The sequence below is a fragment of the Vibrio sp. H11 genome (assembly GCF_004804295.1).
Lineage (GTDB): Bacteria > Pseudomonadota > Gammaproteobacteria > Enterobacterales > Vibrionaceae > Vibrio > Vibrio ostreae.
In genome coordinates, this window is record NZ_SSHN01000001.1 from 457,396 (window position 1) to 515,066 (window position 57,671).

The window sequence follows — 57,671 nt, forward strand, 5'->3', positions numbered from 1 at the left end:
GTCGCGGTGTGCCCGGACAGGGTAACGAGGCTCGGTTCAGCCAAGGTGTAGGCGAAACCATTGGCATTCAGTGCGCTGATGGTCCCTAAAATCCCTTTTGATACATCGCCAATGACCACATTAAACGCATCACTCAGAGATAAAAAGTTGCTGCTGGAGGAGAGTTCCCCGCCAAATGAAGCGCCATTTAAAGCAGAGCTGCTGCCAATGCCAAATGTTGTATTGCCAGTTTGCCGGCCAAGGAAAAAACCTGCCTGTTTCAACGCGCTTTTACTGATTTCTACCACTTTAATGTCGGTTTGAACCTGAACATTATTGTAACTAACGGCAGTTGGCTGAACCTTGAGCATGTATTCTAACGGTGTGTCCTGAGTTGTGGTCCAGACGTTCAATGTCGTTGAACCGATCTGTTGACCGGTGAGTAATAGCGTTTTGTCGTTGAGTACAGTGAGTGAGACAATATCCGGTGTGGCGATAGCGGCTCGTTTCAGGTCACCTGTTGGGATGTGAATACTTTGCTGAGCATGCTCTTTAAGAATAATGGTTTCTGCCGCTTGAGAGACAAACGGTAACATGAGCAAAAATAATACAACCAGTCTGTGTAGGCTCATAGACAACATTCCTTATTGTTGAGGTACTTTCACGACAGAGCGCTCATTACCCTGAATGACTTCGACGTATCGGGTGCGTGTAGCGACACGTTGACGAGCGGGGTCGGGCTTAGATGTTTTTTTAGTCTCTTTTTTCGGCGGCTCAAACTGTTTGAGTTCTGCCACCAGTGTGTTTGTTGTGGTTGCACTGGGCTGGCGTGTTAATGAAACGGTTTGCAACAGTGACGCTGGATCCAAATCGTTGGATGGTTGCTCAAAAGCCAGTTCTTGGCTGCCTACTGCCGCGAGTCTGAGTTCACCGCTGCTATCGGCTAGCAAAATCGTCGGAGCCAGATCTTCCCGCACCGAAAGAACCACAGACTTGGCATGATTCTCGCGGTTGTCACTGTCTGTGCCTAATTGAAGATCTCCCACTGCCAGCACTTTGAGACTGGAGGCGATTTTTCTCGATGTTGTACTGGTGCCAGATTCTCGATTGGGTTTGAGCAACAGCATCACATCCACATAATCACCTGGCTGAATGTAGCCTCCGACGGTTAAGACTTCACCCGCTTTGATCGCAATCGCTCTATGATGAGGCGGAAGGTCGTCGATGACTGGCCGGTCAGGAGCAAGCAGATCATCGGTTACGTAGTCGCCAACGTCTACGGATTGATTCAGGCGTCGCCCAACAACAAATTGTTTGTTCTGAATGTAGCGTTGGCTGTGTTGCGGAGTATTCACCTGTTTGAGCATCTCTGACGCGATCATCGTCCCTTGATCAAGGGGTTGATCAAATACCCAGGCACTATATAAAGGGGCAGGCGATTGCGACGGCTGCGGCTTGGTTTTGGGTGCGGTCAGCACACCAATAAGCACGACGATCAGCGCGATGGCGAAAAGAACGACAGACGCCAACTTTAGTGCTTTGACTTTGTTGTGGGTTAGATTCATAGCTGGCTCCTAGTTCAACTTAAGCACGGCAGTGCCGACAATCTGGTCGGGAAAAACGGAAGCGTCTCCAGGAAGCAGACCATCAATGATACCGATCGGTAGAAATGGGGTCGTTCGGTAGCCATCTAGGACAATCGATACCTGACAGCAGACCTCAGAACCACCTGCGGGATCGGTTATGGTTGATACGCGTATCAGTTGCTCTGCCGCCGGCAGAGTAATGCCGAACAGCGTGCCCGGGTTGTTTCCTTCTCCGTGGGTAAAGCCCTGGATAACCATCACCGCATTGTTTCGTATGGTGGGGGTCACTTGGTTGAGTACTTCATCGCCGGAGCAACTGTGGTAGCTGAAATAGCACTCCTCACTGACGAACGCCATTGACTGGCGAATGCTCTCTTTCGCCGCATGGTCGAATATGCTGGCGGCAAAGAAAATCATGCAATAGTGGATCACGGCAAACAGCAAAACGATAATAACGGGCAGCAGGCAAACCGTCTCAATGGCCACCGAGCCCGTTTGCCTCTTTAATTTTGTTATCGATTGCGACATATTCATTCCTACACACCCGTGACAAAATTGAATCCAATCGCGGTGATTGCGATGGCCGGAACAAAAGGGGCTTCGTTTTTCCTTCCAAAAAAAACGGTAAAATAAATCGTGAATATCGACAAGCAGACCAATAAAAACATTGCCATTACATCTATCGGTAATATAAATGAAATGCCGAGTAATATTTTTCCGTCCGCGCCACCAAAACCAAACGCAACGTATCCAATAAAAACAATCAGAAACGTAAAAATGATGGAAAGCAGAACTTGGTGATTGAAAGTAAAATTGCCTAATCCATAAAGAATTAAAGCGGGTGCCAGCATTAAAACCGCAATTAACAGTGCGGGCACCCGCTGGGTTTTTATATCGTAGGCACTAGCAATCAACAAGAGTCCGCAATAAGTCGCGAATAAACTCATCGTATCACCAAACTAAGATAATTAATCTTCGGCTAGCCTTAGGTTGTTGGAGAAGTAGTTGTAGTGGCAGGGAGCGCATCTTTGACGGTGTTTAACACGTCTTCAATGCGCGCTGCGATGTTATCATCACCTGTCGAAAACAGTGCGATCGCAATCGCCGCGATGGTGGCAATAATGGCGTATTCGATACCGGATGCGCCTTTATTGCAGTGTAGGAATGAGATGAGTGAGCACCACGCTTTGGTGGTTAAGTCTTTGAATAGAAACATAGTAACCTTCCTCAAACTGACGCTTAGATGATGAAATTCATCCTCGAGCACTTTTAGTTATTCTCAGAAGTTAAACAGTGTTGCACTGTTGCCTTCAACCTAATCGTAGTCAGGTTATATGAGTGATGATGAATATTTTTTGTGATTAAGATCACGAAACTAATAATGAATTTTGTTGCGTAAAACCGTGGGCATATTAACCATGAATACACGGTGGTTATTAATTGATTTTAAGCTATTGATGAAAAAGAAATTAGCTATATAACCACATTATAATTAATGTTTTAATGTTGATTTATCCATGCTGGTGGTGTTTTTTAATTTCTGGATCTTTGCGAAATCTTTATCATGATTATTATTAGTGTCGTATTTAGGCTGTTTGGATAATAGCTTTATTGTCACGGTGGTACAGATATGATTCTAAATAAAATAAAAGAAGTATTAGCAGCATTTTACAACGTCGACAGTGCTGGAAAACATACGGAGGGGATTTCTGAATTAAACTCTGTCTGGTTCAATGCGAGGTTTTTATATTTCTTTAAATATCATGGATTAAAAAAATCTGACGACTCAGAGGAGCACGTATTGTATGAGAAGGATGCTATCAGTCCATACAAATACGTCCTTTTTGTTGTCGATGTTTTAGAGCTTTTTAGTTTACTTAACGCTTCATGGTACCGACTCTCAACAGAGCAAAAACATCAACTGCATGATATTGAACATGCGTTTCGTGGTTTCTCCTCTGCCAAGGAGTCCAAGTATCTTGAAGCACTGAAAATTATCACGGTTGAAATGATGGTTTTCAGCGAGTTCTCGCACAATCAAAAATGTTCGCCGCTGAAACCTATGGTCGAGCAATACCGGCGCATGCTTACCGTGTTTGAACTGATGGGGCGACCGATCCCGCTTAGTTACCCGCAGTTATGTCGATTATTGGCGGTGCTAGAAATTGGACCGGCGGCTAAACAAGGTCATAAGGAACGTATCTGAGTAAAGGAGGATACCATGACTGTTTTAAATAGAAATTCCATTTTTTCACTCCTGTCTTTGTTGGCTATTACGGCATGCAGCGGCAGTGGATCAGGTTCGATGGCGTCAGGCGGTAGCGGCCAGGAAGTGACGGAAGATGACGTTGCAGTAAGTACGCAGTCGAGGAACATTGTGTCGGAAACGGGAAGCAGCGTGTCACAAAGTGAGTTAAGCACCACATTAGATACCTTAACCACCGGGTCCGGAGAGGTTCTGGTGAATCTCGGCGAGGTCGTCACGGCTCTTGGGGATGGCTTGCCACTCGGAACCACATCCCTGGAAGTCGATGACGCTTATGTCACTAATACATTGCAAGGCGCAGCTAATGCAACGGAAAAACTGGGTACAACGGTGGTTTCTGCCGGTGATGCGGTCGCGCAACTCGACGCGTTACCTGTATTTGTTCAGCTTAACGAACGCACTGGATTATTGACTTATACTGGTATGACGGTCTCCGACTTAGGTGGCACAGTCGAGAATGTCGGGGGATGGCTGCAGTACCAAACCTCAGAGGAGGGCAGTTTGTATGGCCTTTCTGAACATCTTGGCGCGATGACAGCCCCGATTTTAGTTCAGGCAGGAGACATGATTGATCTTAAAGGCAACGCGTTGATCCTTTTTAATGATGTCGGTGACATCAAAACGACCTTGCCTAACTTCGTTTACGTTTCCGCGTCGACACTGACGAAAGGGACCGTTGCATTATTGATGGATACGCGAGGCACGGTTGAAGATGTTGGCCGGTTATTTGTCGGAGAAAATGGCCTGACTGCTCTGCTGACCAGTGAGTTGCAGAGAGATGACACCTTGTTGGCGAGCTTGAAAACAGGGCTTGAAGAGCGGTTGAATGCCAACCCGTTGTCTGACTTAGGTGATAATAATTTGCTTGCCGGAACTGGGTTATTTGCCGATGCAGACGGAAATCTCACACTGGTCTCTCAGCAATTGGGTGACATATTGAATCTGGAAACCGGATTAGTCGGATCTTTGGATTTGAGTTCAACGTTACTGAACTTTAATCAGCTTGATGGCTCATCAACGCCTCTGGCCAGTTTATTAGGCTCAACGGCACAAAGCTTACAGGACGTTATAGGCGGCTTAACGGGCTCTTCACTAAGTTCGCTGTCGTTCACCAATGTGACAGATAGCATAACAGGCGACGATCAACAGGCATTGTCCGATGTTAGTGAGAAGAAAGGACTGCTGACCCATATTACAACCAACGTTTTGAAACCTATTTTGGGCCGGTAACCGTTTTCTTTCGCTATAACAAGAGCCAGCAAATGTTGGCTCTTTATTTGATAAGGAAATCTATGTTGAGCAAAAAAAAGTCCTTTGTTGTTATTGCAGGCTTGTTTGTTACCAGCCGCTGTTTGGCCGTGGAACCGCCGTTATTAGTCCAACCTGAACCGATGAGCAGAATGCAAGCCGAGTCTTCTCCAAACGTGAACCTGGATGAGATGCAGGGTGAAGTGGAGGTACAAAGCTCAGATATTATTCAGTCGATCCATTTTGCAGGTGGTACATCGGTGCAGCTTGAGTTACTGGCGCTGGATGTGCAAGCTTTGCTAAATCAGCCCTACTCGGCGGATTTCGTCGGACGGGCGCTTGAAAAACTCACCGCGCGTTTCCATACCGCCGGTTATCCCTTGGCATTTGCAACCGTTAAACAAGACGGTTTTCGTGATGGTCGTTTAACCATCACAATTGTAGAAGGCTATGTGGTGCGAAGTGAACTAGACATAGCCGATGATGCCGTGAAGCAGGAAGTGCGTGCGATATTGCAACCTGTGATGAATGAGAATCCAGCGACCCAGGCATCATTAGAGCGTGCGATTCTGCTGATTAACAGAATCCCGGGCTACCAATTTGATATCGCGCTGCCGAGACCCAAGACTATCTCCGGCGCTACGTCTATCCGTGTTATTGCCCGCGATAATTCCGTATTCGAGCCCTTCGTCGGTTATGCAATGCAGCAGGACTCCGATCGGAACTTTTCTCTAGGAGCCAGGATTAATGTGAATCGGATGTCAATCAATCGTGTGACTTTCATCGGATTAATTCCACGTGATAACAACAGTGATGAACAATATTATTCAGTGCGACTGGAGCACGATATTGGCAATAATGGAATGATCGGGCAACTGAGCGCCAGCTACTATACCGATAGTGAAGAGACGGCGATTGATGTCGAAGACGTAGAAGTTGGGGTTGAAAACAAACTCAAGCGGCGCAGCGTAGATTACTCTGTCTCTTACCCGATAATCTTAAGTCGGGCGACAGACTTGAGCTTGTCGTTGGGGGTGACTTATGAGAGTGAGGAACGCAATTATGATCTCTCCTTCAACGGTATCGCTTTGGGGGAGTTAAACGATAAGCTCGATTATGTCCTGAGCCGACTTTCGATTGATATGATTAAGCGTCTTGATAAGCTTAATTTCTCGCTGGGTTTGGGTATCAATCAAAGTATTGGCAGCGCATTTAAGTATCGGAGTGACTTAGAGTCGGAAGACATCTACAACGACGATTTTACTTTTTACGACCTCCAGTTTTCCTCCTCTTATGAATTTATTGAGGATTACGTGTTGTCGCTCAGAGCTACCGGAATGTATGCAGACCAACGCATCGTCCCGTCACAACGTGTGAATTTCGGTGGGCTCAATTATGGTCGAGGTTATCCGGAAAGCACATTAGAGGGCGACAAAGGTTATGGCACAGAAGTGAAGTTGTTGCAACGCAACCAGCATGGTCAGTACTTTTTCAATCCATACATCACCTATGATCACGCGTACGCTGAGCAAGAAAATGCGGCTATGAGGTCAGATCGAATTTCGTCGGCAGCCGTTGGTGTCGAAGTTGGCTACGGAGCGAATTTGTATGTAGCGGTTGATTACGCCAAGCCATTAAAAGAGAGAGAAAACAGTAACGATTACGTTTACAACCTAAGCGTGAGTTGGCGACTCTAGTGGAATATCGCTCCGGTAAGCCAACAGGCTTGATATAGGCGTTGTCTGAATGGTTTTCACTGCTGTTATGCAATAGGCACTGATGCCAAGCTAAAGCATTCATTATCAAAATCATTCCCGGCTTAAGGTTTCTTTTATATGAATCAGCACCGGTTATATTTGTTGCCTATAGTTAGTAAGAGGTTGTACCTGAATGGAATCAGGGCAACGACAAACATCTCTGAACAGATACAGTGCGAATAGGGATCATGCTATGTGGTTAGGTCATAAACGAGCAGAAAAAAATACGACGTCTGATGTTGATACTAAGGCCCACCTTTTTGATGATATGAGTGCTATCAGTCAGCATTTAGCCATTGTTAACTACGATGCAGAGGGAAACATCATCGAGGCAAACCGACGGTTCTTAGATATGGTCGGGTTAGAGCTGTCTGACATCATGGGGAAAAATCAGCGTCAGTTTTGTGATGATTCTCCGCAAGCTTTGTCCGAGAATCAAGAATTGTGGCAACAGCTGGCGAATGGGAAAAGCCACAGCGGCACTTACAAGCGGAAAATTAAGCAAGATGTGGTATACCTCGACTGTACCTATGTTCCCGTTTTAGATGATTCAAAACAATTAGTGAAAGTCATCAACGTCTGCAAGAACATTACCCATTCACAAGAGGAATTTATTCATTTAAACGCCATTCTACAAGCGCTCAATGTGTCGTTGGCCGTGATTGAGTTTTCACCAGACGGAACGGTTCAGCATGCCAATGAAAACTTTTTGCGCGGTATGGGGTATTCATTAAATGAAGTGGTCGGCAAACATCACAAGATGTTTTGTTTTCCTGAGTTTTACCGTGATAACGCGGACTTTTGGCAACGTTTAGAAAGAGGTCAGCCTTTTAGCGGTAAGTTTCAACGTAAGGACAAGCAGGGCAATAGTCTTTGGCTGGAAGCGACCTATAACCCAATTGTAAATGAGAAAGGAAAAGTCTATCGGGTTATAAAATTCGCCTCGAATATTACCGACCGGGTGAATTTAGCCATGCAGGCGGTCGAGATGGCGGCATCAATTTCTGAGCAAACATCTCATATTACAGATTCAGCGGTTCAGGTCCTCAATGGTGCGGTTGAAACGGCTCATAATGTCGCTAACCGAGTTAAGGGTGCGAGTGCGCTGAGTCAGCAATTGCTGGAACAATCCAAAACCATTAACGGAATGGTGAACACGATTAACGGTATTGCCAGTCAAACCAACTTATTGGCATTAAATGCCGCGATAGAAGCTGCCCGCGCGGGTGACACTGGCAGAGGTTTTGCGGTTGTGGCGGATGAAGTACGTCAATTAGCTTCCCGCACATCTGCTGCAACCGAGGAAATTACGGATGTGGTCGGTGAGAATGCCCGTCTTATTGCTGAAATGGAACATCACCTGATCTCGGTAAACCAAGTGGCATTAGAGGGGGAAGACAGCATGCACTCCGTATCTCATGGCTTGGAGGATGTCAGAGTCGGGGTCAGTCGCTTTGTTGGCATCGTAGAACAGTTGCGCGCTTAGTCACTCCGTCATAATTTTAGTTGACCACTACAATTTAGTTGACCACTACAAATAGACTAGCCAAACCAAACTCCATACGAGTTATCATCCATCATGTGTTCTAACCAAGAGCTGGCTGTTTTGGCTGGCTCTTTTTGTTTGCTAAAACGCGTATCGATTACGTATTCCATCATCACTATCCCTTTTAAACGGCCTTTGATAACAACTGATGAGAGCGGTTGTTTATCTCATTCCTGCGCGTTGCTGTGATCCGGAGTGAATCATTCCATTTAAATCAAAGTATAAATAGGAACTAATCATTTATTTATTATTCACTTAGAGTAACAGTTGTAAACGATTGAAGATTTTCATGTTGTCCTGTGAAAGAAAATCGTTATACCAGCGGTCTGGTTCACAATGCGTGTTTCCATTTTTACAGCAGTGTGCATGACATTCGGAGGAAGATTATGTGGATAAAAAAGAATCATAGCTGGAACTTGCCTGAAAGCGAAGCAACGCCAGAATCGGTGTATAAGGAACGTCGCGATGTATTGAAAAAGCTTGGCATTGCTGTGGCCAGTATGCCTGTCGCAATGAATGCCCAAGCAGGCATTTTTGATCTCTTTTCGGCAACAGAAAAATCAGTGCCTGACCGTCGCATCGCTCTCTCGCCAACCAAACCGCAGCAGTATCAGGCAGATTTGTCGCTCACGCCAGAGAGCAAAGTGTTGTCGTACAATAACTTTTATGAATTTGGTACCAACAAATCCGATCCGGTCAATAACTCATCAGGGTTTGTCACTGACCCATGGACCGTTGAGATCGATGGCTTAGTCAATAACCCGGTAAAACTCGATTACGACGATATCTTGCGTAAATTTACCTTAGAAGAACGCATTTATCGATTACGCTGCGTTGAAGCCTGGTCGATGAACATTCCTTGGATAGGTTTTCCGTTAGCGGACATCATTAAGCTTGCTGACCCCAAAAGCAGCGCCAAGTACGTCGCTTTTGAAACCCTCTATGATCCTAAACAATTTCCGGCTCAGAACTCTTTTAGCAGTATCGATTACCCGTATGTTGAGGGGCTCCGTCTCGATGAAGCGATGAACCCGCTCACACTGATTTCGGTTGGCTTATACGGCAAGACACTTGCTCCACAAAATGGCGCGCCACTACGGCTTGTGGTGCCGTGGAAATACGGTTTCAAAAGCATCAAGTCGATTGTACGCATTCGCCTGACCGCTCAAGAGCCGCCCACAACTTGGAATCGCTTAGCACCCGATGAATATGGCTTTTATGCCAATGTGAATCCGCAAGTCGACCACCCGCGCTGGAGCCAGGCAAGCGAGCGCTTTATCGGTGAAGGCAGTGTATTTAACTCCAGGAGACAGCCAACATTAATGTTCAATGGGTATGAAGAACAAGTCGCGTATCTGTACAAAAATATGGATTTGAGGAAATTCTATTGAGCAAGAGAAGACCGACAGCGATCATTGCCCTGAAAACCCTAATTCATATCGTTTCTTTGGGGTTCTTCGCGTTGCTCGTGATCGCTGTGAATAACAATACATTAGGTGGGGACCCTGTACAGAGTGTCATTCACTTCACGGGCATCAGTTCGCTGAATACCTTGCTTGTCACTCTGCTGGTGTCACCGATTGCGCGCTGGACAAAACAGGGCCAGCTGATGCGTGTCCGGCGTCTGTTGGGGCTGTACAGCTTTTTCTGGGCATTGCTCCACCTCATCGCATTCGCGACGCTCGACTTAGGGCTGGATGTGAGTTTACTGGCCTCTGAAATCGTTAAACGTCCTTACTTAACGGTAGGTGCGGCCGTATGGATTATTCTGTTCCTTCTCGCCGTCACTTCAACGCATTCGATGCAACGTAAAATGGGCGCAAAATGGCAAAAGCTGCATAATTGGGTCTACCTCGCGACAATACTGGCAGTGGTACATTTTTATTGGTCGGTCAAATCAGAAGTGGCTGAGCCGATTATCTATATTGTCATTGCAGGCGGCATACTGTTAACGCGCTGGAAGGGCGTTAAGAAAACAGCGTTCAGGTTTTACAGTAAACGCTTCTAAGCTTGTGCCATGACTACATTTTCCAGCTAGATTTTCTGCTTAGTCGTGGCATCACCGCAGCGACGTGACATCAAATGTCTCGCTGCGCGTAGTGTAACGGTAAGGGGGCAGATTCGACGACTTTACGCATAATAAATGACGAGTTGACGCCGGAGACGCCCTGAATACGGGTGATTTTGCCGAGCAGAATATCGTGGTAGCTGTCCATGTCTGACACGGCAACTTTGAGCTGGTAATCGGCATCGTGACCGGTGATCAGATAGCATTCGATCACTTCAGGGATCTCTGCAATCGCTTGTTCAAACGCGGCGAAACGCTCCGGAATGTGCTTATCCATGCTGATATAGAGCAGCGCCACCAAATTCAATCCGACCTGTCTTTCATTAACACGCGCGACGTAGCGCTCAATCACTCCGTTATCCTGCAACTGGTGTACCCGACGCGAGCAGGGGGCGGGCGTCAGCCCGATGCGGTCGGCCAGCTCCTGGTTCGACAGAGAACCGTCCTTTTGTAACTCGGTCAAAATCTTGATGTCGTAGCGGTCAAGCTTCATTACATTTCTCGTATTCGATGTTGAAAGCAATAAAAATAAAGTTGTATGTATTTTTGCTTTGTGAATATTGCTCATTATTTTGGTTTATCGCTAATTACGCAACCTTATTGTGCTCTGTCTTGAGTAAACTATGCCCTATAACAACACAACATCTCTCCACGCTGTCGTGAGGCGGTCCGTTCACCGCCCGGCAGCAACCCAACTCAAATTAGGATTATGGCTATGTTTAACCATCGCAAGTACAGCCCTTTTACACCGGTTCGTTTAACAGACCGCACCTGGCCTGATCAGGTGATTACTCAGGCGCCGAACTGGTGCAGTGTGGATCTGCGCGACGGTAACCAGGCACTGATCAATCCAATGGGAGTGGAGAAAAAAAAACGTTTATTTAAGCTGCTGGTTAAGCTGGGCTTTAAAGAGATCGAAGTGGGCTTTCCATCGGCGTCGCAGCCGGATTTCGACTTTGTCCGTTCATTGATCGAAGAGGATTTGATTCCGGATGACGTGACGATTCAGGTGCTGACCCAGGCGCGTGAAGAGCTGATTGCCCGCACGTATCAAGCACTTGCTGGCGCGAAAAAGGCGATTGTGCATGTTTACAATTCAACCTCGACTGTGCAGCGTGAGCAGGTATTTGGCAAAGATAAAGACGGCATTAAACAGATTGCGATGCAGGGCGCACGTTGGGTGCGTGACTACGCTGAGCAGTATCCGCAAACCGACTGGGCGTTCCAGTACTCCCCGGAAAGCTTTACCGGCACGGAGCTGGATTACGCGCTGGACGTCTGCAATGCGGTGATTGAGGAATGGCAGCCGCAAACCGGACGCCGGGTGATCATTAATTTGCCGGCGACCGTCGAGATGTCGACCCCGAATATTTTTGCCGACCAGATTGAGTACTTTTGTCGCAACATTCACCAGCGTGACCAGATTGAGATCAGCCTGCATACCCATAATGACCGAGGTTGTGGCGTTGCGGCCGCTGAACTGGGTGTAATGGCGGGCGCCGATCGCATCGAAGGCACCTTGCTGGGTAACGGAGAGCGCACCGGCAATATGGATCTGGTGACGATGGGCATGAATCTGTACTCGCAGGGTGTTGATCCGCAGCTCGATTTCTCAAATGTACAAGAGATTATTGAAACCGTTGAATACTGCACTGAACTACCGGTCTCACCACGTCACCCTTGGGTCGGTGAACTGGTTTACACAGCCTTTTCCGGCAGTCACCAGGACGCGATTCGTAAGTCGATGCTATATCATGACCAGCATCAGTTACCGCACTGGCAGGTCGCTTATCTGCCAATTGACCCATGTGATATCGGCAGAGATTATGAGGCGGTAGTGCGCATCAACAGCCAAAGCGGCAAGGGCGGTATTGCTCTGATCCTGGAGCGGGATTTCAACATCAGTTTACCGAAATGGATGCACGCAGAAGTCAGCAAACTGGTACAAAAAGAGTCCGAAACCAGCGGGGCGGAAATGACCTCATTCGCGATTAAGTCTATCTTTGATCACTATTTCTCTAATCAGGATCCGCAATGGCTGATTGAAGGCTACGATGTGCATACGCAAAACGGCAAGGTGTCCGGCGAGTTTCGTATTCCGGCCATGCATACCACACTGTTCGGCGAAGGTAACGGTATTGTTGAAGCCTTGGTTAATGGTTTAGAAAAACGCTTTGGTATTCGGATTGAGGTCACCCATCTGGATGAGAGTGCGCTATCAGAAGGCACGAATGCCCAAGCGCAGGCGTGTATCGCCTTGGTTATCGATGGCCAGAAATATTGCAGCGTGACCACAGGCGAGGATACCTCTTCCGCGGTTCTGCAGGGTGTCCTGAATGCATTTTCTCGCAGCGATTTGCCTCAGGCCCTGGTTGCCTGAGCCAATGGTTGCCTGAGCCAGTGGTAACATCAGTGAGTGCAGGCTGGTGTCGCTCAGTGCAAGCAGGTTAACGCGTTGCTCAGTTTTTCAATGTGCGATTGGTATTCAGACATATCATCCAGCGCAAAGCTGTCTTTGGTGACGGGGTAATGGTCCGGGTAATATTCTGAGAGCAAGGTACTGACGATAGAGGTAGTGGTGATGTCCGGATGACGTATCGGACATCACACGCTCATCACTGCGCGCACAGCTGGGTTGCATCGAGGTGAAATTCACAACTGTTGCGCTGTGGCTGATGCCAGTAGACTTTATCAAACGAGGCGTTACAGCCGGCGTCTTCCATCAGGGCGATATCGCCATCACACACCAGAACCACCGCATGGTTTTGCTGGAAATCATATAAAATACGGTAATCTTCCACCTTGGCTTTACCAGCCAGCTGTTGCAGCTGGCTAAATTTGCCGCCGTTATCTGTCATGGCATTCTGCACGATCTGCGCTTGTGATAAACCTTGCGTATCACCGAACTTGAGTTCGCCGTCTACTGACTGAGCGATATCTTTGACGACGGAGGCCATGTCATACATCGCCTCGCCCTGATACTGAGGCGAAGAAGCACAGGCCGTCAGGGCCACGCAAGAGATGAGTAACATGAGTCGTTTCATCGTTGCTCCAAGTTCTTTTTGGATCATAGCTCCTCCCAGGCGGTCAGGCGATTGTTCTCGCACAAGCCGGTATCAAGATTCCAGTTTTTAAAGAAGTCAGTTGGTTGATTGTCAAACACGGCCAGGCACAACTGTTGCCAAAAGCAGTGAATCGTGTGAATTGCCTTATCAAAGATTGCGTCGTAATGCATCTCACCATCTGGTGTAGCGAGGTTTTCGATAAATTCACTACCGACTTCCTGTTGTAACGGATAGGTGATGCCATGTTTGGCGGCCACGTGCCGGGCCCAGGCAAACAGGTGATGCCCTTCTTCAACGTTATCGACCACGGTCTGAAAACCGTGGTGCCAGGCATTAATATCCGGTTGGCACTGCTGGGCATAGTCGGGATAGGCGTTAATCAGAGCTGTGCGCCACAGGGTAAGAATCGTCAGGTCGAGAGACTGTGGATTTTCGCTGTCGACACAACTGCCGAGGCTATCGCGTACGCGATCAGCATAGCCGACTTCACCTAAACCCATGCGTTTTGGCCAGATGTAAGCATCCTGGTTCATCTCGCAGATTCGGTGCTGCTTGGCATTTTCAGCGTAGGGCCCGACTTTGAGCTCAACCACAGGGTGAATCGTGATATCGGCTGCGACGTGTGCGACAAAGCCGCACAGCCAGGCAAAGGCTTTGTCCTGCTCGCGCCCTTCCATGACTTTAATCAGCGCAATCAATTCGGTAATGAGCCCGCCGATGTTGGTGTAGTGCATCTCGTCGGCCCATTTATTCTGCTCAGAATCAAGGATGGCCAGATACGGGTAATCCGGACTGACACAGCCCAGTTCGATAAAGCTTTTATTTTGTGATAATACCTTTTTAGCCCGCTTGGGAATGTTCAGTTTCATCAGACTGTTGTTCGCCGCTGCGACATGTATGCTGGTTATGTGGGCAAAGGCGCCGGGCATACTCACCTCCATTGATAAAATGTATGCAAGCCTACCATTAAACAGCAATGAGAAATGTGATGGGAAACCTTAAAGCCGCGCCATCTGCTTGGCAATCTGCATGATAAGACAAAGTCAGTACGTACATGGAAAGTGACAAGGCCTTGAACCGCAGAGGAAATTCATCAGGCGGGTGCATCAGGTGAAAAGGGTGCATCAGGAGAAGAGAATGCATCAGGTGCCAGATTTAGGCGCTGAGAAGAACGGGAAGCCGTGTGGCTTCCCGTGCAGTCAGGTTCGGTTTGACAACTTATACCCCGATTTCACCGCCATCTTCACGACGGATCACCACCGTTGCCGCCCGTGGTCGTACGGTCACGCCGTCTGGTGTCGCTTCAGCCGCATCCTCGCTGTAAGGCCAGTTGCCCGGATGCTGGATGTTAACAAACACCGACTTGTAATCCGGACTGATGGCAAAGCCGGTGACTTCACAGCCATTTGGCCCGACGAAGAAGCGTCGCAGATCTGCCTGGTTATCGGCGCTGATCGCGACCTGATCACCGTTTTCGTCAGTCAGTTTGGATGGGACTACACACAGCATCTGGTCATTGGTGTAAGATGTAACTTCGCTGGCGCCGTTATCGGTCTGAATCCACAAAATGCCGCGTCCGTCGAAGGATAAACCATCCGGGCTGGCGAACTGGTTGAGTTCAGTCAGGCTTGAACGGTTGGTGTCGGCATCTTCTCCGGCGGCTGAACCAAAGACGAAAATATCCCAACTGAACTCGCTAGAGCTGTCGCCTTCATCCCAGCGGATGACGTGACCGAACTTATTGTTAAGACGCGGGTTTGCCGGGTTAGTTTCGCTGGTACGCGACGTGTTGTTGGTCAGGGTCAGGTAGACCGAACCAGTGTAAGGGTCAACCGTACACCACTCAGGACGGTCCATTGGCGTTGCGCCGACTAAATCCGCGGCACCGGCTGTATTGATAATGATGTCTGCCAGTGTGTCGAAGTGATCCGCCAGAGTTCCGCTGTCTGTGGTGACGCTGTCCAGCGTTAATGGCAGCCAGGTACCCGTGCTGTCTTCATTGAAGCGCGCGACATACAGTGTGCCTTCATCCATGTATTTGTCACCGGTCACCAGGCGGTTGGCCGGATTGGCATCCGCCGGATCCCAGTTGGCTGCTGACTCAAACTTGTACAGATATTCAAAGCGCGAATCGTGGCCTGAATAGAACACCACAGGTTTACCTGCTTCAAGTTTGGCGAAAGTACAGCCCTCATGGCGAAAACGGCCCAGTGCAGTCCGTTTTTTCGCGCGAGAATTTGCGGTGTAAGGATCGATTTCAACGATGTAACCGTGGCCGTTCGCTTCGTTACGATAGTCATCGCTCGAGCTTGCCCCGGTTGGTGCCAGATTAAAACGGCTGAACTCGTCGAGACGTTCTTCCGCATTACCCGCAAGTGATTCCCACAGATAGCGAGTGCTGCTGTTCTCGATGCCGATACGATCCTGTTCTTCAGTTCGTGTACCCGCGTTTACAAAGTAGCCAGGCCAGTTTTCTTCACAGGTTAGGTAAGTGCCCCAAGGTGTGTAGCCGTTACCGCAGTTATTTAGTGTGCCGCGTGCCTGACTGCCGTCCGGCGAGAAACGCGTCACCACGCTCTCGGTATAAGCAACCGGACCAGACAGATCCATCACAGTTGCGCCGGTGTAACGGCGGTTGAGCGGATCGTCATCAACCAGTTGCCAGGTATTGTTTTGCAACTGGATACGAACCACAGACACGCCGTGCGCGTAGATCTCTTTACGCACTTCATCGACTATGGTACGTACGCCGCCTGAGACAGTCGGACCGCTTGGGTGCAGCGCCGCCTGATCGATGTATTCGTGGTTGATACACAGCAGGCCGTCGGTCGCACTGTCATTGATCGGAAAGAAATGCATGCCATCGTGATGCATGCCTAAGGCATTAAGCTGATCGGTACTGGTATTGCTGCCGTCACTCAACCAGGCACTGCCTTGTGCGTTAAGTGGTGTGCCCCAAGGTACCAGTACCTGAGCCACATAACCTGGTGGTACAGCAACCGCGTCGATTCGTGATCCGGCGATGGATTGGAAATTGAGTGTCGCCGAAGAGACGCGCGCACTGCTTGCGGCTGAGTCACTGCTGGATGAGTTACAACCCGTCAGACCAAAAGCGCCAAATGCGGTCATCGCACTGATGCCGAGGCCACCTTTGAGAATACTGCGGCGCGACAGGTTCGCTTCCAGTACTTCTTCAAAGGGTTTGTTGTCACTGTGGTTATAACGTGTTGGATTGAAGGTTTCCTTACTCATGGTGTGCTTTCCCGATAATTAATATTAACTTGATATTTATAAGTAATTGAGCGGGATGAAGTTTAGAGAGCCAACGTGACGGAATGAATAAAAATAGATGAAGGTTATGTTGCTTGGCATCAGATTGCCCCACAACGGTAACCTTGCGGGGGCAGATCAGAAGGCGCGCCTAGTCATGTGGTTGAGTGCTGACTGCCTGATCACAACCAGAGGACGGTATTATAAGGAGACACTACCGAGATTTCGCATTTGTCGCAGCACCCAGTTCACACGTTGCTGAACGTAACGGGTCATCGGCTGCGGGCGAATACGGTACGGATTGGGTAGAACCACTGCCAGTTGAGCGGCCTGGTAACGATTAATCTGGCTGGCAGAGACTCCGAAATAGTGCTGGCTGGCCGCCTGGACGCCATAAATACCGGGGCCAAATTCCACCACATTTAAGTACATTTCCATGATGCGTTCTTTACCCCAGATGAGTTCCAGCAAAACGGCTATGTAGAGTTCATACGCCTTACGCAGATAAGTGTGGCTCGGAAACAGAAACACATTTTTAGCGGTTTGCTGGGTAATGGTACTGGCGCCACGATCCGGGCCGTTGCTGCCGCTATTTTCCAGAACTGACAGTAAGGCGTGCATATCGACGCCCCAGTGTTCGGGGAAACGCTGATCTTCGGACGCAATCACAGCCGCAGGCATGGCGGGTGAGATTGAGGTTAACGCTACCCACTGATGCTGAGTTTGGGCAGGGTAGTTCTGCGGTGGAAACAGGGTGCGTGCGATTTCCCAGCCCCAGAAAGGCGGGTTGACAAACTTAAGCAGCAGGACAAGCAGCAGCGGCAAGCCGAGCGCCAGACCAATTAAGGTCAGCAGCACTCGTTTAATCTTGCGTTTGATTGTCCGGATATAAGTTTTCACACCTGCATCTCTGTGTCATGGTCAGATAAACTGTGAAGTTAACCCCATTCTCGCCATGGGGTTGTCCGCGAAGTGTCAGATTGTTGCCGGAGTTTTGTACAAATCTTAACTGACCTCATTTTAATTTATTGAGTTTGTTCACTCAGGCTAATTGACGCAGTGCGCCCGGCAATAATATATAGAGGGCTGTTATGGTTGGTGTTAATGTTATCAAGAGAGGGGATAACATAACCTAGGGGCATTCATTGAGGTCCTTACAACCAGAAATACTGCGACATTAAGCCAATACCGGGAAAGTTCGCTCATTGTTTGAACGTCTACAGTGGCTAAGTTATCCGGAAGCTTTTATTAACAATGCCCCTAACCGTGTCAGAGTGAAAATAGGTTGATTTCGAACAATGTATGACATATATGTTACACTACGAATAGTAATCGGTTACATATCAAGTAAAGCCGTGGTATTGGTATAGGTTAATAAGCCTTTGGCATAGGTTGTAAAGTTGTGATGAAACGTTTTCAGTTGGGCCGGGCCACCATCCTCGATGGTGAGGCGCCGGAGTATATGTGGCTTAAAAAGATGCTTACCGATCGAGTGCCCAGAACGGACATTCTCCGTTCAGTCATGCGCTGTTTAGGCGGGAATGAACTGCTGGCCGATGCCATGGTGAAAGTGGCGGAAGGCGGCATGAGCCGCGGAGAATTTGCGGCTCTGGTGGAGCAGTATCAGGCGGGCATCACCGCTCAGCCTCAGGTATTTCCCAAACGTGGCGCAGAGTTGTCTTGTTTCTGAGAGGCTCTGTGATTACAGCGTAGAGCCCGGCATTGTCTTTGGTCAGCAGTAATACCAACGCCGTTTGGGTGACGCTCCTGAATCTCTTTCAGACCCTGAACGGCCTGGCGATATGACTCTTTTGGGCTACGGGCATTTTAGTAGCGCTTCTCTATGGTCTTTGATGCCAGCGTTCACCATAAGCACTGCGGTAGTCCGGCGTTTCTATTGTCTCCCCCTCCAGTTCTTTTACTGGCACCAATGGTCCGACTTGGGTACGGTAAGGCAGATATCCGGCCCAAACTGGTAAGTCGAGATCGGCTTTATCATCACTCACTTCTCCCGCGCTGATTTTGACTGACGCTTCATCTAACCCGATTTTCAGCAGCTTCGTTGCGGCTAATTCCTGTTTGCTGCTTAAGCGGATATGTTGTGTGCGTCCCGGTGCGATTTGTTCGACAAAGTGATTCAATAAGCGGTCTTTTTCCTGCGCGTCCTCCACGCTGACAAACTGACCAAACACCACGGCCGAACGATAATGGGCACTGTGGTGAAAGGCGGAACGGGCCAGTACCCAGCCATCAAACAGGGTAAACGTCAGGCAGGTTGCGCCGCCTTGTTGCAGCGTTTTGAGCAAACGGCTGTTGTTAGCGCCATGAATATAGACCGCATCATCGACTCGCCACGCCAGCATCGGGATCACCACCGGGCCGGACTCTTCAGCAATCGCGATATGGGCGATCAGACTTTCATCAATGATTTGATACAGTTTATCTACATCGAAAACGGCTTTATGGGCGCCTTTTTTGATTTGCGTTCTTGAACTTTGTGACAGCATAACGATCCCTGTAATTGAATGTGTTTGAGTGCGCGGCAATGCGTTGTAATGACGCGATAGCGCGCTTTGATTGCAATATAATGGCTAGCTGGTATGTTTTTTAGAGCCAGTTTTTGAAAAAGGATGGATCCGGTTTGGCCCTGATAGATAGTGGTGATTTGGCATTCGATACCCGGCATGGCTCAATGCAAGCGCAGTTGTTTCATGCCATTCGTGACAAAGTGGTGCACAATTTGTGGCCAACAGGCGGTAAATTGCCATCAACCCGCCAGTTGGCGCAGGAACTGAGAGTAAGCCGAAACACTGTCATTGCCGCGTATGAACAGTTGGTGGCGGAAGGGTATATTGAAAGCCGGCCCGGCGCCGGATTTTACGTCGCGGTCGAACTGCCGGAATTCTTCCTGCCAGCTCAACGGGCGCCTGAGTCGGTTACTCCAATTGATCCGGCGTTGGGAGTGAATCGTCCCTTTGCACCTGGTGTGCCGGATCTGGCACAGTTTCCGCTCGCCAAATGGCAACGCTTGCTGCAGCGCCATGCTTCCCGCACGACGATATTGGGTAACCATGTAATTCAGGGCCGGCTGGAGTTACGCACCGCTTTGGCTGATTATCTTGCCTCCAGCCGCTCGGTACATTGTGATGCCGGCCGAATCATTATTACTTCCGGTGCGCAGCAAGCGTTATCGATTGCCATTATGGCGACGCTCGGCGCAGCAGACACCTTGTTGATGGAGCAGCCTGGTTATAGCCAGATGCGTAAAATCAATACGTTGCTGGGTATTCAACAGCAGCCCGTCGCTGTGGTCGAGAAAACCGGGCTGGACGTGTCTGCCGTACTGAAAAGTGACGCGCGGGCACTGTACATCACGCCCAGCAATCAATATCCGATGGGTACAACACTCAATACCGCGCAGCGCCTCAGCCTGATTGAATGGGCAGTAAGCCGGCAAAGCTGGATCATTGAAGATGATTATGACAGTGAATTTCAGTTTGCCCACCGGCCATTTACCAGTTTACAAGGTCTGGCCGGACAGATGGGGATGGATGAGCGGGTGTTGTATGTCGGCTCGTTCAGTAAGGTGATGTTTAACGGGCTGCGGCTGGGCTACCTCGTGGTGCCGGACTGCCTGGTTGAGCGATGTTTGATGATTAAAGATGCGTTGAGCGGCGATTCGCCGGCCCATACTCAGGCTGCACTGGCAGACTTCATTGTCGAGGGCGACCTGCTGCGTCATATTCGAAAAATGCGCCGCCTGTATAAGAGTAAACATGCGGCGATGTGTGAGGCGGTTGCGTGTTACTTCGCCGATAAGGTGGAGATCATCAGTCAAGCGGCTGGGCTGCATATTACCCTCAAGTGGCAGCAGGGGATTAATGAAGTGAGCTGGGCACAGCGTGCTGAACAGAAGGGGATTATTGTTCGTCCGCTAGCTTTTTATGAGCCGGCTACGGCACCATTTCGAGGATGGCATGGCGTTGTACTTGGTTTTGGCAATGTCGCGCTGGAAGATATCGCCCCTAAAATCCGGATATTGGCCGAACTGTTTCACGATTAACCGATCAATCACAGCATGTCAGAACAGGTAACGAAACCGGGTGTCCTGACATGCTGCCGAGCGCTTTAACTGGTGACGGGTTCGGCTTGTCCGGCCTCGTCCATTAAGCCCGATACCAGGGCCAGGATTAATGCTCCAAAGGATAGCAGTCCACCGGCCCAGTTAGGCGATTGCAAACCATAACCGGCGGCAATGACTACACCACCTAACCAGGCACCTAATGCGTTGCCGAGGTTAAACATACCAATATTGACCGTTGCGGCGAGAGTTGGCGCGCCAGCCGCTTTGGCTTTATCCATCACCAGTTTCTGGATCGGAGATACGGTGGCAAAGCCAAACGCCGCCATCAGAAAAATACACAGCGCGGTCATGAACTGGCTGTGAATGGTGAAGTTGAACACCAGCAGCACAGCGCCCTGGGCGAACAAGGTGGTATACAGCATCGGCATCAGTGCTTTGTCAGCATACTTGCCACCGAGCTGATTACCGACAAACAGGCCAAAGCCGAACAGCAGCATTAACCAGGTAATATGGGCGGGGCTGTAACCGGCGAGTTCAATCGCCATCGGCGCCATGTAGGTGATGGAGGTAAAGAAAGCGCCCGGACCCAGGACGGTGATCCCCATCGCGACCAGCACATTACGGCTGCGAAACGCATTGAACTCCTTAGAAAATTTATGCTCTTTGTCTTTTGGCTGATGAGGGATCAGACGCCAGATACCCAGAACGCCCACGACACCAATCAGCGAGATAACGGCAAAAGTAGCACGCCAGGAGACATGCTGGCCAAGCCAGGTCCCGGCCGGAACGCCCACCAGGTTGGCGACCGTCAAACCCATAAACATAAACGCGATGGCACGCACCCGTTTAGAGGGTTCAACCATCTCAGCCGCAATGATGGATCCGATACCGAAAAAGGCGCCGTGGGTCAGCGAGGTGACGATCCGGCCCAGAATCGCGATGCTCATATCCGGTGCCATCGCGGTAATCAGATTACCGGCAATAAACAGCAGCATCAGCACAACTAGCATGGCTTTTTTCGCAATTCTGGCCCCAAAGATAACCAGTGCCGGTGCGCCGACAAACACGCCCAGAGCATAAGCGGTGGCGAGGTATCCGGCGACCGGAACAGACACATCAAAGTCTGCAGCAATAACCGGCAGCAGGCCGGCGATGATAAATTCAGTCGTGCCGATCCCAAAGGCTCCGATTGCAAGAGCCCATAGTGCAATTGGCATAGTGTTGTCCTCAAAAATGGTTTGGTCTTTAAAGCTTGCCTTTAATGGCGGCGGTGAGCGCTTCGAAAGATGGTGCAACAGGCTGAGCTGTTGGTGGTTTATCTACTGACCACTATTGTATGGACTCGCAGCACAGACTTAAAGCTTAACTATGCACTAAATTTGATACCCTGGCGCGATTTGCGCCAATGATGAGCGCGATTTGGGTTTAAACCGGCATAGGCAATGAATTACACTGGGAGCAGATGAACCTTAAACCAACACAGACCAAAGGTGGAACTATGCAGCGTAAATTACTGGCACTGGATCTCGACGGAACCGTATTAACGTCAGACCACACCGTCAGCCCTGCTCTGATTGAAGCGGTAAAATCCATTGCCGAAGTTGCGCATGTGATGATTGTGACCGGACGTCATCACGTGGCTGCGGAACCGTTTTACCGCCAGCTTGGGCTGAACACGCCGATCATCTGTTGCAACGGTACCTACCTGTATGATTTCGGCCAGCAGCAGGTACTGAGCGAGAACTCTATCGCGAAAGACACTGCCGCGCAGTTTATTGATTTGTCAGAGCAGCATGATTTGAAAATGGTGATGTATGTCAAAGACGCCATGCTGTATTCGAACCAGCGCCCGATTAACTACATGGAAGACATGCTGACCTGGTCACAGACGTTTCCTGCGCACCAGCGTCCGAATATTCGCCGGGTGGAAGACTTCCGCCAGGAGCTGGCCGCAACCGACTATGTGTGGAAATTTGTGGTAGAAGGCGGTGACGTCGAAACGTTTGCCAACATCGATTTTGTCAGCCAGCACTTTATCGGCGAGCAGTCCTGGGTTGACCGGGTCGATTTTTCTGCCATTGGTAACAGTAAAGGCAATAGGCTGACACGTTACGTTGAACAGCTCGGTATCCCACTTGAAGCCTGTGTTGCTGTGGGTGATAACCACAATGACATCTCGATGCTGTCGAAAGTCGGCCTGGGGATAGCGATGCAAAATGCAGACGACAAAGTCAAACAGCATGCTGACCGGGTAACTGAGCACAATAATAATCACGTGACCGGGCTGGCGGATGAGTTAAAAGCGCTGTTTCTGTAAAATCACCACGGGTTCGGAGTCTGGCAACTTATTGTCAGCGGACAAAGAGAAGTTCAGTGAATAAAAACATGTCCAGTGCCTAAAACAAAGGGATGCCTGGTGGCATCCCTTATCGTTGCTAGCGTGTGTCTAGCCGGTGATCATCTCAATAAACTCAAACTGACCATCATGGTATTGGTATTTTAAAATGGCGCAGTTGGGAATCGTCATCGCTGGATCGGCATCCTGATTCCAGTGCAGATGGAACTGCTTACACGCACCGTAATGAGAAACGGCCAGTACGCAGTGGTGATCCTCGTTTTGCATTATCGCGCGGCAGGTATCGACCATACGCTCTCTGACTGCCGTTTTGGACTCGCCGCCAAACTGGACGTAGTGGTGCTCCCGCGTCTCCAGATCCGGGTGCAGATCTTCACTCTCGCCTTCGTAGAGGCCAAAACTGATCTCTTTTAAGCCTTTCAGGCGCTGATACGGCAGGCGATTGCGAGTGGCCAGCTCAGCGGTATCGCAGGCACGTTCTGAGGAGGAGCTATACAGGTGGGTCAGTTCAATCTCATCAAAATAGGCGGCGGCTTGCGATGCCTGCTCAATGCCCAGTTCGGTTAACGGTGAGTCACACCAGCCCTGCATTTTTCTTCTGACATTAAACAGTGTTTGCCCGTGTCTCATCAGGTACAGCACTTTTTTCACAGCGAATCCTTAGCTATTCAGCCGATTTTAATCGTGCGCTCTGTTATATCACAGCTGCGAGGTTGGCTGAAGTGAATGACGGTTATCAAGGCCGCTGTTGTTGGCGCTGAGTGCATCGCCACATGACCATCGTGCCGGGGCGATGGTCGAGCGAACACCTTCGAACAACAGGCTGCGAAGGCGTTGCATCTTCGGGTTAGATTGTACAGTCAGGCTGCAACTGGCGGGCGCGGTCATACACGCGTTGGGCCGGCAGGCCTTTTTGTTGCAGGCCATCCAGGTACTGTTGTGTAACCTGCTGCAAAACCGGCTGCCAGGCGGATTTAGATTGTGGATCCATTTCTTGTAGGTGATCGTTGCGTTGGCGAACCTCATTGATGGCTTGCTGATCCAGCTGGTCAAAGATTTTGGCCATATGCTGAGACCACTGATGTCCGGAGTGGCGGTCGATCACTTGCTGTAAATCCTCTGGCAGCTGTTGATACACCCGTTTGTTCATGGTTACCACAAAGCTCAGGCGGTACAGGTTTAACTCGGTATGGTAGGGGGCAATCTCGTTGAGGCGGAAGATTTTTGCGCCATCCCAGGAAATCGCAACGCCCTCTAACACGCCTTTTTCCAGGGCTTCGTAGGTTTCGGGAGCTGGCAGCCCCGTCGGCTGCGCTCCGATACTGTCAAGCAGTTGGCCTACGACGATACTGGGGCGCCGTATCCGCTGCCCCGCCAAATCCTGCGGTAGGACAACAGGCTTATCTTTCATATGAATATGGCCGGGGCCATTGGTATAAACATACAGCGCATGGGTATCGCTATACTCGTTGTTGATTAACCCTTCATCGTACAGGGTCTGGATGATGCAGGAGCCACCTGCTGCGTTATCAACCAGGCCCGGCAGTTCAACAATTTGGGTTAAAGGAAAGCGATTGACATTGTAGCTCTGGACGGTAGCGGCAATATCAGCAATGTTATGGACTACGGACTGATAGGCACTTGCCGCTTTCGACAGGGTTTGCGCCGGATAAATATCGATTGTAATGCGCTGCCCGGAGTCTTGCTCGACCGCTTTTGCCCAGTCGGCTAATCCCTGGTGGACGGCGGATGTGGATGGCCAAGGGTGGGACATGCGTAAATTATAGTCGGCCGCCGCGGTTTTGGCGGACAGCAAGCTGGCCGAGAGCAGGGTTCCGCCGGCCAGCAGGTAAGAGATCATCTGTTTACTCTTCATAAGGTGCTTCCTGGTTATCTGTATGGGGTTACAGCTCTATGGTCAGAGAGGCCGATTTAGCGCGTGAGCAACAAGGCAGAAACTCCTGATTGCTGGCTTGCTCCTGCGGAGTGAGGTAATGATCACGATGATCCGGCTCGCCTGCCAGCACCCGGGTTATACAAGTGCCGCATACGCCCTCTTCGCACGAGAACGGAACATCCACACCGGCATCGAGCAGTACTTCAAGTACCGTGGAGTGTGCGGGGACGGTGAACGTCTGCCCCGTGTTGGCCAGGTGAAGTTCGAAGGGCTGGTTGTCACTTGAGTTTGCGCACGGGTCAGCGTGAAATAACTCACGGTGCAATCGGGATTCTTCCCATCCCTGTGTTCGTGCACACTCGAATACATAGTCGATGTAGCCCTGTGGGCCACAGACATACAGATCACTGGCTTGAGACTGCTGAGCCAGCACGGCGTGGGCATCCAGACATTGCCCCTCTCTATTGAAATAAAACTGAGTGTGGTGCTGGAGTCCCGAGCTGGTCATCTCCTGATAGAAAGCGGCTTCATCCGGTGATTGTGCTGAATAATGCAGCTCGAAGCTGGCGTCGGTTTCGAGCAGAGCCTGAGCCATACTGAGCAGCGGCGTAATACCAATACCGCCCGCGAACAGCACATGATGTTTGGCCTCATCAGCCAGGTGAAAGACATTTTTTGGCTCACTGATGGTCAGAACGTCTCCCACCTTCAACTGGTCGTGGATCCAGGCTGAGCCGCCACGTGAAGGCTGTTCTAGTTTGACAGCAATCTGGTAGTCATGGTGGGAACTCGGAGAGTGGCATAGTGAGTACTGGCGTATCAGCCCATTGTCGAGATGAAGATCAATGTGCGCACCCGCCTGAAAATTGGGTAAGGCGGGCTGGTCGATGGGGCTTAACGTCAGGCTGATGACATTATGCGCCTGAGGTTGTCTGGCGGTCACTTTTACTTGTTGCATGATAAGTCCTCTGTCTGCGGGGTGTCGCTTAACTGGCTTGTGCTTCACACGTGGAGAGAGCGCTCTCAGCCTGGCTGCGTTCTTGTTGCAGCATTTTGTCAATCATGCGTCGTGCCTGAACGCCACCGGCATCAATATCAAGCTTGAGTAACTCACGCTGTGGGTTATCGGACAGGTTGCGTTGCTGACGTTCCAGCATTTCCAAATCTTCACTGAAAATGGTGTGCTGGCCGGCACGGATTTGCTCAGTTAACTGCACATCATCGGTTTTGAAGTTGCGCGCCATGCCCCAGAAATACCACATACTGGTTTCGCTCTCTGGAGTAATAAAGTCGACGACAATACTACCGGCTCTCACATCCTGCGCAGAGTCAAACCCGCCGCACCCGGCCAGCGCCACGCCGACATCAATTAACACGTGGCTTGGCGGAGTAAAACGGCAGATTTGCCAGCGATCTACATCGGCGTTTGGATCCAATCCATTGGCTTCCATGCCCAGTTGCCAGAACGGCGGGGCTTTAACCGACTCCATCATACGTGATGTGGTGACCTGATCTCCTTCTAGACGGGTGCGGACCGGAGCTTCGTCGATCTCCTTCTGGCCAATACTCGACGCATGGACGTAAGTTTCGTGAGTAAGATCCATCAGGTTATCAATCATCAGCTGATAATTGCAGTTGATATGGAACAGGCCGCCGCCATAGGCCCAGTCAGGGCTTTCAGCCCACTCCAGATAAGGAATGTCTGCCGGATCGGCAAGCGCGTTCTCGCCCGGCCAGATCCAGATGAATCCGTGGCGCTCTTCAACCGGGTAAGAACGTACGCACGGAAAGCGAGCTACACGTTGTTTGGGCATTGAGGCGGTTTGGCCGTCCCGGCCCATTCTCAGGCCATGGTAGCCACAGACCAGAAGGCCGTCTTCGACATAGCCCAGAGATAGCGGTGCACCACGATGCGGGCAGAAATCCTGCACCGCAGCGACTCTTCCCTCGTTGTCGCGGTAAAAAGCGATCGCTTCACCGCATATTGTTCTAGCCAAAGGTTGTTGTTCAAGTTCATCAGGAGTACAGGCAACGTACCAGCAGTTTTTAGGATACATAGATGGGTTCCTCATGTTATTTTTATGTTTGTTTTTTGTTTTTCAATTGTTTTATTGGATCCAAAATAGCATTAATATGAGGGTAATCTAGCCAGTTTTGTCAATTTTGGGATCCAATAGGCAGGTTGCGTCGAATGGACGAAAAACGGGTGAAGTGTTTGTTTGGGTAATCATTTAACTTTCAATTAGTTAAATTTTATGGTGTTGTAAATATTCGCAAAGCAGCGATTCGGCTACGACTAAAGTATGAGTGAAATCAGGAACAACCAATGGCAAATGCAGGGATAGAGGTCATTTCAACTCTCAGACAAATGATTGTCTCTGGGGAGATGGCTCCAGGTGAACGTTTGGCGGAAATCCCCACCGCTGAGCGGCTTGGTGTGTCACGCACTCCAATCCGAATTGCCTTTCGTGCTCTTGAGCAGGAAGGGCTAATCAGTAAGTTGCCCGGCAGAGGCTATCGGGTGCGGCAGATTACCGCAGAATCGGTGGCCGGGGCGATCGCAGTACGCGGTGTGCTGGAGGGATTGGCGGCACGTCAGGCGGCAGAAAAGGGATTGTCAGAAACGCAATTGGCCGGGCTGCAACAATGTCTGAGTATCGGCGATGCAATTTTTTCGAAAGGCTATGTGACTCGCGACGATTTGAACTTATATCACGAGATCAATCAGCAGTTTCATGAGTTGATTCTTGAGGCCAGTGACAACCCGGCTATTGCTTCTTCGCTGCAGCGCAATGAGCATCTGCCGTTTGCTTCGGTCAGTTCATTGACCTTCAATTTTGAGCAAATGGAACAGGAGTTTCGGCGATTTAACTTTGCTAATATGCAACATCATACTGTTGTTGATGCAATCGTTCGCCGGCAAGGCGCGCGAGCAGAAGCGATAATGCGTGAGCATGCCAACGTGACATTAAATTATGCGGAGGTTTTTGCTGAGGATTCACGGCTCAGGAAGTAAAGCACAGAGCACTCGATAGTGGTGTATAACGCGAGTGCTCTGTTGGATGGTCGTTATTGGTTAGGCAATCTTGTCGGTAGCAAAGCTGTGGGTTGGATTGACGATCTCATCCTGGCCCAGCACGGTCATCAGTTCCCACTCGCCATGCGCCTTGGTCACTTCCATTACGCCGTAAACGGCATTGTTGGTATGCGCGAAGGCTTCAAGTGGAGAGCGGCCTTTGACCAGACACGCGGTAAAGATGCCGCTGATCAAATCGCCCACGCCGACCGGAGCTTTGTCAAACGGCAGTTCCGGGCGCTGAATCAGATAGCAGCCTTCTTCTGTTGCCAGGATTGAACTGAACATCTCATCTGAAATTGAGTGCAAATGTTTGACCAGCACAATTTTAGGGCCGAGCTCAAGCGCTTTATTACAGGCGGCGATCGCATCGTTCAGTGAGTGAATGTCCATACCGGTAAAGGCGGTCAGTTCAAACTGATTTGGCACAATCACATCAGCGATAGGCATCAGGTTCTGAATTAACTGTTCGGCCACACCGTCTGACACAATACAGCCTTTTTTTGGATCGCCCATGACCGGGTCACACACATACAGCGCGGACTCATTTTGCTGCCTAATTTGTTTGACTGCGTCTGCAACGGCCAGGCATTGCTCGGCGCTGCCCTGGTAGCCGGAAATAACCGCCTGACACTCAGCAAGCTGGCCGATGTTGTTCAGACCTTGGATCAGAGTGGTAATATCATTGGAATCAAAACTCTTCCCGGTAAAGCCTTGCGGGTACTGGGTGTGGTTGGAAAACTGAACCGTGTGAATCGGCCACACTTCTAATCCCATACGTTGAATCGGGAAGACGGCAGAACTGTTGCCGGCATGACCAAATACCACATGACTCTGGATGGATAAGATTCCTTTCATGACTCTCTCTGTTAAATAACGCTATTGACGCAACCTGAAGCGGGTGCAGTGATTTATGGCACCTAAACATACCCTCAAACGCAGTAGTGTCAAACGCTATCTGCATGCTCACGCTATATTGTCTGGTGAACGCCGGCTTTCTCGCTCCGATTGAGCTAAATTGTGGGTAAGGAGTGAGCAAGGTCGGGGAAAATACGTGGAACGACTCAAAGCAACCGTTTGCGCTAAGTTTAGTGCTACGATTGAGGCTAAATGAATATATTTGGCTGGTTCTATTATTTACTTGAAATAAATTCATAACCTTTATGAGTAAACTCACCTTGCTCACTGGCGCACAGCAAGTGAATATGCAGACTTTCGGCCGTATTTATGTCTCAGGTTGTATATCAGCCTTGTTTTGCTTTTTTGAGGATAGCCGCCATGACCCAGTTAGCCGTGGATCCACGCACTCGCATTGACGAGTCACCGATGACCTGGATGCAGGTTGTGATTGTCACCATCACGGTATTGTTCAGTGCTGTGGATGGCTTCGATGTACTGGCAATTAGTGTGTCCGGCTCTGGCATTATGGCGGAGTTTGGCCTCGATCGCGCAGGGCTTGGCGCCGTGCTGTCGATGGAACTGCTGGGGATGGCGCTGGGTTCTATTGTGCTCGGTGGCGTGGCGGATAAAATCGGCCGTCGCAAAATGGTACTGGGTTGTTTGGCGGTGATGACCAGCGGCATGTGGTTGGTTGCTCACGTTGAGAGTATCGAAATGCTGTGCGCCTGGCGGGTTTACACTGGTCTCGGCATCGGCGGGCTGCTTTCAACCACTAATGCGGTGGTGGCAGAATTTTCCAATAAGAAGCAGCGCGGTTTGTGTATTTCTCTGATGGTGATTGGTTATCCGCTGGGCGGTATCATCTGTGGTCTGATCGGCAGTGTGGTGCTTGAACCGGGTGCGGTGAACTGGCGTGATATGTTTTTAGCCGGCGCGGTGATTTCAGTCGTGATGATCCCGTTCAGCGCTCTGCTACTGCCAGAGTCGGTCGAATGGCTGTGCCGCGTTCAGCCTCAGCAAGCATTGGCACGTGTCAATCAGGCGCTGATAAAAATTGGTCATGCGCCGGTACAAGCGCTGGCATGCAAACCGGCGGCAGAGCACAAAACGTCGATCCTGGATATTTTTTCGCGAAAGTTGCTGGTCGCGACACTGCTGATGACGCTGGCCTACCTGTTTCAGATGATCACTTTCTACTACGTCCTGAAATGGACGCCGACCATAGTGGTTCAGATGGGGATTGGCGCAGCATCCGCTGCTGGTGTACTGTTCTGGGTCAATGTCGGTGGTGTGCTGGGCGGATTGCTGTTTGGTCTGCTCAGTCAAAAAATCGGCCTTAAACCACTGACCATGGCGATTCTGGTCCTGACGTCAGGTGCGGTGACCTTGTTTGGCCGCGCGGAGCCGCAGCTCGCGCAGCTCAGTTTATTAGCGGCGCTGGCGGGCTTTTTTGCCAACGCGGGGGTGTCGGGCATTTACACTCTGGTGGCGTATGTCTTTCCGACTCATGTTCGCGCGACCGGTACCGGCTTTGTAATTGGTGTTGGCCGTGCGGGCGCTATTATCGCGCCGTGGCTGGCGGGTATTCTGATGCAGCAAGGGCTGGATGATGGTAGCGGCTTAACAGAAGTATTGTCCTATGTGGCCTTGCTGATGGGGCTCTGTTCGTTGCTCGCTGCAGCAGCGCTGTTGTTTCTTCCATATCACCAGCGGGCAGACAGCGCCCGGCAAAGTCAGGCGGAACTGGTTGAAACCGTCTGATTCAATATGAGCAAAGCCTCATTAAAGGGAGGCTTTGTGGTTTGCAGGTGGTGGTTGTTTGCATGTGTTAGTTGGTTGCCGAAGCTAATTGTCTGCAGAAGCTAATTGTCTGCAGAAGTTAATCGACTGCGACGGCTATGGGAATGAGACACATCGTTCGGTCTCGCTCCAACTGGTGGCGCTGCTGGCGATGTTCGTGACACAGAAACTGAATGTGATGCTGCCTTTTGCTGAGTATTGTGATGTAAACACGGCATTACCGGCACTGTCAGTCACCTGTGTGACGGATGTGTGGCTGTCGACGTCAAAATCGCCTTGCACCACCGCGCCGTTGACCGGATGACCCAGATTATCTCTGACGGTGACAGTAACCCGCCCCTGTTTGCTGCCTTTGCCAGCATTGACGGTTTCTGCCAGGATGGCAGTGACAGAGTGGGTTTCGGCGATGATCGGAGCTGAGCCGTAGTTTAATGCAGCCAGCAAGTTGACCCGGCCATAGATTGACCAGGCATGAAAGTTTTGACCGAGTGTTCCAATCGGATCGGCACTGCCTTCAATTGCGGCGCGAATCTGCGCGTTAGTTAACTGCGGATACTGAGCGGCCATCACTGCGGCAACACCTGCCACGTGAGGTGCGGCCATCGAGGTGCCGGATTTATAATCGTAACAGTCACTCGGGTCATCAGCAGGTTGACCACAAGCACCACCCGGAACAGTAGATAAGATAGCGGTTCCCGGTGCCAGAACCGATACCCAGTGACCAAAAGTGGAGTAGGCGGCCAGATTGTCATGATAGTCCGTTGCGCCAACAGCGATCACTTCATCATAGCCGGCAGGATAATAGACCTCTGATGAATAAGCATTACCTGCGGCACCAATGATCACCAGCCCTTGGTCCCAGGCATATTTAATCGCCGTGCCCAAGGTTGACGATACTTCTGTCCCGGCCAGGCTGATATTGATGACTCTGTACAAGCCGGAGTCAGCAACATAAGTCAGTGCGCTCGCGACATCCGCATCCTCGCACTGACTGATGATAATACCAAGCCACGCTAAGCTGATGTCTTCCCAACATACTTTCATCGCACCGATTTTTGCTTGCGGTGCAACGCCAGCGATGCCGATGCCATTGTTTGTGGTTGCAGCAATAATACCAGCGACATGAGTACCGTGGCCGAGAACGTCTTCCGGGCCGGAACCATGAGAGGCAACGAAGTTGATTTCTTCAATACACTTACCGGCTAAATCAAGGTGAGTACAGGTGACACCACTGTCAATTACCGCTACCGCGACCTCAGCCTGGTTGTTTGCTGCGGCCCAGCCCTCCGGTGCGTTAATGTCTGCATCAGGTGTGGCCTGATAAGCAGGAACAATTAAATTTCCTAACGCATCTGCTACGGCGCCAAACGCCTGACCTGTGTTGTGAAGGCCATACTGTTGATCAAAGTTGTTGCTGATTCCCAAGCCGGGCTCGCTACCTTCGTTGGTGGCGGGAAAATAGAGCGGCCGAACATAGTTAGGTTCTGCGTAGACAACATTGGGATTGTTGCTGTACAGCGCAATGGCAGCGGAGACCGATCCTTTGGGGACTTGCACCACATCAACGCCAATGGATTCAATGCGTTTTCTCACGTTGCCCTGAGCTTGAGTATGGGCTGAACGTCTCTCATCCGCTGCCGAGCCGGGCTTAAACTTTACCAGTACAGTGTCTTCAGAGGCTCGGGTCTGCAATGCCTGAGCTCGGGTCTGCAATGCCTGAAATGGTTGGGCGGCTTGAATACACATAGGTAGCATAGCCAAGGTCAGTGCCATCCAGAGTGAACGGGGGAGTCTGAAAGCGCGAGAAACCATAAGTCATCCTTAGCTTAATTTTTACAATTATGGCAATTGTCCAGCGTCATAGCGGGAAAAGGTGTAAGTATTATTGGTTAACTTTAGACACTGAAGATGGCTTATTCGAACCGATTTTAGCGCCGACAACTGCTGTTGTGGCGAAAGTTCCCCTAATTCAGATAATTAAGTAACAATTCTATCATTAATTATTTTTTTATCCGGATTCTCGGTCACCGTTGCTGGACGGAATATGATTGGCACGTTCATCATGTTTGTGATTGACCGCAATATCATTTATCGAAAAATCAACTACATTGATGATTCTAATCGCCGTACTTATTTAGGATTTCAGTGAACAAATTCGCATTTAAAGGACTGTTGTTTTCGTTGTTCATGGTCGCGATACTGTCTGTGGTGACTTTTATGGCGTATCAGGTTCAGCAGGAAAAGCAGCAAGAATTTGCGCAGGACATGCTGGAAAACTCGGAGCTGGTGACCTCGCAGGTGATTGCGGTGCTGGCAGAGGCCGATGCACTGGGCGGAGGGGGGTGCGAAGAAGAGAATCTTAATGTGCTCAGAAAGTTGGTACACAAAAACTCAGAAATCTATGACATGGGTTATATCAATGGTATTCAGGTTTCCTGCACGGCGAACTGGGGGACTTTTACACCCATAGAGATAGAGGCCAAAGAGGTATCCGCTTTTAAGGGTTATCGTTTCTATTCTGATGCGTCCAATCTGTTTGAGCTGGATGATAAATACAATATCACGATACTGAACAACGTTTTTACCGTCAGTCTGGCGACGCCTTATACACGTAAAGTGCGTCAGATGCCGGATTTTGAGTTTGATGTTACCTCGTCCAGAAATAATCACGTTTTCATTGCTTATTCTCCTCCTAATCTTGATGGTGAACAGTTCGGAATTGACTTAGATACCAACATCTGCAGCCAGAAATACAGTTACTGCGTGAATACCCATAATCCTAACGCAGGGCTGTTTTTCTACTCCGGCAAAGTGATTTTGGGCGTTACCGTGATTTGTGGGCTGTTTTGCTGGTTACTGACTTATTCATTCTGCGCGTTTTTGCAGAGGCGCAATGCGATGGAAGTGCGCTTTCGTCAGGCGCTCAGGCAGCAGACACTTTATATGGAGTATCAGCCGATAGTTTCCGTTGCCGACAACCAAATCATCGCGGTGGAAAGTTTGGTGCGCTGGGAAGACAAGGTGTTCGGTAAAGTGTCTCCGGAGCTGTTTATCGGTATTGCGGAAAAGCTTGCCTTGTATCCGCGGCTGGCTTACTTCACCGCCCAGAGAGCCATTATTGAAATGACGCCCGTATTAAAACAGCTGCCGTACTTTTCTGTTAGCATCAATATTGGCACATTTGAAATTCAGGATACGAGATTTTTGCCATTTCTTAAGCACTTGGTCGATGAACAAGGCATCTTGCCCGAACAGCTTAAAATTGAAATTACCGAACGTATTGCTGTGCCACTTAAAGAACTGGCTGATTTTTCCGAACAGGCCCGGGCAATGGGTTTTATGGTTGTACTGGATGATTTTGGCACCGGCGTATCGAATCTGGTGTGGCTGACCGAAATCGACTTTGATTACATTAAAGTTGACCGGGTATTTGTTAATGCACTGAACTACGATCTGAAAAAGGACATGGTGTCACCGGTTATGGAATTGGTGACCAGTCTGCAAAAAGAAGTGGTGTTTGAAGGCGTTGAAACTGAACGTGAATACCAGATGATACAAAAGCATTGCCCGACCGCATTTATCCAGGGTTGGTATTTTTATAAATCGATGCCTTTTTATGAACTGAATAAGTTGCTCAATCGTTATGGATAACGCAGGAAGAATCATATTTGTCTTCCTGCGTTGCCTTAATCGTATTGCTACTGTTAGAACCGTTGAGGGCGTTCAGAATTCTGTGTCGCTTTAATTAACTCTGATACGGCGCGTTTTGCCCCTATCAATTCAACCCGTTGATAGGCTTGCGTCACAGCATCAACAAACTGGTATTGAGCTGGCAGCTCACTACCAAAGATTGCAGGTATGTCTAACAGAGTTCTTACTCTCGCGACCTCGTTGTTACAGCTATGGAAACGGTTATAAAGTTCTTCAGCTTTAGGATCTCGCACATCAATTCGTTGCCCTTTTTCATCCACTCCGCCGACATATTTGATCCAGGCAGCGATAGCGAGTGCAAGATACGGATATTCAGATTGGTGTGTAATATGCCAGGATACAGATTCTAGCATTCGCTGTGGTAGCTTTTGGCTGCCATCCATCGCAATTTGCCAGGTACGATGTTTGATGTTTGGATTGCTGTAACGTTCAATCAGGGATTGCGCGTAGGCTTGCAGATCAACCTGTTGACCTATAGACAGTGTTGGTGCTTGTTCTGCCATCATCAGATTGTAGGCTGCCTGTTTAAATTCACTATCTTGCATACAGTCTGAGATATGCTCATAGCCTGCCAGATATCCCAGGTAAGCAAGAAATGAATGCGAGCCGTTGAGCATGCGCAGTTTCATCTCTTCGTAGGGAAGGACATCATTAACCAGTTCAACCCCGACTTTTTCCCACTCCGGGCGGCCAGCTGCAAAGTTGTCTTCTATTACCCATTGTCTGAAGGGTTCACAAATAATACCGCATGGTTCATGTTCTCCCACCAGGCTATCGATTTCCGCTTGTGCTTCTTCACTAAGCGCAGGAACGATTCGGTCCACCATGGTCGACGGGAAGGTAATGTGGTCTTGGATCCAGAGTGCGAGTTGAGGATCAACGATTTGGGCAAAGTCGACTATCGCATTTTGAGTTTTACGGCCGTTCTCCGGCATGTTATCGCACGACATCACACTAATCGGAGTCAGGTTACGCTCCATACGTCGTTTTAAACCCTGAACGATGCAACCGATAGCGGACTTTGGCTCATTAAAATTGTCCAGGTCAATTTTAATGAATGGGTTGTTTGTATCGAGACGTTCACTATGCAGATCAATGCCATAGCCTTTTTCGGTGATAGTGATTGAGACTATGCATGTCTCTGGCGCAGCAATCTTTTCGATGATTTTCTCGTGGCCATCGAGTTTCAGATGTAAAGACTCACATACTGAACCGACAGTCTTGATACTAGGACCGTCGACCCCCTTCTCAACTACAGTAAATATATGATTTTGTTGCCTTAAATTCTCTATTAGCTTGTCTCCACCCAATAAACTGATTTCACAGTACCCCCAGTCGGATTGACTGATTTGTGCCAGCTCATCTGCAAAGAGAGCCTGGTGCGCACGGTGGAAAGCGCCAAATCCAATGTGGACGATTTTGGGCTTTAACTGACTTCTTGAATATAGGTTATGGAATACAGGCATAACGGTTCTCTGATACGTTGTTGGGAAAGTCACTCTATTTTGACCTGAGAACCTTAAAAAAGTGTGATCCAATTTGTAAAAATTGTACAGACCAATTTTGTTAAATTGGAATCACAGCTTGGATCACAAAATAAACCAAGATTTATCGCTTTAATAACATCTGTTGATAGAAACTCATGTTGATGGCCAGGAGAATGAAATGAAAATTACCAATGCCAAGGTGATTGTCTGTAGCCCAGGAAGAAACTTTGTCACGTTGAAGATTGAAACGGACGAGGGCATCTATGGATTGGGAGATGCAACGGTAAACGGCAGAGAGTTGGTGGTCGCGAAGTATCTCGAAGAGTATGTCATTCCTTCTTTGATTGGTCGCGACGCCGGGCGCATTGAAGATATCTGGCAATTTTTCTACCGCGGTTATTACTGGAAGAAAGGTGTGATCGACATGTCAGCACTAGCCGCAGTCGATATGGCGCTATGGGATATCAAAGCGAAAGCGGCTGGCATGCCACTTTACCAGTTACTCGGTGGCAAAAGCCGGGAGTACATCAATGTTTATACCCATGTTAATGGTGAAACCGTTGACGATGTTTTAGAGGGATTTGCTGCTGCGCTGGAGAAAGGCTACAAGTTCATCCGCATTCAATGTGGTGTGCCTGGTTTGGCGAAAACCTACGGAGTGTCTAAGAAGGGGGAGGCATACGAACCTGCTAATGCCAGCCTGCCGGAAGAGCAGGTTTGGGACACCACCAAATATTTCAATAGTGTCGAAACCGTATTCAAAGCGGTACGTGAAAAATTTGGTTATGGCGTGGAATTGCTGACTGACGTCCATCATCGTCTGACGCCAATTGAAGCTGCCCGATTGGGCAAAATGCTTGAACCCTACCGTCTGTTCTGGATGGAAGACGCGACGCCGATTGATAACCAGGAAGCATTCAAACTGATTCGTCAGCATACCACCACTAAGTTGGCGGTAGGCGAAGTGACCAGTTCAATTTTTGATGTCAAAGATTTGATCACAAACCAGCTGGTCGATTATATCCGCACCACTATCGTTCATGGTGGCGGGATTACCCACGTCAGACAAATAGCCCAACTGGCCTCTTTGTACCAGATTAAAACGGGTTTTCACGGTGCGACCGATTTGTCTCCGATCACCATGGGATGTGCGTTGCACTTAGGCACTGCAATCAATAACTTTGGTATTCAGGAACATATGGCACATTGCGATGTGACCGAATCTGTCTTTACTCATGCTTACCAGTTTGATCACGGTACATTCCAGCCTGGAGAAGTTCCGGGGCATGGCGTAGACATCAATGAAGCACTTGCCGCAAAATACCCATACAAGAGAGCGAGTTTGCCTGTAAACCGCTTGGAGGATGGCACACTTCATCCATGGTAACCAAATGAGGCACAGTAACGGTGAGTGAACGTTTATATATAAAAATTGCGACTGACATTTTAGCTCAGATTAAGCAAGGGGTGATTACGGTCGGTGAACGTATTCCGCCTGAGCGAAAGCTGGCTGATGAACTCGGTGTGAGTCGCACTGTTATCCGCGAAGCGATGGTATATCTGGAGTTACTCGGAGTCGCAGAAATAAGAAAGGGCTCAGGAGTTTATGTGATCCATGAAGAGCCGATTCATTTACCAAAAGAGCTTCCGGATGTTACGCCGTTTGAAGTGACTGAAGCACGACGCGTTCTGGAATCCCAATTGGCGGCTATTGCCGCTGAAAAGGCCAGTGATGGCTTGATTCAAGAATTGGAACAATGCGTGATTTTGATGGAATCGGCCAAGCGTTTCTCCCGGCCGGAACTACGCAAAAGTGCCTCGGTTGATGCGGATATGCAATTTCATGTGCTGATTGCTCAAGCCAGTGAGAACCCGTTGCTGATCAAGTTCCATGCGGAACTTATGCAGAATCATATGGGAGGCGAGATGTGGGCCCGTTTGAATATCATGGCGGACGAGCCCGCAGAACGCGGAGTCTGGACTGACGATCATCGCAAAGTATTAGAAGCGATTAAGGCGCACGATCCCGAGGCGGCTTACAACGCAATGCAGAATCACCTAAATAATGTGATTTCTGAAATAACGTAGGACAACTGTATGAAATCTCTTGTTATTCAAAAACCGAATCAATTCCAGATGGTGGACAAGGTTCAACCGGAATGTGGGGCGGATGAGGTCGTAGTTAAAGTGGCATATGCGGGGGTTTGTGGCTCAGACATGCATATTCTGCATGGCAACAACCCGTTTGTGGTTTATCCGAGAATCAGTGGTCACGAATTTTCTGGTGTGGTTGCTGAACTAGGTAACGATGTGTCGGGACTGGCTATAGGCGATCACGTCGTGGTTGATCCGGTCATTAACTGTGGCCACTGCCGCCCATGTCGTAACGGCCGCGCCAACAGTTGCCTGAATCTGCAGGTTATTGGTGTTCATCGCGATGGTGGTTTCTCTGAATATCAAGTCGTTCCAGCCGGTAATGTTTATCCGATTTCCAACAAAATTCCATTGAAGCAGGCAGCCTTGGTTGAGCCTTACACTATAGCCGCTAACGTATTTGAACGCCTCAGACCTTGCGATGGCGACAGCGTGCTTATCTATGGTTCGGGTGTGATTGGCCTGACTCTGGTGCAAGTAGCAAAAGTGCTTGGCATTCCGTCGATTGTGGTTGACATCGTGGATGAGAAGTTAGCGGTGGCGAAGCAGCTGGGTGCTGAGCATGTCATCAACTCTAAAAAGCAGGATGTCGAAGCTGTAGTGATGGAATTGACCGGCGGCGAGGGAGTTCCGTTGATTGCTGATGCCGCTTGTATTCCATCTCTGGTACCGCAAATCCTGCGTCTGGCTGCTCCAGCTGGCTCCATTTGTCTGCTTGGTTTCTTGTCTGAGCCAAGTGAATTGATGCAAATGGAAGTGATTAAGAAAGAGCTGACGATTGTGGGGTCACGTCTGAATAACAAAATGTTTGCCAAAGTGATCCCATGGATTGAATCAGGGCAGTTGAATACTGAGGCTATCGTTAGTCATGAATTTGCTTTTAGCGAGTTCTCTGAAGCGGTCAAACAGTTAGAAAACTCGCCGGAATCTACGCGTAAAGTCATCTTAGCGTTTTAAATCCACCGATACCCTACACATTAAAATATAACTATATAGAGGCAATAACGATGAAACTTATGACCAAAGCTTCCCTGCTTGCTCTGTCTGTGCTGTCGACGTCAGCATTCGCGGCAGACTACACACTGAAACTTGGCCACGTTGCCAATGAAGCACACGTATGGCACCAGGCATTCGTGCATTTCGCCGATACTGTTAATGAAAAGTCAAACGGCAGACTCAACATTGATATTTACCCAAACTCCCAGTTGGGTGCGGAACGTGATGTGATAAGTGGTATCCAACTTGGCACAGTGGATATGACCATGAGTGGTGAAACTCTGCAAAACTGGGCGCCTAAAGCCGCTCTTCTAGCCGTGCCTTACGCTATTCGTGACAGTGAACATATGGCGAAAGTCGCCAATGGCGAGATTGGTCATGAGATTGAAAAGCAGATCACTGAACGCACCGGTTTAGTTCCTATTACCTGGTTTGAACGTGGCGCACGTAACCTGACGTCGAACAAACCTGTGACCACGCCGGCGGATTTAAAAGGGATGACACTGCGTGTTCCTAATGTGCCAATTTTTGTTTCGACCTGGAGTGCTTTAGGTGCTAAACCGACGCCGATGGCATTTAGTGAAGTCTTTACCGCTTTGCAGCAGGGCACGGTGCATGGTCAGGAAAACCCATTGTCTCTGATCCAGAGTGCTTCTTTCTTCGAAGTACAAAAATATGTCAATAAAACTGAGCACGTGCGCAGTTGGATCTATGTGTTAATCGGCAAGCGTCAGTTGGACAAGCTGCCACAGGATCTGCAGACTATTTTGCTTGACAGTGCGAAAGAGATGCATACCTACGAGCATAAACTCGCGGTAGAGGCAGAAGCGAAACTGATCGATGAACTCAAAGCCGAAGGTATGCAGTTCCATGAGGTTGACCTAGAAAAATTCCGTGAGTTGGCTATCCCAGCGGTGAAAAACAGCCTGAAAGGTGATGTATTAGCGCTGTTTGAACAGATTCAAAAGCTGTAATTCCCGCTTTAAGCAAAGGGGGAGCCTGGCTCCCCCGTAATACGGAACACTGGGGTAGAGTATGGACGTTATGAATGTAAACAATGTCAATAAAAACCGGGGTTTTTCGCCGCCTTTGACCTGGGTGATCAAGATTGAGAATGGGGCCGAAAAGTTATTGGGATTGGGTGCGGTTGCCGGCATCGTTGCACTGTGTGGCGTGGTAATGTTGCAGATTTTCGGACGATTGTTCATGGATGTGCCGCCGGTCTGGACTGAGGAATTGTCACGTTATCTGTTCAGCGGTACGGTCGCATTGACGATAGGTATTGCTTACAAGCGCGGTGAGCTCGTGGCTGTGGATCTGCTGTGTAACTCGCTTAATCAACGTAACGCACATTTTTTTAATGCGTTTGTCGCGCTGGTCATTTTTGTTTTTGGTTTGGTTTTATATCCTTCTGCAGTGCAGTTTACCCAGATAGGTGAATACCAGATGTCTCCAACCATGTTTTTTCCGATGAGCTATGTATTTGGTTCCACTATTTTAATTTTGCTGAACCTGATGTTTTTCGCACTGCTGGCATTTATCCGCCACTTACTGAGTGCCTTTCATGGTGGAGATATTTAAATGGAAGTTGTTATTTTATTTGCCGTCTTTTTTGTTCTCCTGTTTGTCGGTTTACCGATTGCGATTACCTTGGCTTTATCAGCGATGGCATATCTGCTGATGATGGATATTCCCTTAACCGTCATTCCGCAGAAAATGTATGCGGGCATGGATAGCTTTGTACTATTGTGCGTGCCGGGCTTTATTTTGGCCGGTAACCTGATGAACCGCGGTAACATCACGGAGCAGATCATTAACGTCAGCAACGCCATGGTCGGGCATATCAGAGGTGGGCTTGGACTGGCTAACGTTGCCGGTTCTATGTTGTTTGGTGGCGTGTCTGGCACTGCAGTTGCTGATACGGCATCGATCGGTGGCGTAATGATCCCCGGCATGGCGAGGGCGGGATACGACAAGCCATTTTCTGCTGCTGTCACAGCGGCGTCTTCGACTATCGGGCCTATTATTCCGCCAAGCGTACCGATGATTATTGTCGGGACACTGACGGGTATTTCTGTGGGCCAGATGTTTCTGGCCGGGGCGATCCCGGGTCTGTTGCTCGGCTTTGGGATGATGATTACGGTGTATATTCTGGCGGTGAAGCGTAATTACCCGAAAGAAGAGAAAGTTTCTTTTAAACAATTAATGATAGAGATGCGTCGCAGCAGCTGGGCTATATCTCTGACTATGCTGATTCTGGTCGGCATCATTGGCGGATTCTTCACACCGACAGAAGCTTCTGTTGTTGCTGCTTTTTATGCATTGATCATCGGTCTTTATGTCTACCGCGGCCTAAAATGGAAAGAGGTACCATCGGTGCTGATTGCTACTGCAGTAACCAGTGCGTCTCTTTTGATTTTGGTTGGTTTTGCTAATGTGTTCGGTTGGATACTGACCTCGGAGCGTATTCCGCAGATGATTGCCGATGCGATTCTGACGCTGAGTGAAAATAAGCTGGTGGTGCTGTTGATCATCAACCTGTTGTTGTTACTGGTTGGTTCGTTTATGGAAACCATTGCCGCGCTGATTATTTTGTTCCCGACTCTACTCGGAGTGGCGACTTCAGTTGGGGTCGACCCGGTGCACTTTGGTATTATTGCGGTATTGAATCTGATGATTGGCCTGTCGACACCGCCGGTGGGAGTATGCCTGTTTGTGGCTTCCTCGATAGGCGGTATATCGATGGAAAAAGTAGCCAGGGCGATTGTTCCGTTTCTGGTGTGCAACATTATCGTGTTGATGATGGTGACTTACATACCGGCTATCTCGTTGTGGCTTCCAAGTATGTTTTATCGTTAGTTAACTTCGATTAAATGATTATAAAGGGATAACCATCAGGCTATCCCTTTTGCTTTTCGTAACAGCAGACTCAAGAGAGATTTCAGCGGACAAGAATCCAGTGCAGTTCAGAGTGGACCTGTTTGCCGCCTGAAATGGACGGGATTTGCGTGCTCAGTCTGAGATCGTCACCGTCTGTTTCATTCAGTCAAAGCTGTAGCTTGCCGTCAGGCCAACGCCATAGTTGCGACCCGGTGCCGGTTCATAGTAGCGGCCGTAGGTATCATTGACGCTGACGTTACCGGAGTAATTACGGTCAAACAGATTATCGACGCGCACAAAAGCGTTGAACAGCCATTGGTCAAGCTCATATTTGTAGCCGCTGCTCAGGGACGACACTGCGTAAGAGGAAAGGTGTTCTGAGTTGTCATCATTGACATAAGTGCGGCCAAAAAACTGAACATCGGCTTTACCGTACCAGCCCACCTGAGGTTGATAGCCCAGAGACGCATAGCCTACCTGGCTGGCTACTCCCGGCAGGTAGTTATCGCTCAGATTGTTGCATCCGCTGTCATCGCATTGGTTATCGCGGAACTTCGCTTCGATATAAGACCAGGCCAGCATCAGTTGCCAGTCATCCATAAAACGCTGCTGATAGGCGGCTTCTACGCCACGACGGCGGGTCTTGCCTGCGTTGGTGTAGGTTGTACGACCATTGGCACTGTCATCGACGATGATTTCATCATCGGTATCGGTCTGGAACAGGGCGAAGGTCAGCAGACCGCCATCCACGGCTTTTTTGGTACCGATTTCCAGGGTGGTATTGGTGGATGGTTGTAAAGCCAGATTCAGACCACCCAGGCCCGCGTTGCTGTACGAAAGCTCGGTGATGGTCGGGGTTTCGAATCCACGACCAATCGAGGTGTACACGTTCCAGTCAGGGCGGATATCGTATTGCAGCGAGGCGGCTGGCAGCCATTCATGGTAGCTGGTGCTACCGCTGTCATCACCGTTATCCGCGGTGACGTACTGGTCGTTCGAGTCGAAGTAAACCGAGCTATAACGCAGGCCGAAATCGAGACGCAGTGCCTGAGTCAGTTGCCAGGAGGTTTGCACATACGGGTCGAGGTTCCACATCAGGTTACGCTCTTTACGACGCAAATCGCCTTTTACCCCTGTGGTGTAGTCGCCGCCGTTTTCTACGTAGTTTTCATAGCCACGACGATGCTCTTTCATGTTTTCATAATCGAAGCCGCTGGTGACAGTGAATGGCACACTAAATGTGTCATTACTGTGAGTCCAGCGTGTATCAATGCCCTGGTATTCACGGGTCAGGTCGACCACACCACCGGCATGCAGTGGGTTGCTTTCCTGAGTTGAGTAGGGAATTGCCTGGTATTGATTCATTTTACGTTCACCGGCATAGCCGGTCACGCTGAGTTGGTCGTTGTCGGTCAGTTCACGATCGTAGCGCAGGCCGACCTGGGTCTGATTGATATTCTTACGGGTGTTGTAGGTATAAACCGCATCGCGGGCCTGGCTTGGATTATTTTTCCAGTCACTGCGGTTGAGTGTGCCCGGATCGTAGGCATCCAGGTCAACGGTATTGAGGATCAGAGTCGCGCTGCTTTTATCATCAATAATGACATTCAGCTTGGCGTTAGCGATGTTTTTGTCTGCCGAGCTGTGATCGCGAAATCCGTGGGTCGCAAAACGGGTACCTGAAACAGTGTAATTAACGTCTCCCGGTTCGTAACCGCTACCAATACTACCGGTCGCCTTAACGCCATAGCGCCAAGTGCCGTAACTGCCGTAGTAGCTGCTCATTTCAACCCGGTTTGGCTGAGCGCCGGTTTCGGTTTCGATATTAATCACGCCGCCGGAAGAGTTGCCGTATAACGCGGAAAACGGACCGCGCAAAACCGTCATACTATCAATTGAGCTGATATCGATATTTGAGGTTTGCGACTGGCCGTCCGGCATGGTTGCGGGAATACCGTCTACATACATACGAATGCCGCGCACACCATATCTCGCCCGAGCACCGTAACCGCGAATAGAGATTTGCAGATCCTGAGCGTAGTTGTGGCGATTGCGGATAAGCAGGCCCGGGATACCTGAGGTATTTTCTGACAGGTTGATGCCTGCACTTGCGTCGCGCAATTCATCGCCATACACCACACTCAAAGCGGCGGGAGTGTCAAATTCTGACAGTTTTTGCGAAGAAGCGCTGATGACCATGGTTTCCATCGGCTCAGTGTCAGCACTTTTTTCATCGGCGGCCAGGGTACCGAAGGCTGGCAAAAGCAATACCAGCATTCTGGTATCAAGATTGTTTCGTTTCATTGCTGTTCCGTTTCTGTTGGTGTTTTAGGTTGTCACCCAGACAAAGCGGCAGTTTAAATATGTACATCAGTGCTTAGTGTGTCTAAATTTAAAACAGTCAGTATCGATATGCGTTAAACTGCCGACAGAATGGTGTACGATATACCTGTCAGGTCATGTATCCAGATAGAGAATTTAACGCCAATTAAACTTTCCCTAACAAATCTGATTGTCTAAATCTACCGAACCGATCATAATTATGTAACGAAGTGTAAAAGAATTACAGCGAAAAATTACATTCCAACCTAGGAGAATGCACGTCATGCCTGAAAAACCTGTTCAGTCAACACCGAAGTTAAAACTTTGGAGTTGGCTAATGGCGATTATCCTGGCTTGTGTCGGCCTGTTCTTTACTATAGCAGGTGCCAAGCTAGTTTCATTGGGAGGTAGTCTTTACTTCCTCATCGCCGGTATCATCACTCTTGTTTCCGCCATCCAATTTTTCCGAGTTCGTTCCTCTGCCGTGACTGTTTTCGGCCTTGTTTTCATCGGAACACTCATCTGGGCTTTAGCCGATGTTGGCATTGACTTCTGGCCGCTGGTTTCACGTCTTATGGTTCCTGCGGGCCTGATGATGCTGGCTCTGGTGACCTGGCCGTTCCTGCGCGCCAGTGAGAGTAAGTCGTCTTGCAGCAAGCCATCTTTTACCCTTGCTGGTGTGATTCTGGTATGTATGGTGGCAACTCTGGTCAGCATGTTCCAGCCACACCCGACGGTTGATAACGGCAGCGAATTACCTCTGATCCCTGTGACCAAGGAAACTCAGCAGAAAAACTGGGAACACTATGGCAACACGGTTGAAGGCAGCCGTTTTGTTGCACTGGATCAGATCACGCGTGATAACGTTAAAGATCTGAAAGTCGCCTGGACTTACCGTACCGGTGATATCGCATACAGTAATGGTAACGGTGCTGAAGATCAGCAAACACCGCTGCAAGTGGGCAACCGTATCTTCCTGTGTACGCCGCACAACAATGTTATCGCGGTAGACGCCGATTCTGGTAAAGAGATCTGGAAGCATGAGTTTAACGCTCAGGCACAGGTCTGGAACCGCTGTCGTGGTGTGACTTATTTTGATACTACGCGTCCGGTTCAGCAGCCAACGGTTCCTGGTTCCACTCCGGTAAAAATCATGGATGTAGCGGCTGAATCTCAGTGTCAGCAGCGCATCATCATGAACACCATCAACGCAGAGCTGGTCGAACTCGATGCCAACACGGGTGAGCTTTGTACCAGTTTTGGTGACAACGGTATGGTTGATCTGAAAAAAGGCATGGGTGATGCCTCGGATCCGACTTATCAGCTGACCGCAGCACCGACTTTGGCCGGCACCACGATTGTGATTGGTGGCCGCGTTGCCGATAACGTGCAAACGGATATGCCTGGTGGCGTCATGCGTGGCTTTGACGCATACACGGGTGAAATGCGTTGGGCATTTGACCCGCGTAACCCTAACCCGAATGCAGAACTGCAGGAAGGTGAAACTTACAAACGCAGCTCGGCTAACTCGTGGTCGGCGATGTCGTATGATCCGGCGATGAACACCGTGTTCATCCCAATGGGTAGCCCGTCAGTTGACTTGTGGGGAGCAAACCGTACTGAGCTGGACCACAAATACTCAACCTCGGTACTGGCGCTGGATGCGACAACCGGTGAAGAGAAGTGGGTATACCAGACAGTTCACAATGACCTTTGGGACTTCGACGTTCCAATGCAGCCAAGCCTGATCGATTTCCCGATGGAAGACGGTTCGACTAAACCGGCAGTGATTGTTGGCACTAAAGCGGGTCAGATCTTCGTGCTGGATCGTCAGACTGGTCAGCCATTGACGAAAGTTGAAGAGCGTAAAGTTAAAGTCGGTGATATCCCGAACGAACAGTACTCTGAAACTCAGCCGTTCTCGGTAGGTATGCCGCAAATTGGCGCGCAAACACTGACTGAGTCGGACATGTGGGGTGCAACACCGTTTGACCAATTGATCTGTCGTATTCAATTCAAGTCAATGCGTTACGATGGTTTGTTTACGGTTCCGGGCACTGACCTGTCGCTGAGCTTCCCTGGCTCTTTGGGCGGGATGAACTGGGGCAGCATGTCGTTTGACCCGAATAATCAATACGCGTTTGTGAACGATATGCGTCTGGGTCTGTGGGTACAAATGATTAAGCAAGACACCAGCAACGCGCAAGCCAGCAGTGGTGGTGAAGCGGTGAACGCTGGTATGGGCGCAGTGCCTCTCAAAGGTACGCCGTATGCCGTGAACAAAAACCGCTTTATGTCACCTCTGGGTATTCCGTGTCAGAAACCGCCGTTTGGTACGCTATCTGCGATTGACCTGAAAACGCGTCAGGTCGTTTGGCAAGTGCCGGTTGGTACGGTTGAAGATACTGGCCCGTTCGGAATTAAGATGAAAGCGCCGATCCCGGTTGGTCTGCCAACGTTAGGTGGTACGCTGGCTACTCAGGGTGGCCTGGTGTTCATCGCTGGTACTCAGGATTACTACTTGCGTGCATTTGACTCTGCGACTGGTGAGCCAGTGTGGAAAGCGCGTCTGCCGGTTGGTAGTGGCGCCACACCAATGAGCTATGTTTCGCCGCAAACAGGTAAGCAGTACATCCTGATTACCGCCGGTGGCGCTCGTCAGTCACCAGACCGCGGTGATTACGTGATTGCTTACGCGCTGGATGACTAATCATCTGTGAATTGTGACGTTATCGCAAAGCCAACCTTAACCGGTTGGCTTTTTTTGTGTACATTTCCCATCATTTGGGCGTCATTCACGCCGCACGCCACCGATGGCCTGGATGATTTAACACAGGAAAGCGGGGCATAGCTGAGTATGTGGCGGGCTGTCACGGTTTTGTCATTGACTTGTCATGTATCTTATATATGCTAATCCATATATACGGTATTTCGCATTTGTTCGTTGGCTGTCACAGCCCAAATGTAATATCGACTGACTATCATTATGACTCTCTAACATTAGGCCAAGGTATTCGCCATGTCATTACCTAATATCGATGAATCCCTGTTTCATCTTCCCCAACCATCGCAACTTGCTGCTCCTCGTTCAACTCACGCTCCGCGTATTCTTCTTATGTACGGCTCGTTACGAGAGCGTTCATACAGCCGTCTGGTGGTAGAAGAGTGTGCGCGTTTGCTCGAGCGTATGGGCGCTGAAGTGAAAGTCTTTGATCCGCAAGGTCTGCCTTTACCAGACAGTGTCGATGCGAGTCACCCTAAAGTCGCGGAATTGCGCGAGCTGGTAACCTGGTCAGAAGGCCAGGTATGGTGTTCTCCGGAGCGGCATGGTTCCATGACTGCCATCATGAAAGCCCAGATCGACTGGATCCCGCTTTCAATTGGTGCGGTGCGCCCAACCCAGGGGAAAACTCTGGCTGTGATGCAGGTATGTGGCGGTTCACAATCGTTTAACGCGGTGAATCAGCTGCGTGTATTAGGGCGCTGGATGCGGATGATCACCATTCCGAACCAGTCTTCGGTGGCAAAAGCCTTCTTGGAGTTTGATGATGAAGGCCGGATGAAGCCGTCGGGTTACTACAACCGCATCGTTGATGTGATGGAAGAGCTGATGAAGTTTACCTGGTTGACGCGTGACAACAGTGATTATCTGGTGGATCGATATTCTGAGCGGGTGGAAAGTGCTGAGCAACTGATGCAGCGCGTTAACCAGAAAGAGATTTAGGAGCAAATCGATGGGACTTTTTGAACGTTATCTGACTGTTTGGGTCGGTTTAGCCATTATTGGTGGTATTGCGTTAGGCAGTGTGGCGCCTGATGTGTTTGCCGCCATCGCCGGGCTGGAATATGCGCATGTGAACATCGTGATCGCGCTACTGATCTGGCTGATGATTTTTCCGATGATGGTGCAGATTGACTTCTCTTCCATTAAGGATGTGGGTAAAAAACCGAAAGGGCTGGTACTGACTCTGGTCATCAACTGGCTGATTAAGCCGTTTACCATGGCGCTGCTGGGCTGGCTGTTTTTCAAAGGTCTGTTCGCGGACTGGGTTGACCCGCAAACTGCGAGTGAATACATCGCCGGGATGATTCTGCTGGGTGTCGCGCCGTGCACGGCAATGGTGTTTGTCTGGAGTCAACTGACCAAAGGCGATGCCAACTACACTCTGGTGCAGGTGTCGATTAATGACATCATCATGATTTTTGCCTTTGCACCGATTGCCGGCTTCCTGCTCGGGGTGACTGATATCACCGTACCGTGGGATACGTTGCTGCTGTCTGTGGTACTGTATGTTCTGATCCCGCTGCTGGCGGGGGCCTTTACGCGCCAGAAACTGGATAAAGCCAATGACCACTCAAGGCTTAATAGCTTCCTTGCCACGATGAAACCCTGGTCGATTGTCGGCCTGCTGGCCACGGTTGTGCTGTTGTTTGGTTTTCAGGCTGAAACTATTTTGCAGCGCCCGGAAGCCATTCTGCTCATCGCGATTCCACTGCTGATCCAGACCTACAGCATTTTTGCCATTGCTTACTGGGCGGCGAAGCGCATGCAATTACCGCACAATGTTGCTGCGCCGGCCTGCATGATTGGCACATCGAATTTCTTTGAACTGGCGGTCGCCGTTGCCGTCTCTCTGTTCGGACTGCACTCAGGGGCGGCCCTGGCAACCGTGGTTGGCGTGCTGGTCGAAGTGCCGGTAATGCTGTCGCTGGTCTGGTTTGCCAATCGCACCCGCCATTGGTTTGGTCCTGTTAATGCATCTTCGGAGCAATCAAAATGATCGTAATTCACCACAATCCAGAATGTGGCACATCACGTAATGTGCTGAGTATTATTGAGCAAGCCGGCTATCAGCCGGAAGTGATCGAGTATCTCAATGAAGGCTGGACCCGCCCGCAGTTGCTGGCGTTGTTTGCCGCTGCCAACCTGACACCGAAAAGTGCGTTGCGCACCAGTAAGTCACCGGCTAAAGAGCTGGGTCTGATGGAAGAGGGTGTTACCGACGAGCAGATCCTGGCTGCCATGCTGGAGCATCCGGTGCTGGTTAACCGTCCGATCGTATGCAGTGAAAAAGGCGTTAAGCTGTGTCGCCCGAGTGAGCTGGTACTGGATCTGCTCGAGCAATGGCCGCCGGGCCCGCTGTACAAAGAAGACGGCGAGCTGATCCTTGATGAGCAGGGTAACCGCGTATAAATGCAGTTGTGCAGCCGCTGGTCAGCCTACCGTTGACCTGACACAGACAAAACCGCCCTGAAGCCGATAAGGCTCCATGGCGGTTTTTTATTTCACGCTATCTGTAACCTGACAGCTCCCCTTGCGTATCAAAGCGCGATTTTCTTCACCATCCCTGCCTCAGCATGGCCTGGCATATTACAGGCAAATTCGACATTGTTGTCACCGTGGAAGTGCCACATCAGCTGCTTTGCCTTACCTGGCTGTACGGTCACGGTACTGCCGGAATCATGCATATGGTGGTCAATCATGTTTTTCATCATATCGCGGTGTTTAAGTTGTTCACTGGCGGATCCAATTGAGAATTCGTGATCGATTTTACCGGTATTCATGATGACAAACTGCACCACGTCATTGGGCTCAATGTCGACTTCTTTCTTGAAAGTGACTTTCATATCATCGGAGAGCAGGACATGCACCACTTTGTCTGGTTTGGCGCCTTGGGCCGGCATACCGACCGCAGACATACCGTCCGTATTCATCATGGCAGAGTGATTCATTTTGCTGTTGTCCGTCATCATTGCACTGTGGTCTATACCTGCATGATCAGTATTCTTATTGGCCAGTGTATACCAAGAAGCCAGGGCAAGTGTGATTGCCAGAGCGAGAGTCTTCATTGTTATTTCCTTATGTTTGAGTCATTGCTAACAACGACCTGAGGGGTTGATGTAGGTCGAATGGTTTGAGGTTGTTTAAGTTCACGCTGTTTCCACAGCCGGAAAATGGCCGGGATGATCAGCAGGGTTAACAGCAGCGCTGATGCCATACCGCCGATCATTGGTGCGGCAATGCGTTGCATCACTTCAGAACCGGTACCATGGCCGTACATAATCGGCACCAGGCCAATGATCACGGTCAGTACGGTCATCATGACCGGGCGCACGCGTAAACCGGCGCCTTCTCTGATCGCCCGGTTCAAATCATCGCTGTCTGGGATGTGCTGCTTTTGCGCTGCATCGATTTTGGCGTAGTGCCAGGCCTGATTAAGGTAGACCAGCATGATCACGCCGATTTCCACCGCAACACCGGCTAGGGCAATGAAACCGACCCCGACTGCAATCGACAGGTTGTAGCCGAGCAGGTGCATCAGCCACAATCCGCCGACCATGGCCAGCGGTAGCGTTACCATGATGATGAGCACTTCTCCAAGGCGACGGAAGCTGAAGTAGAGCAATAGCATGATGATGGTCAGAGTGACCGGTACCACGATACTGAGCCTGTCTTTAGCGCGCTGCATGTACTCATACTGACCTGCCCAGGTCAGGGCATAGCTAGGTGGCAGAGTCAGTTGCTGAGCGACAATTTGCTGCGCTTCAGTGACGTAAGATCCAAGATCGCGACCTTCAATGTCGACGAACACCCAGCCATTCGGTCGTGCATTTTCGGTTTTGATCATCGGCGGTCCGTCTTCGTAGCGGATATCGGCGACATCAGCCAGGGCAATACGTGCACCGCTTGGCGTAACAAGTGGCAGGTTCTGCAATTTCACCACCGAGTCGCGATAATCCTGCGGATAACGTACGTTAATCGGATAACGTTCCAGCCCTTCGACTGTTTCACCAACATTCATACCGCCGACTGCGGTGGAAATCACCTGCTGGACATCTTTGATATTCAGACCGTAACGCGCTGCAGCCCGGCGCTTGATACCCACCGTGACATAGCGTCCACCAGCAACGCGTTCGGCGTAAACGGAAGCGGTACCGCTGATTTGATTCAGAATTGGCTCAATCTGCGCGCCAATCTTCTCTATGGTCGCCAGTTCCGGACCGACGATTTTGATGCCAATCGGGGTTTTGATTCCGGTCGCCAGCATGTCGATACGGGTTTTGATCGGCATTACCCAGGCATTGGTCAGGCCCGGAAACTGCACCAGACTGTCGAACTCTTTGCGTAATGAATCGGTGGTGACACCTTCGCGCCACTCTGCCTTTGGTTTTAGCTGAATCACAGTTTCCAGCATGGTCAGCGGTGCCGGGTCGGTCGCGGTTTCGGCGCGGCCGATCTTGCCCCACACGGTTTTGACCTCAGGCACGGTTTTGATCAGTTTGTTGGTTTGCTGCAGCAGTTCGCGTGCTTTACCAATTGATATCCCCGGGTACGTGGTCGGCATATACATCAGATCGCCTTCATCCAGTGGCGGGATGAATTCACTGCCCAGTTTGCTGGCCGGATAGTAGGCTGACAGCATCAGTACCACGGCAAAGGTAATTATCGTCTTCGGGTAACGCAGGCTGAGCTTAAGCAGCGGTCGGTATAAGCCAACCAAACTACGGTTGACCGGATTTTTGTGTTCTGGCAATACCTTGCCGCGAATGAAGTAGCCCATCAGGACCGGAACCAGGGTAATCGCGAGGCCAGCAGAAGCCGCCATGGCATAGGTTTTTGTGAAGGCGAGGGGAGAGAACATTTTCCCTTCCTGACCTTCTAAAGCAAAAACCGGTACAAAGCTCAAGGTAATGATCAGCAGCGAGAAAAATAGTGGCGGGCCGACTTCCTGTGCTGCCTGGCCGATCACCTGCCAGCGGTTCTGATCGTTAAGCGGGGTACGTTCAATATGCTTGTGCACGTTTTCGATCATCACAATCGCCCCATCCACCATGGCGCCAATCGCTATCGCAATACCACCGAGTGACATGATATTAGCGTTGATCCCCTGCCAGTGCATGACGATGAATGCCGACAAAATGCCTATCGGCAGACTGATAGCAATGACCAAGGATGAGCGGATGTGGAACAGGAACAGGGCACAGACAATAGCCACCACGATGAACTCTTCCGCCAGCTTCTTCCACAGGTTCTCGACGGCGGAATTGATCAGAGTAGAGCGGTCATAGGTCGGCACAATTTCGACGCCATCCGGCAGGCTACGTTGAAGTTCGGCCAGTTTCTGTTTGACGTTGGCAATCACCTGACTGGCGTTCTCACCGTAGCGCATGACAATCACCGCGCCCACAGCTTCGCCTTCTCCGTTCAGCTCCGAGATGCCACGCCGCATTTGCGGGCCAAGGGTGATATCGGCAATATCACCAAGCAACAAAGGGGTTCCTTTACTGGTCACTTTAAGCGGCAGGGCCAGGATATCTTCAATACTCGACAGATAACCGGTTGTACGCACCATATGTTCAGCTTCTGCGACTTCAATCACCGATGCGCCGGTTTCCTGATTACCGTTTTTGATCGCCGTATTGACTTGTTGCAATGTCAGGTTATAAGCGCGCAGCTTGGCCGGGTCGATCTGAATCTGATACTGCTTGACCATGCCGCCGACCGTAGCTACTTCCGACACTCCGGACACAGTCTGCAGTTCATACTTCAGAAACCAGTCCTGCAGGCTACGCAGCTGAGCCAGGTCATGCTGGCCGGTTTTGTCCTGCAGAACATAGTTGTACACCCATCCGACACCGGTGGCATCCGGGCCGAGAGTCGGTTTAGCATTGTCCGGCAGACGCGGTGCCACCTGACTGAGGTACTCGAGCACGCGTGAGCGAGCCCAGTACATGTCGGTCTGATCGTTGAAAATGATGTAGACATACGAGTCGCCAAAGAACGAATAACCGCGCACGGTGACCGCCCCCGGCACCGCCAGCATGGCAGTCGTCAGCGGGTAAGTGACCTGATCTTCCACCACCTGCGGCGCCTGACCCGGATAGCTGGTTTTAATGATGACCTGCACATCAGACAGATCAGGCAGGGCATCAACCGGTGTGTTTTTGACACTGTACAGACCGCCCAGTATCAGAGCTATGGTGGCAATCAGTACCAGCAGACGATTGTTGAGTGACCAGCGGATAATGGCATTGATCATTGCTCGCCTCCGGTTTTTTCAATCGTCTTCAGAGCGAAATCGGCACCTTGTTTAGTGACCAGAAACCGAACGCTATCGCCTTCTTCCAGACCGCTCAGGTCAACGTCGTTTCCGACGCTAAAGTTCATTTCACCGGCTTGCCAGTTCCACTCTTTCACCGCTTCGTGATTCACAGTGACCATACCAAAGTCGGTCATCAGCATGCTGATATTGCCGCGCATCCACACTTCTGCTGCCAATACGCTGTCATCGGCTTTGTAATCGAGAATTTCATAGCCGCCATCGGCGGTTTTCTGTAACTCAAACTCAATCGCCTGGCCGGGTTGCAACCGCGATGCGTCAAGGCCTGCGGCCAGATTGAAATTCATCGTCATGCCCGGCCAGTCCCACTCTGGTACTGGTTGGTGAATGATAGTGACCATGCCGTGATCGGCCATTACATCGCTGATTTCCCCTTTGGCCCAGATCCGGTCGGTATTTTGTGTCTTATCATCCACGCCGTTGATGCGCGCCAGATCAGCCGACTGACTTGATTCTGAGTCAAGCAGGAAGTGAGCGGAGGTGACAATCCTGTCTTGCTGTGTCAGTCCTTGCAGCACTTCGGTCTGACCGCCTGCTTCGCGCCCGGCTTCAATTCGTGCCGAGCGATATTTACCTTCTCCCAGCGCTAATACCACCCGGGTCATGCCACCGGAGCGGATAACCGCTGAAGACGGTATGGTCAGTACCGATTCTTCGGTCATCGGTTGCAGGGTGATGTTGGCAAACATGTTCGGTTTAAGTTTGTGGTGCGGATTGGCGAATTTGAGCCTCAGGCGCAGAGTACGGGTTTGCGGGTCGAGAATCGGATAGACATAATCGACTTCTCCCTGCCATTGCTCGCCAGGTAAAGCGCCCAGTGTCATGAGTGCTTTACTGCCAGATTTGACCCAATGCGACTGGCGCTCAAATACTTCGGCATCGACCCACACCTCGTTCAGCGGACCTGCGCTGATCACGGCCTGAGCCGGTTGCAGGTAGCCGCCTTGACGAATATTGAGACTGGCGATAACACCATCGGATTTGGCTTTGACCTCAATGAAATCAGAAGCTTTTCCCCGTCGGACAATGGCTTGAATTTGTGCCCGGTCGACGCCTAGGGTGATGAGACGATCGGTTGCCCCTTTAACTAAACCACTGCGGCCGGTCCGATAAGCGTTGAGCAGTTCTTGCTGCGCTTTGATTAATTCAGGAGAATAAAGTGTGAATAATACATCGTCTTTGTGGACCTGATCGCCGACTGCATTGACGTTCAGCTGCTCAACCCAGCCAGCGACCCGCACGTTGGTCTGCCACAGACGACTTTCATCAAATCCGATATAGCCGACAGTGTCTATACTGGGGGATAGGGGACCCATGGCGACTGGCGCGCTTTTAACCCCGAGGTTATTTTCAACCGCTGGATTGATAGTGACGGTACCCGGTGCTTCCTTGGTACCGGTCAGATCCTCGGCATACACTGGGATTAAATCCATACCCATCGGCGATTTGCCCGGTTTATCCCGTTTGTAGTTCGGATCCATCGGTGCCACCCAGTACAAAGGGTGGTTGCTGGCACTGCTTGCCTGTGCGCCTGAGCTGTTGTGGCCGTGGCTCACCCAAGACCGGACTCCGTATCCCAACGCGGCGCCGATGACTAGCGCGATTGCCGTTACCTGAATTGTTTTCATCGTTATTTACCTTGTTGCTGTTGGGCTGGATTAACGGCCAGTGCTGGCTGCGTGACGTGATACGGGTAGCGACTGAGCAGCTCCGCGAGGTTGTTGTTAACCTGATTCAGGTCGGTCAGCAGGCGCTGATATTCAAGCTGCAGGGCGAGTTCATCATTGCTGGCCATAATCACATCATTAAACTGTGCGGTATTGTTCTGATAGCCGCGCTCGACCGCTTTCACTCGTGCTGTTACCTGAGGTAACAAGGTGGACTGATAACGTTGTAGTCGTTGGGTGAGATTGCCGCGCTCGACGAGAAGCGCATTGACTTTGGCATTCATCTGCATCAACAGGGTGTCTTTTTGTGATTGCGCAGCACCAACCTGATACTGGGCTGCTGACAGGTTACGGTCCTGTCGGTTGCCGGTGAACAGCGGCAAATCCATGGTCAGATACGCGCTGATCAGATCGGACGCGGGTTCACCTCGCATGTCATTGGACTGACGGTACGCATACATCACCTCAACCCCAAACTGCGGTGAATACGCTTCGCGAGCCAGGTCGACCTGAGTACGGCGTGCCTCAATGGCGCTATCAATCAGGCGTATATTAGGGTGGCGACTGAGCTCTGCGTAGTAATGTTGTGACGTGGAAGCGGTCGTCAGCCATTGTTCCAGATAAGACCAGTCGAGCTGGTTACTGGCGTCAAGCTGAGCAGCGTAACGGAGCCAGTCTGCGCCTAACCATTCTGACAACTGTGCGGTCAGTTTTTGTTGCATCTGCTGATTGGCCTGCAGTTTTTCGTCCAGGCGTGACACCTGTAACTGGGCGTTAAGCAGATCCTGTGCTTCGCTTTTACCGATGCCGTAGTTGGTCTGGATAAACCGTTCCATATCGGTCAGTAAATGCCGGTTTTGCTGCATGATGTGATAGGCGGTTTGTTGAAAACCCAGCTCCAGCCAGACGGAGGTCAGGTTATTGATGATGTCCTGTTCTCGGGCCTGAACCCGCACCACCAGTCCTTGTGCCTGCTGGTTTGCTTGCGTTTGCTGCAAAGCGAGCGTATTTCCGCGTTCGAATTGTTGCATGATGCCCAGTGAAATATTGGTCATCGGATCTTGGTCAAACTCGAAACTATCGACTGGTAGACCGGTGACACCTACTCTGAGTTTGGGATCCATCAGGGTAGAGCGCGCGACGCCGGTTTGGCGCATGGCCTCGGCTTCGGTATAAAACTGGCGTCGAATGTTATCGCTGACCAGTGCTGTCTCAATCAGTTGAGTGAGCGTATTGTTTGTCTCTGTGGTGACGGCTGATGATGCTGTCTGCGCAGCGTATACAGGCGTCGTCACCCAGCCACAGGCACCAATGGACAGTGCTAAAAGGCATGGTTTGATATTCATGGGGTAATCCACAACTGGGCGCATCGCTGACGTTAAAGCTCAAGTGGGAGCTGCAGCTATTGCGCACGAATCTTCCTTCGCATCACAGTGCGAAGACCAAAAGGTTCAGTCGAGATTAAGCTATCGGAGGCCGGTAGAGGGTCTGGATTCGGTTAATAATGCTGCCGTTCGCTGTGGTTGGGGCAACCATCATCACGCTGGACAGAGATGAAATAGTGCAGGACCCAGATAAAACAGCAGGTACGTTGGTGCAAGTGGTATCACAACACGTGTGGCCCATATCGATATTGTTCGCACTGTCGCAAGATGCGGAGTGAACGGTATCTGGTTCTGATTGGCTCATGTGTGACACGGTCATGCTGTGATGCTGTGGCATCTCTGGTTCAATTGCATGATGAGCCGGAGGGGGCATTAAGGTCTGACTGCTGCACGAGATCATCATCTCATGTGAGGATTGTAACGGTCGGTGTTGCATTGATGCGTCCATCCCCACTGACGCGGAGACAAAACCAGACACAAGCAGAAATGCCAGTGTCAGTAATGTAATCCAAAGAGTCTGGGTTATGGGTAGCCGCATAATGTCATCAATTAAAGCTATATTAACCTCAGTATAGAGCTTCCCCTAGGGGAAAGGTCAATAAAAAGAGGCAGAAAAATTGTACATCAATAAACAATATATGGCGGATAAGCGGGTAGGCTCACAGGTTAGTGTTAGCTTACAGATAACCTGTGAAATTTGCATGTTATGCGCTAATCAGATTATTGATAAGTCATCAGCTGACGTTCATCAAAATACTGCATCATCGCCTTCTTGGATAAATGAGCGGTATTCTGAATGATGGTCCGGGTCAGATGCGGGGCAAATTTTTCGATAAATTCGTACATGTAATGCTGCAGATAGATATTTTTGTTGTAGCAAATCCAGGCATAACAGTCAGGTATCAGGCCTTCCAGGGATCGTACTGTAATCGAGTCGCTGATTTGGTGCGTCGCTACCGAGGCGATAATGCCCAGGCCGACACCAAGGCTGACATACTCTTTGATGACTTCAGCATCCATGGCGGTTACCACGTAATTTGGCGTCAGAC

Annotated in this window: 48 protein-coding genes (2 of these 48 only partly in view); 23 read left to right on the forward strand and 25 right to left on the reverse strand. The window is 50.0% G+C overall.

The genetic code is table 11. The features are described from left to right. The 5 genes in view from E6C74_RS02285 to E6C74_RS02305 are tightly spaced (at most 48 nt apart) and all read right to left on the reverse strand, a layout consistent with a single transcriptional unit that may run on beyond the window. A protein-coding gene (locus E6C74_RS02285) for a pilus assembly protein N-terminal domain-containing protein (protein ID WP_240798110.1) crosses the window boundary here: on the reverse strand, positions 1-575 show its 5' portion. 547 nt of this gene lie to the left of the window's left edge; 575 of the gene's 1,122 nt are visible here — the first part of the coding sequence; it begins with the start codon at positions 573-575; its stop codon lies beyond the left edge, outside the window. A 48-nt stretch (positions 576-623) separates the two neighbouring features. After that, positions 624-1,544, reverse strand: coding sequence for a Flp pilus assembly protein CpaB (cpaB, locus tag E6C74_RS02290; RefSeq protein ID WP_136482965.1), 921 nt, complete (start codon positions 1,542-1,544; stop codon positions 624-626). A gap of 9 nt (positions 1,545-1,553) precedes the next feature. Then, positions 1,554-2,099 carry a TadE family protein gene (locus E6C74_RS02295; RefSeq protein ID WP_240798111.1) on the reverse strand — a complete coding sequence of 182 codons (546 nt, stop codon included), beginning with the start codon at positions 2,097-2,099 and terminating at the stop codon, positions 1,554-1,556. 2 nt (positions 2,100-2,101) lie between these two features. Further along, positions 2,102-2,512, reverse strand: coding sequence for a prepilin peptidase (locus tag E6C74_RS02300; protein WP_136482967.1), 411 nt, complete (start codon positions 2,510-2,512; stop codon positions 2,102-2,104). Between the two features lie 38 nt (positions 2,513-2,550). Next, positions 2,551-2,781, reverse strand: a complete 231-nt coding sequence (locus E6C74_RS02305; RefSeq protein WP_136482969.1) for a Flp family type IVb pilin — start codon at positions 2,779-2,781, stop codon at positions 2,551-2,553. 414 nt (positions 2,782-3,195) lie between these two features. Here E6C74_RS02305 and E6C74_RS02310 point away from each other — a divergent pair, with 414 nt between their 5' ends. From E6C74_RS02310 to msrQ, 6 genes are all read left to right on the forward strand, one after another. Beyond that, positions 3,196-3,771: a YfbU family protein gene (locus E6C74_RS02310; RefSeq protein WP_136482971.1), complete on the forward strand. Its 576-nt coding sequence runs from the start codon at positions 3,196-3,198 to the stop codon at positions 3,769-3,771. 15 nt (positions 3,772-3,786) lie between these two features. Beyond that, positions 3,787-5,061: a collagen-like triple helix repeat-containing protein gene (locus E6C74_RS02315; protein WP_136482973.1), complete on the forward strand. Its 1,275-nt coding sequence runs from the start codon at positions 3,787-3,789 to the stop codon at positions 5,059-5,061. Between the two features lie 62 nt (positions 5,062-5,123). Then, complete coding sequence (locus E6C74_RS02320; RefSeq protein WP_168796931.1) at positions 5,124-6,776, forward strand: ShlB/FhaC/HecB family hemolysin secretion/activation protein; 1,653 nt, start codon at positions 5,124-5,126, stop codon at positions 6,774-6,776. Between the two features lie 253 nt (positions 6,777-7,029). Next, the gene (locus E6C74_RS21180) at positions 7,030-8,322 is read left to right on the forward strand and encodes a PAS domain-containing methyl-accepting chemotaxis protein (RefSeq protein ID WP_168796932.1); all 1,293 of its coding nucleotides are present in this window, start codon (positions 7,030-7,032) and stop codon (positions 8,320-8,322) included. A 446-nt stretch (positions 8,323-8,768) separates the two neighbouring features. Next, complete coding sequence (msrP, locus tag E6C74_RS02330; RefSeq protein ID WP_136482979.1) at positions 8,769-9,773, forward strand: protein-methionine-sulfoxide reductase catalytic subunit MsrP; 1,005 nt, start codon at positions 8,769-8,771, stop codon at positions 9,771-9,773. Continuing rightward, on the forward strand, positions 9,764-10,390 hold the full coding sequence (gene msrQ, locus E6C74_RS02335; protein ID WP_136482981.1) for a protein-methionine-sulfoxide reductase heme-binding subunit MsrQ: 627 nt from the start codon (positions 9,764-9,766) through the stop codon (positions 10,388-10,390). The genes msrP and msrQ overlap by 10 nt, the downstream gene beginning before the upstream one ends. A gap of 70 nt (positions 10,391-10,460) precedes the next feature. Here the strand turns inward: msrQ and E6C74_RS02340 are convergent, their stop codons facing one another. Next, a complete protein-coding gene (locus tag E6C74_RS02340) occupies positions 10,461-10,943 on the reverse strand; it encodes an Lrp/AsnC family transcriptional regulator (RefSeq protein WP_136482983.1) in 483 nt (160 codons plus the stop codon). 222 nt (positions 10,944-11,165) lie between these two features. Here E6C74_RS02340 and leuA point away from each other — a divergent pair, with 222 nt between their 5' ends. Further along, the gene (leuA, locus tag E6C74_RS02345) at positions 11,166-12,830 is read left to right on the forward strand and encodes a 2-isopropylmalate synthase (protein ID WP_136482985.1); all 1,665 of its coding nucleotides are present in this window, start codon (positions 11,166-11,168) and stop codon (positions 12,828-12,830) included. Between the two features lie 235 nt (positions 12,831-13,065). On the opposite strand, the gene E6C74_RS02350 is transcribed toward leuA, so the two are convergent. The 4 genes from E6C74_RS02350 to mtgA all read right to left on the reverse strand — a co-directional run bounded on the left by E6C74_RS02350 (position 13,066) and on the right by mtgA (position 17,664). Continuing rightward, entirely contained in the window at positions 13,066-13,494 is a 429-nt protein-coding gene (locus tag E6C74_RS02350; protein ID WP_136482987.1) for a hypothetical protein, read from the reverse strand. Between the two features lie 23 nt (positions 13,495-13,517). Continuing rightward, positions 13,518-14,444 carry a zinc dependent phospholipase C family protein gene (locus E6C74_RS02355; RefSeq protein ID WP_136482989.1) on the reverse strand — a complete coding sequence of 309 codons (927 nt, stop codon included), beginning with the start codon at positions 14,442-14,444 and terminating at the stop codon, positions 13,518-13,520. Positions 14,445-14,733: 289 nt separating this feature from the next. Next, positions 14,734-16,767, reverse strand: coding sequence for a PhoX family phosphatase (locus E6C74_RS02360; RefSeq protein ID WP_136482991.1), 2,034 nt, complete (start codon positions 16,765-16,767; stop codon positions 14,734-14,736). Between the two features lie 219 nt (positions 16,768-16,986). Further along, positions 16,987-17,664 (reverse strand): monofunctional biosynthetic peptidoglycan transglycosylase, encoded by a 678-nt coding sequence (gene mtgA / locus E6C74_RS02365; RefSeq protein ID WP_206208370.1) that lies wholly within the window; start codon positions 17,662-17,664, stop codon positions 16,987-16,989. A 523-nt stretch (positions 17,665-18,187) separates the two neighbouring features. Here mtgA and E6C74_RS02370 point away from each other — a divergent pair. Beyond that, positions 18,188-18,475 (forward strand): hypothetical protein, encoded by a 288-nt coding sequence (locus E6C74_RS02370; RefSeq protein ID WP_136482993.1) that lies wholly within the window; start codon positions 18,188-18,190, stop codon positions 18,473-18,475. A gap of 151 nt (positions 18,476-18,626) precedes the next feature. Here the strand turns inward: E6C74_RS02370 and E6C74_RS02375 are convergent, their stop codons facing one another. Continuing rightward, positions 18,627-19,292: a pyridoxamine 5'-phosphate oxidase family protein gene (locus E6C74_RS02375; protein ID WP_136482995.1), complete on the reverse strand. Its 666-nt coding sequence runs from the start codon at positions 19,290-19,292 to the stop codon at positions 18,627-18,629. Between the two features lie 134 nt (positions 19,293-19,426). Between E6C74_RS02375 and E6C74_RS02380 the strand changes: the two genes are divergently transcribed. Next, the gene (locus E6C74_RS02380) at positions 19,427-20,848 is read left to right on the forward strand and encodes a PLP-dependent aminotransferase family protein (protein WP_168796933.1); all 1,422 of its coding nucleotides are present in this window, start codon (positions 19,427-19,429) and stop codon (positions 20,846-20,848) included. A 65-nt stretch (positions 20,849-20,913) separates the two neighbouring features. On the opposite strand, the gene E6C74_RS02385 is transcribed toward E6C74_RS02380, so the two are convergent. Continuing rightward, positions 20,914-22,086: an MFS transporter gene (locus tag E6C74_RS02385; protein WP_136482997.1), complete on the reverse strand. Its 1,173-nt coding sequence runs from the start codon at positions 22,084-22,086 to the stop codon at positions 20,914-20,916. A 281-nt stretch (positions 22,087-22,367) separates the two neighbouring features. Between E6C74_RS02385 and E6C74_RS02390 the strand changes: the two genes are divergently transcribed. Next, the gene (locus E6C74_RS02390; RefSeq protein ID WP_136482999.1) at positions 22,368-23,186 is read left to right on the forward strand and encodes a pyridoxal phosphatase; all 819 of its coding nucleotides are present in this window, start codon (positions 22,368-22,370) and stop codon (positions 23,184-23,186) included. A gap of 129 nt (positions 23,187-23,315) precedes the next feature. Here the strand turns inward: E6C74_RS02390 and E6C74_RS02395 are convergent, their stop codons facing one another. The 4 genes from E6C74_RS02395 to E6C74_RS02410 form a co-directional block, all read right to left on the reverse strand. Beyond that, positions 23,316-23,876 carry a histidine phosphatase family protein gene (locus tag E6C74_RS02395; RefSeq protein ID WP_136483001.1) on the reverse strand — a complete coding sequence of 187 codons (561 nt, stop codon included), beginning with the start codon at positions 23,874-23,876 and terminating at the stop codon, positions 23,316-23,318. Between the two features lie 196 nt (positions 23,877-24,072). Then, positions 24,073-25,101, reverse strand: coding sequence for a TRAP transporter substrate-binding protein (locus E6C74_RS02400; RefSeq protein ID WP_206208364.1), 1,029 nt, complete (start codon positions 25,099-25,101; stop codon positions 24,073-24,075). Positions 25,102-25,129: 28 nt separating this feature from the next. Continuing rightward, complete coding sequence (locus E6C74_RS02405) at positions 25,130-26,080, reverse strand: PDR/VanB family oxidoreductase (RefSeq protein ID WP_136483003.1); 951 nt, start codon at positions 26,078-26,080, stop codon at positions 25,130-25,132. Positions 26,081-26,108: 28 nt separating this feature from the next. Further along, the gene (locus E6C74_RS02410) at positions 26,109-27,179 is read right to left on the reverse strand and encodes an aromatic ring-hydroxylating dioxygenase subunit alpha (RefSeq protein WP_136483005.1); all 1,071 of its coding nucleotides are present in this window, start codon (positions 27,177-27,179) and stop codon (positions 26,109-26,111) included. A gap of 269 nt (positions 27,180-27,448) precedes the next feature. Between E6C74_RS02410 and E6C74_RS02415 the strand changes: the two genes are divergently transcribed. Further along, positions 27,449-28,138: a GntR family transcriptional regulator gene (locus tag E6C74_RS02415; RefSeq protein WP_136483007.1), complete on the forward strand. Its 690-nt coding sequence runs from the start codon at positions 27,449-27,451 to the stop codon at positions 28,136-28,138. 60 nt (positions 28,139-28,198) lie between these two features. Here E6C74_RS02415 and pdxY read toward each other — a convergent pair whose 3' ends face one another. Continuing rightward, positions 28,199-29,056 (reverse strand): pyridoxal kinase PdxY, encoded by an 858-nt coding sequence (gene pdxY / locus E6C74_RS02420; protein WP_136483009.1) that lies wholly within the window; start codon positions 29,054-29,056, stop codon positions 28,199-28,201. Positions 29,057-29,476: 420 nt separating this feature from the next. Here pdxY and E6C74_RS02425 point away from each other — a divergent pair, with 420 nt between their 5' ends. Continuing rightward, complete coding sequence (locus E6C74_RS02425) at positions 29,477-30,859, forward strand: MFS transporter (RefSeq protein ID WP_168796934.1); 1,383 nt, start codon at positions 29,477-29,479, stop codon at positions 30,857-30,859. A 135-nt stretch (positions 30,860-30,994) separates the two neighbouring features. Here the strand turns inward: E6C74_RS02425 and E6C74_RS02430 are convergent, their stop codons facing one another. Next, positions 30,995-32,710 (reverse strand): S8 family serine peptidase, encoded by a 1,716-nt coding sequence (locus E6C74_RS02430; RefSeq protein WP_136483014.1) that lies wholly within the window; start codon positions 32,708-32,710, stop codon positions 30,995-30,997. 333 nt (positions 32,711-33,043) lie between these two features. Here E6C74_RS02430 and E6C74_RS02435 point away from each other — a divergent pair, with 333 nt between their 5' ends. Further along, positions 33,044-34,549: an EAL domain-containing protein gene (locus E6C74_RS02435; protein WP_240798112.1), complete on the forward strand. Its 1,506-nt coding sequence runs from the start codon at positions 33,044-33,046 to the stop codon at positions 34,547-34,549. Positions 34,550-34,602: 53 nt separating this feature from the next. On the opposite strand, the gene E6C74_RS02440 is transcribed toward E6C74_RS02435, so the two are convergent. After that, entirely contained in the window at positions 34,603-36,075 is a 1,473-nt protein-coding gene (locus E6C74_RS02440) for a fructuronate reductase (RefSeq protein ID WP_136483016.1), read from the reverse strand. Positions 36,076-36,274: 199 nt separating this feature from the next. Here E6C74_RS02440 and manD point away from each other — a divergent pair, with 199 nt between their 5' ends. The 6 genes from manD (at position 36,275) to E6C74_RS02470 (ending at position 42,105) form a co-directional block, all read left to right on the forward strand. Beyond that, positions 36,275-37,483, forward strand: coding sequence for a D-mannonate dehydratase ManD (gene manD, locus E6C74_RS02445; protein WP_136483018.1), 1,209 nt, complete (start codon positions 36,275-36,277; stop codon positions 37,481-37,483). Between the two features lie 20 nt (positions 37,484-37,503). Next, positions 37,504-38,184: a FadR/GntR family transcriptional regulator gene (locus E6C74_RS02450; protein WP_136483020.1), complete on the forward strand. Its 681-nt coding sequence runs from the start codon at positions 37,504-37,506 to the stop codon at positions 38,182-38,184. A 9-nt stretch (positions 38,185-38,193) separates the two neighbouring features. Next, entirely contained in the window at positions 38,194-39,207 is a 1,014-nt protein-coding gene (locus E6C74_RS02455; RefSeq protein WP_136483022.1) for a Zn-dependent oxidoreductase, read from the forward strand. A 59-nt stretch (positions 39,208-39,266) separates the two neighbouring features. Then, positions 39,267-40,220 (forward strand): TRAP transporter substrate-binding protein, encoded by a 954-nt coding sequence (locus E6C74_RS02460; RefSeq protein ID WP_206208365.1) that lies wholly within the window; start codon positions 39,267-39,269, stop codon positions 40,218-40,220. A 70-nt stretch (positions 40,221-40,290) separates the two neighbouring features. Beyond that, positions 40,291-40,827, forward strand: coding sequence for a TRAP transporter small permease subunit (locus E6C74_RS02465; RefSeq protein WP_168796935.1), 537 nt, complete (start codon positions 40,291-40,293; stop codon positions 40,825-40,827). Then, on the forward strand, positions 40,828-42,105 hold the full coding sequence (locus E6C74_RS02470) for a TRAP transporter large permease (RefSeq protein ID WP_136483029.1): 1,278 nt from the start codon (positions 40,828-40,830) through the stop codon (positions 42,103-42,105). 183 nt (positions 42,106-42,288) lie between these two features. Here E6C74_RS02470 and E6C74_RS02475 read toward each other — a convergent pair whose 3' ends face one another. Continuing rightward, positions 42,289-44,430 carry a TonB-dependent receptor gene (locus E6C74_RS02475; protein ID WP_136483031.1) on the reverse strand — a complete coding sequence of 714 codons (2,142 nt, stop codon included), beginning with the start codon at positions 44,428-44,430 and terminating at the stop codon, positions 42,289-42,291. Between the two features lie 355 nt (positions 44,431-44,785). Between E6C74_RS02475 and E6C74_RS02480 the strand changes: the two genes are divergently transcribed. From E6C74_RS02480 to arsC, 4 genes are all read left to right on the forward strand, one after another. Further along, positions 44,786-47,158 carry a glucose/quinate/shikimate family membrane-bound PQQ-dependent dehydrogenase gene (locus E6C74_RS02480; protein ID WP_136483033.1) on the forward strand — a complete coding sequence of 791 codons (2,373 nt, stop codon included), beginning with the start codon at positions 44,786-44,788 and terminating at the stop codon, positions 47,156-47,158. A 309-nt stretch (positions 47,159-47,467) separates the two neighbouring features. Then, on the forward strand, positions 47,468-48,172 hold the full coding sequence (arsH, locus tag E6C74_RS02485; RefSeq protein ID WP_136483035.1) for an arsenical resistance protein ArsH: 705 nt from the start codon (positions 47,468-47,470) through the stop codon (positions 48,170-48,172). A 10-nt stretch (positions 48,173-48,182) separates the two neighbouring features. Next, a complete protein-coding gene (gene arsB, locus E6C74_RS02490) occupies positions 48,183-49,229 on the forward strand; it encodes an ACR3 family arsenite efflux transporter (RefSeq protein ID WP_136483037.1) in 1,047 nt (348 codons plus the stop codon). Continuing rightward, the gene (gene arsC / locus E6C74_RS02495) at positions 49,226-49,642 is read left to right on the forward strand and encodes an arsenate reductase (glutaredoxin) (RefSeq protein WP_136483039.1); all 417 of its coding nucleotides are present in this window, start codon (positions 49,226-49,228) and stop codon (positions 49,640-49,642) included. Before arsB ends, arsC begins: the two co-directional genes overlap by 4 nt. Positions 49,643-49,770: 128 nt before the next feature. Here the strand turns inward: arsC and E6C74_RS02500 are convergent, their stop codons facing one another. The 5 genes from E6C74_RS02500 to E6C74_RS02520 all read right to left on the reverse strand — a co-directional run. Then, the gene (locus E6C74_RS02500) at positions 49,771-50,298 is read right to left on the reverse strand and encodes a cupredoxin family protein (RefSeq protein ID WP_136483041.1); all 528 of its coding nucleotides are present in this window, start codon (positions 50,296-50,298) and stop codon (positions 49,771-49,773) included. A gap of 2 nt (positions 50,299-50,300) precedes the next feature. Beyond that, positions 50,301-53,489, reverse strand: a complete 3,189-nt coding sequence (locus tag E6C74_RS02505; RefSeq protein ID WP_240798113.1) for an efflux RND transporter permease subunit — start codon at positions 53,487-53,489, stop codon at positions 50,301-50,303. After that, entirely contained in the window at positions 53,486-55,198 is a 1,713-nt protein-coding gene (locus tag E6C74_RS02510; RefSeq protein ID WP_136483042.1) for an efflux RND transporter periplasmic adaptor subunit, read from the reverse strand. Before E6C74_RS02510 ends, E6C74_RS02505 begins: the two co-directional genes overlap by 4 nt. 2 nt (positions 55,199-55,200) lie before the next feature. Further along, positions 55,201-56,583 carry a TolC family protein gene (locus E6C74_RS02515; RefSeq protein WP_136483044.1) on the reverse strand — a complete coding sequence of 461 codons (1,383 nt, stop codon included), beginning with the start codon at positions 56,581-56,583 and terminating at the stop codon, positions 55,201-55,203. A 759-nt stretch (positions 56,584-57,342) separates the two neighbouring features. Continuing rightward, positions 57,343-57,671, reverse strand: partial view of a LysR substrate-binding domain-containing protein gene (locus E6C74_RS02520; protein ID WP_136483046.1) — the 3' portion only. Its footprint extends 643 nt past the window's final position; the window shows 329 of its 972 coding nt (coding positions 644-972); the start codon falls outside the window, past its right edge — the gene reads right to left on this strand; its stop codon occupies positions 57,343-57,345.

Bases quoted from the DNA above. Each gene is read 5' to 3' on its own strand.
- E6C74_RS02410 (WP_136483005.1), bottom strand. From the start codon at position 27,179: ATGTATCCTAAAAACTGCTGGTACGTTGCCTGTACTCCTGATGAACTT.
- E6C74_RS02425 (WP_168796934.1), top strand. From the start codon at position 29,477: ATGACCCAGTTAGCCGTGGATCCACGCACTCGCATTGACGAGTCACCG.
- E6C74_RS02465 (WP_168796935.1), top strand. From the start codon at position 40,291: ATGAATGTAAACAATGTCAATAAAAACCGGGGTTTTTCGCCGCCTTTG.
- E6C74_RS02510 (WP_136483042.1), bottom strand. From the start codon at position 55,198: ATGAAAACAATTCAGGTAACGGCAATCGCGCTAGTCATCGGCGCCGCG.
- msrP (WP_136482979.1), top strand. From the start codon at position 8,769: ATGTGGATAAAAAAGAATCATAGCTGGAACTTGCCTGAAAGCGAAGCA.
- E6C74_RS02460 (WP_206208365.1), top strand. From the start codon at position 39,267: ATGACCAAAGCTTCCCTGCTTGCTCTGTCTGTGCTGTCGACGTCAGCA.
- E6C74_RS02455 (WP_136483022.1), top strand. From the start codon at position 38,194: ATGAAATCTCTTGTTATTCAAAAACCGAATCAATTCCAGATGGTGGAC.
- manD (WP_136483018.1), top strand. From the start codon at position 36,275: ATGAAAATTACCAATGCCAAGGTGATTGTCTGTAGCCCAGGAAGAAAC.
- E6C74_RS21180 (WP_168796932.1), top strand. From the start codon at position 7,030: ATGTGGTTAGGTCATAAACGAGCAGAAAAAAATACGACGTCTGATGTT.
- E6C74_RS02300 (WP_136482967.1), bottom strand. From the start codon at position 2,512: ATGAGTTTATTCGCGACTTATTGCGGACTCTTGTTGATTGCTAGTGCC.
- E6C74_RS02390 (WP_136482999.1), top strand. From the start codon at position 22,368: ATGCAGCGTAAATTACTGGCACTGGATCTCGACGGAACCGTATTAACG.
- E6C74_RS02305 (WP_136482969.1), bottom strand. From the start codon at position 2,781: ATGTTTCTATTCAAAGACTTAACCACCAAAGCGTGGTGCTCACTCATC.
- E6C74_RS02500 (WP_136483041.1), bottom strand. From the start codon at position 50,298: ATGAAGACTCTCGCTCTGGCAATCACACTTGCCCTGGCTTCTTGGTAT.
- leuA (WP_136482985.1), top strand. From the start codon at position 11,166: ATGTTTAACCATCGCAAGTACAGCCCTTTTACACCGGTTCGTTTAACA.
- E6C74_RS02430 (WP_136483014.1), bottom strand. From the start codon at position 32,710: ATGGTTTCTCGCGCTTTCAGACTCCCCCGTTCACTCTGGATGGCACTG.
- arsB (WP_136483037.1), top strand. From the start codon at position 48,183: ATGGGACTTTTTGAACGTTATCTGACTGTTTGGGTCGGTTTAGCCATT.
- E6C74_RS02405 (WP_136483003.1), bottom strand. From the start codon at position 26,080: ATGCAACAAGTAAAAGTGACCGCCAGACAACCTCAGGCGCATAATGTC.
- E6C74_RS02505 (WP_240798113.1), bottom strand. From the start codon at position 53,489: ATGATCAATGCCATTATCCGCTGGTCACTCAACAATCGTCTGCTGGTA.
- E6C74_RS02480 (WP_136483033.1), top strand. From the start codon at position 44,786: ATGGCGATTATCCTGGCTTGTGTCGGCCTGTTCTTTACTATAGCAGGT.
- E6C74_RS02400 (WP_206208364.1), bottom strand. From the start codon at position 25,101: ATGAAGAGTAAACAGATGATCTCTTACCTGCTGGCCGGCGGAACCCTG.
- pdxY (WP_136483009.1), bottom strand. From the start codon at position 29,056: ATGAAAGGAATCTTATCCATCCAGAGTCATGTGGTATTTGGTCATGCC.
- arsC (WP_136483039.1), top strand. From the start codon at position 49,226: ATGATCGTAATTCACCACAATCCAGAATGTGGCACATCACGTAATGTG.
- E6C74_RS02315 (WP_136482973.1), top strand. From the start codon at position 3,787: ATGACTGTTTTAAATAGAAATTCCATTTTTTCACTCCTGTCTTTGTTG.
- E6C74_RS02375 (WP_136482995.1), bottom strand. From the start codon at position 19,292: ATGCTGTCACAAAGTTCAAGAACGCAAATCAAAAAAGGCGCCCATAAA.
- E6C74_RS02385 (WP_136482997.1), bottom strand. From the start codon at position 22,086: ATGCCAATTGCACTATGGGCTCTTGCAATCGGAGCCTTTGGGATCGGC.
- E6C74_RS02355 (WP_136482989.1), bottom strand. From the start codon at position 14,444: ATGCCCGGCGCCTTTGCCCACATAACCAGCATACATGTCGCAGCGGCG.
- E6C74_RS02515 (WP_136483044.1), bottom strand. From the start codon at position 56,583: ATGAATATCAAACCATGCCTTTTAGCACTGTCCATTGGTGCCTGTGGC.
- E6C74_RS02310 (WP_136482971.1), top strand. From the start codon at position 3,196: ATGATTCTAAATAAAATAAAAGAAGTATTAGCAGCATTTTACAACGTC.
- cpaB (WP_136482965.1), bottom strand. From the start codon at position 1,544: ATGAATCTAACCCACAACAAAGTCAAAGCACTAAAGTTGGCGTCTGTC.
- E6C74_RS02470 (WP_136483029.1), top strand. From the start codon at position 40,828: ATGGAAGTTGTTATTTTATTTGCCGTCTTTTTTGTTCTCCTGTTTGTC.
- E6C74_RS02360 (WP_136482991.1), bottom strand. From the start codon at position 16,767: ATGAGTAAGGAAACCTTCAATCCAACACGTTATAACCACAGTGACAAC.
- E6C74_RS02350 (WP_136482987.1), bottom strand. From the start codon at position 13,494: ATGAAACGACTCATGTTACTCATCTCTTGCGTGGCCCTGACGGCCTGT.
- E6C74_RS02295 (WP_240798111.1), bottom strand. From the start codon at position 2,099: ATGAATATGTCGCAATCGATAACAAAATTAAAGAGGCAAACGGGCTCG.
- E6C74_RS02475 (WP_136483031.1), bottom strand. From the start codon at position 44,430: ATGAAACGAAACAATCTTGATACCAGAATGCTGGTATTGCTTTTGCCA.
- E6C74_RS02340 (WP_136482983.1), bottom strand. From the start codon at position 10,943: ATGAAGCTTGACCGCTACGACATCAAGATTTTGACCGAGTTACAAAAG.
- arsH (WP_136483035.1), top strand. From the start codon at position 47,468: ATGTCATTACCTAATATCGATGAATCCCTGTTTCATCTTCCCCAACCA.
- E6C74_RS02440 (WP_136483016.1), bottom strand. From the start codon at position 36,075: ATGCCTGTATTCCATAACCTATATTCAAGAAGTCAGTTAAAGCCCAAA.
- E6C74_RS02320 (WP_168796931.1), top strand. From the start codon at position 5,124: ATGTTGAGCAAAAAAAAGTCCTTTGTTGTTATTGCAGGCTTGTTTGTT.
- E6C74_RS02415 (WP_136483007.1), top strand. From the start codon at position 27,449: ATGGCAAATGCAGGGATAGAGGTCATTTCAACTCTCAGACAAATGATT.